The organism is Pseudonocardia kongjuensis, assembly GCF_039526905.1.
Classification (GTDB): Bacteria; Actinomycetota; Actinomycetes; order Mycobacteriales; family Pseudonocardiaceae; genus Pseudonocardia; species Pseudonocardia kongjuensis.
In genome coordinates, this window is record NZ_BAAAJK010000001.1 from 332,191 (window position 1) to 373,826 (window position 41,636).

38 protein-coding genes and 1 riboswitch (1 of these 39 running past the window's edge) are annotated in these 41,636 nt (G+C 75.0%); of the genes, 21 read left to right on the forward strand and 17 right to left on the reverse strand.

Annotated features, from left to right (window positions below):
• Positions 1–528, forward strand: the final stretch of a protein-coding gene (locus ABD160_RS01575; RefSeq protein WP_344017725.1) for a M20/M25/M40 family metallo-hydrolase. The gene continues 558 nt to the left of window position 1, outside the view; the window shows 528 of its 1,086 coding nt (coding positions 559–1,086); its start codon lies off the left edge, out of view; it ends in the stop codon at positions 526–528.
• Here the strand turns inward: ABD160_RS01575 and coaA are convergent.
• A complete protein-coding gene (coaA, locus tag ABD160_RS01580) occupies positions 500–1,429 on the reverse strand; it encodes a type I pantothenate kinase (protein WP_344018001.1) in 930 nt (309 codons plus the stop codon). The two genes, ABD160_RS01575 and coaA, sit on opposite strands and share 29 nt — an antisense overlap.
• Before the next feature lie 53 nt (positions 1,430–1,482).
• Entirely contained in the window at positions 1,483–2,277 is a 795-nt protein-coding gene (locus ABD160_RS01585; RefSeq protein ID WP_344017726.1) for an SDR family oxidoreductase, read from the reverse strand.
• 134 nt (positions 2,278–2,411) lie between these two features.
• Here ABD160_RS01585 and ABD160_RS01590 point away from each other — a divergent pair, with 134 nt between their 5' ends.
• From ABD160_RS01590 to ABD160_RS01600, 3 genes are read left to right on the forward strand one after another with little or no spacing between them, the layout of a single operon-like run.
• A complete protein-coding gene (locus ABD160_RS01590) occupies positions 2,412–3,728 on the forward strand; it encodes a hemolysin family protein (RefSeq protein ID WP_344017728.1) in 1,317 nt (438 codons plus the stop codon).
• Positions 3,725–4,789, forward strand: a complete 1,065-nt coding sequence (locus ABD160_RS01595) for a hemolysin family protein (protein WP_344017729.1) — start codon at positions 3,725–3,727, stop codon at positions 4,787–4,789. Before ABD160_RS01590 ends, ABD160_RS01595 begins: the two co-directional genes overlap by 4 nt.
• A 38-nt stretch (positions 4,790–4,827) precedes the next feature.
• Complete coding sequence (locus tag ABD160_RS01600; protein WP_344017730.1) at positions 4,828–5,709, forward strand: 3-methyladenine DNA glycosylase; 882 nt, start codon at positions 4,828–4,830, stop codon at positions 5,707–5,709.
• A 21-nt stretch (positions 5,710–5,730) separates the two neighbouring features.
• Here ABD160_RS01600 and ABD160_RS01605 read toward each other — a convergent pair whose 3' ends face one another.
• Positions 5,731–6,864, reverse strand: a complete 1,134-nt coding sequence (locus ABD160_RS01605; protein WP_344017732.1) for an ROK family transcriptional regulator — start codon at positions 6,862–6,864, stop codon at positions 5,731–5,733.
• A 92-nt stretch (positions 6,865–6,956) separates the two neighbouring features.
• On the opposite strand from ABD160_RS01605, the gene ABD160_RS01610 reads away from it, so the two are divergent.
• The 5 genes from ABD160_RS01610 to ggh are packed head-to-tail and all read left to right on the forward strand — an operon-like array spanning position 6,957 to position 12,451.
• The gene (locus tag ABD160_RS01610; protein ID WP_344017733.1) at positions 6,957–8,264 is read left to right on the forward strand and encodes an extracellular solute-binding protein; all 1,308 of its coding nucleotides are present in this window, start codon (positions 6,957–6,959) and stop codon (positions 8,262–8,264) included.
• Complete coding sequence (locus ABD160_RS01615; RefSeq protein ID WP_344017735.1) at positions 8,264–9,151, forward strand: carbohydrate ABC transporter permease; 888 nt, start codon at positions 8,264–8,266, stop codon at positions 9,149–9,151. The genes ABD160_RS01610 and ABD160_RS01615 overlap by 1 nt, the downstream gene beginning before the upstream one ends.
• Positions 9,148–10,029 (forward strand): carbohydrate ABC transporter permease, encoded by an 882-nt coding sequence (locus ABD160_RS01620; RefSeq protein ID WP_344017736.1) that lies wholly within the window; start codon positions 9,148–9,150, stop codon positions 10,027–10,029. Before ABD160_RS01615 ends, ABD160_RS01620 begins: the two co-directional genes overlap by 4 nt.
• On the forward strand, positions 10,026–11,123 hold the full coding sequence (locus ABD160_RS01625) for an ABC transporter ATP-binding protein (protein WP_344017737.1): 1,098 nt from the start codon (positions 10,026–10,028) through the stop codon (positions 11,121–11,123). Before ABD160_RS01620 ends, ABD160_RS01625 begins: the two co-directional genes overlap by 4 nt.
• A complete protein-coding gene (gene ggh, locus ABD160_RS01630; RefSeq protein WP_344017738.1) occupies positions 11,120–12,451 on the forward strand; it encodes a glucosylglycerate hydrolase in 1,332 nt (443 codons plus the stop codon). The genes ABD160_RS01625 and ggh overlap by 4 nt, the downstream gene beginning before the upstream one ends.
• A 12-nt stretch (positions 12,452–12,463) precedes the next feature.
• Here ggh and ABD160_RS01635 read toward each other — a convergent pair whose 3' ends face one another.
• Positions 12,464–12,661 (reverse strand): hypothetical protein, encoded by a 198-nt coding sequence (locus ABD160_RS01635; RefSeq protein ID WP_344017739.1) that lies wholly within the window; start codon positions 12,659–12,661, stop codon positions 12,464–12,466.
• Positions 12,662–12,779: 118 nt separating this feature from the next.
• Positions 12,780–14,516, reverse strand: coding sequence for a P-loop domain-containing protein (locus ABD160_RS01640; protein WP_344017741.1), 1,737 nt, complete (start codon positions 14,514–14,516; stop codon positions 12,780–12,782).
• A gap of 244 nt (positions 14,517–14,760) precedes the next feature.
• Here ABD160_RS01640 and ABD160_RS01645 point away from each other — a divergent pair, with 244 nt between their 5' ends.
• Both ABD160_RS01645 and ABD160_RS01650 read left to right on the forward strand, forming a co-directional pair.
• Entirely contained in the window at positions 14,761–15,861 is a 1,101-nt protein-coding gene (locus tag ABD160_RS01645) for a DUF368 domain-containing protein (RefSeq protein WP_344017742.1), read from the forward strand.
• Between the two features lie 34 nt (positions 15,862–15,895).
• On the forward strand, positions 15,896–16,336 hold the full coding sequence (locus ABD160_RS01650; RefSeq protein WP_344017743.1) for a PPOX class F420-dependent oxidoreductase: 441 nt from the start codon (positions 15,896–15,898) through the stop codon (positions 16,334–16,336).
• A gap of 300 nt (positions 16,337–16,636) precedes the next feature.
• Here ABD160_RS01650 and ABD160_RS01655 read toward each other — a convergent pair whose 3' ends face one another.
• Together ABD160_RS01655 and ABD160_RS01660 are read right to left on the reverse strand one after the other, a co-directional pair.
• Positions 16,637–18,169 (reverse strand): CoA transferase, encoded by a 1,533-nt coding sequence (locus tag ABD160_RS01655; RefSeq protein ID WP_344017744.1) that lies wholly within the window; start codon positions 18,167–18,169, stop codon positions 16,637–16,639.
• Positions 18,166–19,911, reverse strand: a complete 1,746-nt coding sequence (locus ABD160_RS01660; protein WP_344017745.1) for an acyclic terpene utilization AtuA family protein — start codon at positions 19,909–19,911, stop codon at positions 18,166–18,168. Before ABD160_RS01660 ends, ABD160_RS01655 begins: the two co-directional genes overlap by 4 nt.
• 80 nt (positions 19,912–19,991) lie before the next feature.
• Here ABD160_RS01660 and ABD160_RS01665 point away from each other — a divergent pair, with 80 nt between their 5' ends.
• Positions 19,992–20,873: a LysR family transcriptional regulator gene (locus ABD160_RS01665; protein ID WP_344017747.1), complete on the forward strand. Its 882-nt coding sequence runs from the start codon at positions 19,992–19,994 to the stop codon at positions 20,871–20,873.
• Between the two features lie 3 nt (positions 20,874–20,876).
• Here the strand turns inward: ABD160_RS01665 and ABD160_RS01670 are convergent, their stop codons facing one another.
• Together ABD160_RS01670 and ABD160_RS01675 are read right to left on the reverse strand one after the other, a co-directional pair.
• Positions 20,877–22,316, reverse strand: a complete 1,440-nt coding sequence (locus tag ABD160_RS01670) for an MFS transporter (RefSeq protein WP_344017748.1) — start codon at positions 22,314–22,316, stop codon at positions 20,877–20,879.
• 138 nt (positions 22,317–22,454) lie between these two features.
• Positions 22,455–23,111: a TetR/AcrR family transcriptional regulator gene (locus ABD160_RS01675; protein WP_344017749.1), complete on the reverse strand. Its 657-nt coding sequence runs from the start codon at positions 23,109–23,111 to the stop codon at positions 22,455–22,457.
• 123 nt (positions 23,112–23,234) lie between these two features.
• On the opposite strand from ABD160_RS01675, the gene ABD160_RS01680 reads away from it, so the two are divergent.
• On the forward strand, positions 23,235–24,152 hold the full coding sequence (locus ABD160_RS01680) for a shikimate dehydrogenase (protein ID WP_344017750.1): 918 nt from the start codon (positions 23,235–23,237) through the stop codon (positions 24,150–24,152).
• Positions 24,142–26,061, forward strand: coding sequence for a sugar phosphate isomerase/epimerase and 4-hydroxyphenylpyruvate domain-containing protein (locus tag ABD160_RS01685; RefSeq protein ID WP_344017751.1), 1,920 nt, complete (start codon positions 24,142–24,144; stop codon positions 26,059–26,061). Before ABD160_RS01680 ends, ABD160_RS01685 begins: the two co-directional genes overlap by 11 nt.
• 93 nt (positions 26,062–26,154) lie before the next feature.
• Here ABD160_RS01685 and gcvP read toward each other — a convergent pair whose 3' ends face one another.
• Positions 26,155–29,034: an aminomethyl-transferring glycine dehydrogenase gene (gene gcvP / locus ABD160_RS01690; RefSeq protein ID WP_344017752.1), complete on the reverse strand. Its 2,880-nt coding sequence runs from the start codon at positions 29,032–29,034 to the stop codon at positions 26,155–26,157.
• A 161-nt stretch (positions 29,035–29,195) separates the two neighbouring features.
• A riboswitch (glycine riboswitch) is annotated at positions 29,196–29,292 on the reverse strand.
• Positions 29,293–29,373: 81 nt separating this feature from the next.
• Between gcvP and ABD160_RS01695 the strand changes: the two genes are divergently transcribed.
• Positions 29,374–29,673 carry a YiaA/YiaB family inner membrane protein gene (locus tag ABD160_RS01695; protein WP_344017753.1) on the forward strand — a complete coding sequence of 100 codons (300 nt, stop codon included), beginning with the start codon at positions 29,374–29,376 and terminating at the stop codon, positions 29,671–29,673.
• Positions 29,674–29,682: 9 nt separating this feature from the next.
• Here the strand turns inward: ABD160_RS01695 and ABD160_RS01700 are convergent, their stop codons facing one another.
• The 5 genes from ABD160_RS01700 to clsA all read right to left on the reverse strand — a co-directional run bounded on the left by ABD160_RS01700 (position 29,683) and on the right by clsA (position 33,031).
• Complete coding sequence (locus tag ABD160_RS01700; protein ID WP_344017754.1) at positions 29,683–30,288, reverse strand: MerR family transcriptional regulator; 606 nt, start codon at positions 30,286–30,288, stop codon at positions 29,683–29,685.
• 211 nt (positions 30,289–30,499) lie between these two features.
• Positions 30,500–30,976 (reverse strand): bifunctional nuclease family protein, encoded by a 477-nt coding sequence (locus tag ABD160_RS01705; protein ID WP_010224693.1) that lies wholly within the window; start codon positions 30,974–30,976, stop codon positions 30,500–30,502.
• Positions 30,977–31,233: 257 nt separating this feature from the next.
• A complete protein-coding gene (garA, locus tag ABD160_RS01710) occupies positions 31,234–31,686 on the reverse strand; it encodes a glycogen accumulation regulator GarA (protein WP_085911046.1) in 453 nt (150 codons plus the stop codon).
• 220 nt (positions 31,687–31,906) lie between these two features.
• Complete coding sequence (gcvH, locus tag ABD160_RS01715; RefSeq protein WP_344017756.1) at positions 31,907–32,299, reverse strand: glycine cleavage system protein GcvH; 393 nt, start codon at positions 32,297–32,299, stop codon at positions 31,907–31,909.
• Positions 32,300–32,308: 9 nt separating this feature from the next.
• Positions 32,309–33,031 (reverse strand): cardiolipin synthase ClsA, encoded by a 723-nt coding sequence (clsA, locus tag ABD160_RS01720; protein WP_425563564.1) that lies wholly within the window; start codon positions 33,029–33,031, stop codon positions 32,309–32,311.
• A 129-nt stretch (positions 33,032–33,160) separates the two neighbouring features.
• On the opposite strand from clsA, the gene ABD160_RS01725 reads away from it, so the two are divergent.
• The 4 genes from ABD160_RS01725 to ABD160_RS01740 all read left to right on the forward strand — a co-directional run bounded on the left by ABD160_RS01725 (position 33,161) and on the right by ABD160_RS01740 (position 36,974).
• Positions 33,161–33,673, forward strand: a complete 513-nt coding sequence (locus ABD160_RS01725; protein WP_344018003.1) for an OsmC family protein — start codon at positions 33,161–33,163, stop codon at positions 33,671–33,673.
• Positions 33,674–33,923: 250 nt separating this feature from the next.
• Positions 33,924–34,835: an MEDS domain-containing protein gene (locus ABD160_RS01730; protein WP_344017757.1), complete on the forward strand. Its 912-nt coding sequence runs from the start codon at positions 33,924–33,926 to the stop codon at positions 34,833–34,835.
• Between the two features lie 21 nt (positions 34,836–34,856).
• Positions 34,857–35,810, forward strand: a complete 954-nt coding sequence (locus ABD160_RS01735; RefSeq protein WP_344017758.1) for an ATP-binding protein — start codon at positions 34,857–34,859, stop codon at positions 35,808–35,810.
• A gap of 279 nt (positions 35,811–36,089) precedes the next feature.
• Entirely contained in the window at positions 36,090–36,974 is an 885-nt protein-coding gene (locus ABD160_RS01740) for an AfsR/SARP family transcriptional regulator (protein WP_344017759.1), read from the forward strand.
• Positions 36,975–37,006: 32 nt separating this feature from the next.
• Here the strand turns inward: ABD160_RS01740 and ABD160_RS01745 are convergent, their stop codons facing one another.
• A complete protein-coding gene (locus tag ABD160_RS01745; protein WP_344017761.1) occupies positions 37,007–37,786 on the reverse strand; it encodes an enoyl-CoA hydratase/isomerase family protein in 780 nt (259 codons plus the stop codon).
• Entirely contained in the window at positions 37,783–38,787 is a 1,005-nt protein-coding gene (gene fgd, locus ABD160_RS01750; protein WP_344017762.1) for a glucose-6-phosphate dehydrogenase (coenzyme-F420), read from the reverse strand. The genes ABD160_RS01745 and fgd overlap by 4 nt, the downstream gene beginning before the upstream one ends.
• Before the next feature lie 319 nt (positions 38,788–39,106).
• Between fgd and recQ the strand changes: the two genes are divergently transcribed.
• A complete protein-coding gene (gene recQ, locus ABD160_RS01755; protein ID WP_344018004.1) occupies positions 39,107–40,942 on the forward strand; it encodes a DNA helicase RecQ in 1,836 nt (611 codons plus the stop codon).
• On the forward strand, positions 40,939–41,636 hold a 698-nt coding region (locus ABD160_RS01760; protein WP_344017763.1), incomplete at its 3' end, for a gamma-glutamyl-gamma-aminobutyrate hydrolase family protein. The genes recQ and ABD160_RS01760, both read left to right, overlap by 4 nt.

Genomic DNA, 41,636 nt, shown 5'->3' on the forward strand with positions numbered 1-41,636 from the left:
CTCGTCACGCTGGCCCGCGCCGCGACCCGGCTGCACGACCACGACGGCTGGCCGGTCAGCCCCACCCACGGCCCGGCCACCTGCAACCCGGGCGTGCTGCGGTCGGGCACCCAGCCGAACCTGGTACCCGATCACGCCGAGCTGGAGCTGGACCTGCGGCTGGTCCCCGGGTTCGACGCCGGCGCCGCCCGCGCCGTCGTCGCCGGGCTCGCCGGGGACACCGGGCACCTCCGGACCGACACGATGATCGACCTGCCGGCGATCGGCACCGACCCGGCCGATCCGCGCGCCGCGCCGGCCGCCCGGGAGCTGGGCCACCGCGGCGGCGCCGCGGAGTTCGCGACCTACTTCACCGACGCCTCGGTGCTGGCGTCGCGGCTCGGCACCGGCGGCCGGGACTGCGCGGTGCTGGTCTGCGGGCCCGGCGACCCGGAGCTGGCGCACGTCACCGACGAGACCTGCTCGGCCGCGAACATCGCCGCCTGCACCGACGCGCTGGTCAGAGCTTGCGCAGCCGCACCCGGGTGACGTTGTGGTCGGGCCCCTTGGTCAGCACCAGGCTGGCCCTCGACCGGGTCGGCAGGATGTTCTGCTCCAGGTTCGGCGCGTTGATCGACGCCCAGATCGTCTCCGCGCGGGCCACCGCGGCGTCGTGGTCCAGCTCGGCGTACCGCCGGAAGTAGGACTGCGGGTCCCGGAACGCGGTCCCCCGCAGCCGCAGGAACCGCTCCACGTACCAGCGCCGGACGTCCGCGGTGGCGGCGTCGACGTAGACCGAGAAGTCGATGAAGTCCGACACCGTCAGCGCACCGGCCACCGCGGGCTGCAGCACGTTCAGCCCCTCGATGATCAGGATGTCCGGGCTGCGGACGACCAGCCGGGCGTCCGGCACGATGTCGTAGACCAGGTGCGAGTACACCGGCGCCGTCACCTCGGGCCGGCCGCCCTTGATCTCCGAGACGAACCGCAGCAGCTTGCGGCGGTCGTAGGACTCCGGGAAGCCCTTGCGCTCCATCAGGCCGCGCCGCTCCAGCTCGGCGTTCGGGTACAGGAAGCCGTCGGTGGTGACCAGCTCGACGTTCGGGTGCTCCGGCGAGCGGGCCAGCAGCAGCTGCAGCAGCCGCGCGGTGGTCGACTTGCCGACCGAGACCGAGCCGGCGATGCCGATCACGAACGGCGTGCGGGCGCTGGCCGCGCCGAGGAACCGGCGGTAGGCGCGGTAGAGCCGGCCGCCCTCCTCGACGTGCAGGTTCAGCAGCCGCGACAGCGGCAGGTAGACCTCGCGGACCTCGTCGAGATCGACGAAGTCGCCGAAGCTGCGCAGCCGGTCGAGCTCCTCGGCGGACAGCGGGACCCGGGTCGACGACGCCAGCTGCGACCACGAGCGCCGGTCGAAGTCGACGAACGGCGACGCGCTGCCCTTCGCCAGGCCGGACGGTTTTCGCCCCCGGTACTGCGGGGCCGGGTCGGACGCCGCCGCCGTCACTGGGTCACCGAGGTCAGGGCGTACTCGACGACCTGCGCCGGGCTGGACAGGATGTGCACCACCGCGTCGGCGACGACGGCCGGGTCCAGCCCGACCGCGGCCAGCCGCTCGGCGTAGCGGTCCCGCAGCGGCCCGTCCGGCCAGTCGTCGACGATCCCGGTGCGCACGAACCCGGGCGAGACCGTGGTGACCCGCACGCCGCGCGGGGCCAGCTCCATCCGCAGGCCCTCGGACACCGCGTGCACCGCGTGCTTGGACGCCGCGTAGACGGCGCCCGCGGCGGTCGGCACCCGGCGCCCGGACATCGACGAGATCGACACCACCGCCGGATCGGTGCCCGCCACCAGGTACGGCGCGGCGGACCGGGTGAGCACCAGCAGCGCCACCACGTTCAGGTCGAACATCCGCCGCCAGTCCTGCGGGGAGGCCATCGGCTGCTCCCCCGCCGCCGGGGCGACCTCGCCGGCGTGGAACACCCCGGCCGCGTTCACCAGCGCGTCCAGCCCGCCCAGCGCGGCGGCCGCCGTGCCGACCGCGGCCGGCACGGCGTCGTCGTCGGTGAGATCGACCGGCACCGCGACCGCACCGGGCAGCTCGTCGGCCAGCGCGCCGAGCCGGTCGGCCCGGCGGGCCAGCAGCCCGACCCGGGCACCCCGGGCGGCGAGCGCCCGCGCGGTCGCCTCGCCGATCCCGGCCGACGCGCCGCTCACCAGCACGCGGCGACCGGCCAGGGGCGACCCGCCGGGATCGGGTCCCGGTGTCGCGGACGGGGGCGTCGTCGCCGTGGTCATGGCTGACCAACCTAGCCCCCGACCGGTTCCCGTACGGCGTGACATCACTCGCAGCTCCCGCCGCGCGCCGCCCGCGGCCGCTCCGTATCGTCGTGCACCGTTGCAGCCCGCACCCGCCGTCCGGAGTGTCCCCGGTGACCGTCCTGCTCTCGTTGCTCGGCCTGCTCGCCGTGCCGGTGCTCACGCTGGGGACCGCGGTGTCGGTCGCGTCCGAGTTCTCGCTGACCGCGCTGGAGCGCAGCCGGATCGAGTCCGCCGTCGCCCGGCTCGGCGACCGCCGCACCCGGGCCGTCCGGCGCGCCCACGCGACCCTGTCCTTCCAGCTCTCCGGCTGCCAGCTCGGCATCACCGCGACCACCCTGGCCACCGGCTACATCGCCGAGCCGGCGATCGCCGGCCTGATCCGCCCGGGGCTGGAGGCGATCGGGCTGCCCGGCGGCTGGGCGTCCGGCTCGGCGACCGCGCTGTCGCTGGTGGTGGCCACCGTGCTGTCGATGGTGTTCGGCGAGCTGGTCCCCAAGAACCTGGCGATCGCGCACCCGCTGGAGGTCGCCCGGGCGGTGGTCTGGCTGCAGGCCGGGTTCGCGTCGGTGTTCCGGCCGCTGATCACCGGGCTCAACACGGCGGCGAACGCGATCGTGCGGCGGCTCGGCGTGGAACCCGCCGAGGAGCTGCGCTCGGCCCGCTCCCCCGACGAGCTGAGCTCGCTGGTCCGGGCGAGTGCCGCCAGCGGCAGCCTCGATCCGGCCACCGCCGCGCTGCTGGACCGGTCGCTGCGGTTCACCGACCGCACCGCGGGCGACCTGATGACGCCGCGGCCCCGGGTGGAGACGATCGACGCCGACGGCACGGTGTCCGACCTGGTCGCGCTCGCCCGGCGCTCCGGGTTCTCCCGGTTCCCGGTGGTCGACGGCGACCCGGACGTCCCGCTCGGCCTGGTGCACGTCAAGCAGGCGTTCTCGGTGCCGGCCGCCGAACGGGCGTCCACCCGGGCGCGCGAGCTGGCCCGGCCGGTGGAGACGGTGCCGTCGTCGCTGGACGGGGACCTGCTGATGACCCGGTTGCGCGCGGCCGGCCTGCAGACCGCGGTGGTCGTCGACGAGTACGGCGGCACCGCCGGGCTGGTCACCATGGAGGACCTGGTGGAGGAGATCGTCGGTGACGTCCGCGACGAGCACGACCGCGCCGAGCAGGTCCGGGTCCGCAGGCTCGGCGACGGCTGGGTGCTGTCCGGGCTCATGCGGCCCGACGAGGTGCTCGCCGCGACCGGCTTCCGGATGCCGGCGGGCGGCTACGAGACCCTGGCCGGGCTGGTGCTCGCCGAGCTCGGCCGGATCCCGGACGCCGGCGACGACCTGGTGCTCGACGGCTGGCGGCTGACCGTGCTGCGCCGCACCCGGAACCGGGTCGCCGAGATCCGCCTCGTCCGCGAGCCGGTGCAGCCGTCGTGAGCACCGGGGACCTGCTGGCGCTGCTCGCGGCGATCGCGCTGCTCGGGGCGAACGCGTTCTTCGTCGCCGCCGAGTTCGCCCTGATCTCCGCCCGGAAGGACCGGCTGGAGGCGATGGCCGAGGCCGGCTCGGCGGGCGCCCGCACGGTGCTCGACTCCGCGCACGACCTGTCCCGGATGCTGGCCGCGTCCCAGCTGGGCATCACGATCGCGTCGCTGCTGCTCGGGCGGCTCGGCGAACCGGCGGTGGCGCACCTGATCGACGGCCCGCTGGCCGCGCTCGGGGTGCCCGCCGCGCTCGCGTACCCGATCGCGTTCGGGATCTCGCTGCTGCTCGTGGTGGTCGCGCACATGCTGCTCGGCGAGATGGTGCCCAAGAACATCGCCATCGCCGGGCCGGAGCGGGCGGCGATCGTGCTGGTCCCGACGTTCCTGGTGTGGACGGCGCTGGCGCGGCCGTTCGTCGAGCTGTTCAACCGGATGGCGAACGGGACGCTGCGGCTGGCCGGGGTGACCCCGAAGGACGAGCTGGAGACCGCGTTCACCTCCGGCGAGCTGTCCGAGATGATCGACGACGCACGCCGCGAGGGCCTGCTCGACGACGACGAGTCCGCCCGGATCGGCCGCACGCTGGCCTCCGCCGAGTCGACCGTCGCCGACGTCGACGGGCTGGTCGTCGGCCTGGACGACCTGGTCTGCCTGGACGGCTCGCCCACCGTCGGGGCGCTCACCGCGGCCGTCGGGCGCACCGGGTTCTCCCGGTTCCCGGTCCGCAACGCGCACGGCAGGCTGACCGGCTACCTGCACGTCAAGGACGTGCTGGATCTCGCCGACGCGGACGCCGCCACCATCCCGCCGCAGCGGGTGCGCGCGCTGCCGCCGGTGCCGGTCGGGGCCCGGCTGGACGAGGCGCTCACGATCATGCGCGAGGCCAGGGCGCACCTGGCGCGGGCCGTCGACGACCGGGACCGCACGGTCGGCGTGGTCACCCTGGAGGACGTCACCGAGGCGTTCGTCGGGACCGTCCGGGACGCCACGCACGCCCCGGACGCCCCGCCCTGAACACCGGCCGGACCATCGGGGCCCGTACCGTCGGCACCGTGGCGGAGCCGACCGAGGTGCTGGACGGGCCCGGATGGCGGGCCCGCGCCGAGGCGCACCGGCGGCGGGTCGCCGCCTGGACCGGACCGCACCGGGAGCGCCGCCGGCGCGGCGAGCCGCATCCGGTGTGGGACTTCCTGTTCACCTACTACTCGCACCGGCCGGCGCAGCTGGAACGCTGGGACCCGGGCCCCGGGGTGCTGCTCACCGGGGACGGCGCGGACGGCTTCCTGGACCGGCCCGGCTACCGGCGCACCGGCGACGGGGTGCTGCTCGATCCGGCCGCGCTGCCGCAGCGGCTGCGCGGCACCGCGGCGTTCGTGCACCGGCTGCTCACCGCGACCCGGTCCCGGGAGCCGCGGCTGGCCTGCTTCGGCCTGCACGAGTGGGCGATGGTCTACCGCACCGAGCGGCCGCGGCACGGGTCGGTGCCGCTGCGGCTGGGCGCGGCCGGCACCGACGCCGTCGTGGAGTCGCAGCGGATCAGCTGCTCGCACTTCGACGCCCACCGGTTCTTCACCGAGGCCGCCGCCCCGCGCAACACCCTGACCCCGACCCGGGAGACCCAGGCCGAGCTGGAGCAGCCGGGCTGCCTGCACGCCACGATGGACCTCTACAAGTGGGCCTACAAGCTGGCCCCGGCGGTCCCGTCGGAGCTGGTCGCGGACTGCTTCGCGCTGGCCGCGGACGTCCGCGAGCTGGACATGCGGGCCAGCCCCTACGATCTGGCCGCGCACGGGTTCACCCCGGTGCGGATCGAGACCGCCGAGGGCCGGGCCGGGTACGCCAGGGCGCAGGCCGGGTTCGCCGAGCGGGCCGCGCCGCTGCGGGACCGGCTGATCGACCTGGCGGCGGCCCTGCCGGAGCCGGTCGGCCGCTGAGTCGCGCGGGACCGGTCCGGCTCAGCCGGCGACCAGCCGGTCGACCGCCTCCGGCGCGAACACCGTGCGGACGACCAGCCGGGCCAGCCCGAGCGGGATGGCCCGCGGGCCCAGCGTGCTCGCCTCCACGACCGGCCGGGCGCGCTCGCTGACCGCGTCCAGGATCCGGGTGCGCACCCCGTCGACGACCGCGGGCAGCTCGCCCAGCACCCCGCCGAGCACCACCCGGTGCGGGTTGACCGTGGTCACCGTGGTGGCGAGCGCGGCGCCCAGCACGTCCGCGGCGGCGGCCAGCTCCGCGCCCACCCGCGGCCGCCCCGCCCCGGCGACCAGGTCGTCGAGGGTGCGGTAGCCGTCGCCGCCGAGCCTGCCGAGCAGCGCCCGGCCCGACGAGTAGGCGGCGAGGCAGCCGTGCCGCCCGCACCGGCAGACCGGTTCGGGGACCGGGCCGCCGACCCGCACGTGCCCGATGTCGCCCGCGATGCCCGCGGCGCCGCGCATCACGTCGCCCCCGACGACGATGCCGCAGCCGATGCCGGTCGCCACCTTCACCGCGACCAGCGTCTCGTCGTCGGACCGGCTCTCCCCGACGGCGGCGGCCCGGGCGTCGTTCTCCACCACCACCGGCAGCCCCCACCGGCGCCCGACGGTCGCCACCACGACGCCCGGCGCCCACCCGGGCAGCGGGGTCACCGGCAGCACCATCCCGGTCGCCGGATCGACCGCCGCCGGGATGCCGATCCCCACGCCGGCCGGCCGCTCCCCCGGGCCGCCGCCGGCCAGCAGCGCGTCCGCCGCGTCGAGGGCGGGCCCGAGCACCGCGTCCGGGCCGTCGGTGAGCCGGCACCGCAGCTCGGCGAAGCGCAGCTCGGTCCCGGCGAGGTCGGTCACGCTGACCCGGACGTGGGTCTGCCCGATGTCCACGGTCAGCACCACCCGGCCGCGGTCGTCGAACCGGATCCGGCGGGCCCGCCGGCCGCCGGTCGCGCCGAGGCTCTCCCCCTCGTAGACCAGCCCGTTCCTGGTGAGCGCGTCGAGCCGGGTCACCAGGGTGCCGCGGGACATCCCGGTCTCCTCGAGCAGCTGCGCCCTGGACAGCCCGCCGCGCTCGCGGACCAGCGCCACCAGTGCGCCGTGGCTCGCCACCACCGTCATCCGTCCCCCGTCCGGTTGACATCCCCCACTTCTGTCCGTTCAATGTACCGAAGTTTTCCGTCCACTGATTGAACAAAAGATCGGGGTCAACGATGACGCCAGTCGCGGTGTCCCGCCGCGCGTTGCTGGGGGCCGCACTCGGCATCCCGCTGCTGTCGGCGTGCGCGGGCTTCGACACGAGCGGCGCCGCCGGTGCCGGATCGGTCGGGTTCCTCTCCACCCAGTTCACGCCGGTCGAGGAACGCCGGCGCTACGAGCAGGCACTGCGCGAGCACCTGCGCGTCGACGTCGCCTACAACCCGGTCGAGGCCGGGGTGTTCGCCACCACCATCCGCAGTCAGGTCGAGTCCGGCCGGGTCGGCACCGGCCTGGTCGGCGGGCTGCACGGCCACCTGGCACCGGTCGCCGACCAGCTCGACGACGTCGACGACCTGCTGGCCGACCTGACCGCCGCCGGATACTCCGACGAGGTGCTGGACCTGGCCCGGCTGGGCGGCGCAACGGCGAAGTACGTGCCCTGGATGCAGGCGACCTACGTGGTGGCCGTGCACCGGCGGGCGCTGGACCACCTGCCGCCCGGGGTGGACGTGCAGCATCTCGACTACGACGGCTACCTGCGCTGGGCGCAGGCCGCGGCCGCCGCCGAGGGACGGCCGGTGTTCGGCATCCCGGCCGGCCCGAACGGGCTGCACCACCGGTTCCACCAGGGCTACCTGCTGCCCAGCTTCACCGGCGGGCAGATCACCACCTTCACCACGCCGGACGCCGAGAGCGCCTGGGAGTACCTGCGTGAGCTGTGGGCGGTGACCGCGCCCGCGTCGACCAACTACGACTTCATGCAGGAGCCGCTCGCCCGCGGCGAGGTGCTGGTCGCCTGGGACCACGTCGCCCGGCTGGTCGGCGCGGTCGACCAGCGCCCCGACGAGTGGCTGATGGTGCCGGCCCCGCGCGGGCCGAAGGGGCTCGGCTACATGCTCATCGTCGCCGGTGTCGGGCTGCCCCGCGGGGGCGCCGAGCGGGAGCTCGCCGAGCAGGCGATCCGCGGCCTGTCCGATCCCGCCCTGCAGGTGGAGACGCTGCGGCAGAACGCGTTCTTCCCGGTCGTGCGCACCGAGCTGCCGACCGACCTGCCGGCCGGGATCGCCCTGGAGTCGGCAGCGGTGCGCGCCCAGCAGGAGGCCGACGACGCGATCCTGGCGCTCCCGCCGGTCGGGCTCGACTCCCGGGACGCCGAGGTCAGCCAGGTGTTCGCCAACTGCTTCACCCGGATCTGCCTGAACCGGGAGCCGGTCCGGGCGGTGCTCGGCTCGGAGGCCCGGACGCTGTCCGCGATCCTCGGCGAGCTGCGCGTGCCGTGCTGGGCCCCCGATCCGGTCGCCGACGTCTGCGAGGTGGGCTGATGAGCGCCACGATCACCCGGGAGACCCCGCCGCACACCGGCGGCCCACCGGTCCGGCCGCGCGCCGTGCCGTCGGTGGTCTGGCTGGTCGGGCCGTCGGTGGTGTTCATGGCCGCCCTGTTCGGCTGGCCGGTCGTCCAGGGCGTGCTGCAGGCGTTCACCGGCGCCGACGGCGGCCTCACCGGCGAGCACGTCGCCCGGATGGTCGCCGACCCGTACTTCTGGCCCGCCGTGCGCAACACGCTGCTGCTGATCGTGGTGCTGATCCCGGTGCAGTTCGCGTTCGCCGTGACGATGGCGCTGCTGCTGCGGGCCCGGCCACGGTTCGCCGGCGCCTACTTCTACCTGTGGGTCATCCCGCTCGCCGTCTCCGACCTGGCCGCCGGCCTGGTCTGGCTGGCGGTGTTCACCGACCGCGGCTACCTCAACTCGGCGCTCGCCACGATCGGCCTGGAACCGGTCGCCTGGCTGGCCTTCGACAATCCGGTCTCGCTGTTCGTCTGCGTGCTGGTCGCCGAGCTGTGGCGGGCCACCTCGCTGGTGCTGGTCATCGTGGTCGCCGGGCTGCAGGGCATCCCGAAGGACTACGAGGAGGCCGCCGCCGTGTTCGGCGCGGGCCCCTGGGAGCGGCTGCGCCGGGTCGTCCTGCCGCTGCTGCGGCCGAGCCTGCAGGTCGCGCTGATCCTGCGCACCATCCTGGCGTTCCAGACCTTCGCCGTGGCCCAGGCACTGACCGGGCAGAACTTCCCGCTGCTGGTCGGCGAGACCTACCGCTGGTACACGGGCCTGCAGAACCCGAACGTCGCCGCGGCGCTCGCCCTGGTCGTGCTCGTCATCTCGATGCTCACCTCGCTCGTCTACCTGCGCGCCCTGCGGGAGTCCCGATGACCCTCCAGCCCCTCCAGCCCCTTCAGCCCCGGCCCACACAGCCCGCCCCGCCCGACCCGGCCCCGCTGCGCGCCCGGCGCCGGGCCCGGATCGCGCTGCAGGCCGCCTGCCTCGCGATCACCGCGTTCATGGCGGTGCCGCTCTACCTGATCGCGCTCGCCGCGCTGTCCAGCCGGGAGTCGCTCAACCGGTTCCCGCTGTCGTTCCTGCCGACCGACCTGTCGGTGCAGACGCTGGGGACCTTCCTGACCTCGACCGGCGTGCTCGCGTCGTTCGGCAACTCGATGATCGTCGGCCTCGGGACGCTGCTGCTGTCCTCGCTGGTCGGGGTGCCCGCCGCGTACGCGCTGGCCCGGGTCGCCTTCCGCGGCAAGGAGCCCTACCAGCTGTTCCTGCTGTTCACCAGGGCGCTGCCGATCGTGGTGCTGTCGGTCCCGCTGGCCCGGCTGTTCCTCACCGCCGGGGTGTACGACACGACGTACGCGGTGATCCTGCTGCACTCCGCGATCGCGCTGCCCACCACGATCCTGATCGTCGCCAGCGTGTTCGTCGCCGTACCGGTCGACGTCGAGGAGGCGGCCCGGGTGTTCGGCGCCACCCCGCTGCAGGCGTTCCGCACGGTCGTCGCGCCGATGGCGCTGCCCGGCATCGCCGCCGCGTCGATCTTCACCTTCGTCATGAGCTGGAACGAGGTCCTGGGCGCCTCGATCCTCACCCTCAACCACCGGACGCTGCCCGCGCAGGTGCTCACCTCGCTCGCCGACTCGCCGCTGGCCTACCGGTTCGCCGGCGGCTTCGCCCTCGTCCTGCCCGCCCTGATCTTCATCGCGGTGATGCGCCGCTACCTGACCAACATGTGGGGGTCGACGATCCGATGAGCTCCGTCTCCATCAGGAACGTGCACAAGACGTACCCGGGCGGCACCGACCGGGCCACCGACGACGTCTCGCTGGACATCGCCGACGGCGAGTTCCTCGTCCTGCTCGGGCCGTCCGGCTGCGGGAAGACCACCCTGCTGCGGATGCTCGCCGGGCTCGAGCTGCCCGACGGCGGCTCGATCGCGATCGGCGGCCGCGACGTCACCTACCTGCCCGCGCACCGCCGGAACCTGTCGATGGTGTTCCAGTCCTACGCGGTGTTCCCGCACCGCTCGGTGCGCGACAACATCGCGTTCGGGCTGACCACCCGCCGCGCCGGCCGGGCCGAGATCGACCGGCAGGTGGCCTGGGCGGCCGAGCTGCTGCAGCTCACCCCCTACCTGGACCGCAAGCCGGCCCAGCTGTCCGGCGGGCAGCGCCAGCGGGTCGCGGTCGCCAGGGCGATCGTGGTCGACGCCGACGTGCTGCTGATGGACGAGCCGCTGTCGAACCTGGACGCGCTGCTGCGCATGGAGTTCCGGACCGAGCTGAAGAAGATCGTCCAGGACCTCGGCGTCACCACCGTGTACGTCACCCACGACCAGGGCGAGGCGCTGTCGCTGGGCGACCGGGTCGCCGTCATGCGTTCCGGCCGGATCGTGCAGCTCGGCGATCCGCTGGCCGTCTACGACACCCCGTCCGAGAAGTTCGTCGGCGGCTTCCTCGGCTCCCCGCCGATGAACTTCCTGGCCGCGACGCTCACCCCGGACGGCGACCGGATCGACGTCGCCGGGACGGACCTGCCCGCCCCCGCCGCGCTGCGCGGCAGCGCCGGGCGGGACGTGCTGCTCGGCGTCCGGGCCGAGAACATCGAGATCGCCGGGACCGGCGGGGACGCGCCCGCCGGCACCCTGCCCGCCCGGCTGGAGGTGCGCGAGCCGACCGGCTCGGCGGTGCTGCTCACCGTCAGCGCGGGCGACCGGGAGCTGAAGGTGAGCGCACCGGCGTCGTTCCGGGCCGATCCCGGCGACGTCGTCCACCTGCGCCTGCCACCGCACACCCTGCGCCTCTACGACGCCGCGACCCACCAGCTGATGGAGAACCGACCCTCGTGAGCACCACCGCCGCCGTCGATCCCGGGACGCTCCGGTCCGCCGCCGTCGAGGTCCTGCGCCGCAACGACCTGGGCACGATGACGACCGCCGCCCCCGACCTCTACCCGCACCAGTGGAGCTGGGACTCCGCGTTCGTCGCGATCGGGCTGGCCCGGATCGACGTGCCGCGCGCCGCGACCGAGCTCCGGTCGCTGCTCGCCGCCCAGTGGAGCACCGGGATGGTCCCGCACATCGTCTTCTCGCCGTCGTCGACCGACTACTTCCCCGGGCCGGACCGGTGGGGCACCGACGAGGTCGCCGCCCGCCCGGCCGGCTACCGCACGTCCGGCATCTGCCAGCCGCCGGTGCACGCGATCGCGTTGCGGCACATCCTGGACCGCGGCCGGGAGAACGGCGGCGCGGACGCCGCCGAGGCGGAACGGCTGGTCGCCGGCTCGCTGGACGGCTGGCTCGCCTGGCACCGCTGGCTGGCCTCCGCGCGGGACCCGGACGGCGTCGGGCTGGTGGAGATCCACCACAGCTGGGAGTCCGGGTTCGACAACTCGCCGCGCTGGGACGGCCCCTACGCCCGGATCACGCCCGGCCCGCTGCCGCCCTACCGGCGCCGCGACGTGCTGCACGTCGGTTCGGCCGGAGAGCGCCCCACCGACACCGAGTACGACCGCTACCTGTGGCTGGTCGAGCAGATGCGCTCGGTCGCCTACGACGACGCCGCGACCGGCTCGACGGTCGACTTCCGGGTGCGCGACGTGTTCTTCTCCGCGGTGCTCGCCGCCGCGGCCGGGACACTCGCCGGCATCTGCGACGAGTTCGGCAGGCCGGACGACGCCGCCGAGCAGCGCCGCACCGCCGCCCGGTTCCGGGCGGGCGTCGCCGGCACGGTGGACCCGGCGACCGGGCTGGCCCGCGACTTCGACGTCCGGGCGGGCGAGTGGATCGGCGCCGAGACGATCGCCGGGTTCGCCCCGCTGGTCGCCGGCGGCGAGCCCGGTCTGCTCGCCGCCCAGCGTGCACTGCTGCGCTCGGCACGCTGGGCGGGGCATCCCGGGCTCCGGTTCCCGCTGCCGCCCTCGACGTCGCCGGAGAGCCCGGACTTCCGGGCCCGCACCTACTGGCGGGGCCCGGTGTGGCCGTTCCTGGTGCTGCTGCTCGGCTGGGCCGCCCGCCGCGACGGCGACGACGCCCTGCACGCCGACCTGCGGGCGGCGGCGCTGGCCCAGCTCACCGACCTGACGTTCGCCGAGTACTACGAGCCCTTCACCGGTGAGGCGCTGGGCAGCCACGCCCAGGCGTGGACGGCGGCCGCGGCGCTGGAGTGGCTGGCCTGACCGGCAGCTCGGTCAGGCGGACACCACCTGGTCCAGCACGCCGTCGCGGGCCGAGGCCACCAGGTCCGAGAACTGGTCGACGCTCATCTGGATCCGCTGCCCGAAGTCGTCGGTGATCACGATCCGCTTCTCCGGGGCGGCGGCCTCGTCGACGTAGAGCTCGGGGCAGCCGCAGTTGCAGCTGCCGCAGAAGGTGGCGATGTGACGCATGCGGGTGCTCCCCTCTCGGACGGCGCGCGGACGGACATCCGCGCCGTCGGGAGGGGTCGCCCGCGGGGTTCCGCCGGTTCCCGATGTCACCCGATGGAATCAGCCGGTCACCCGTCGGTCAGGATCGCGGGACGTCCCGGCGGCGGTGGCCGGTGACCCGGGCGGACCGCAGCCGGTTCACCGCGGCGGCGACCTCGTGCCTGCGGGGCACCGCGAAGTCGGCGAGCGTGCCGTGCGCGATCGCGGCGGCGCCGTCGCGGCGCAGGTCGTCGTCGAGCCGGTCGAGTGCCTCGGCGAGGGTGCGGCCGTCCAGCGTCAGGTGCGCCAGGGCCAGCCCGATCCCGGTGGTCTGCGACGGGTCGGCCAGCTGGGACACCGCGGACAGGTCGATGTCGTCGGCGCCGAAGGTGAGCCGCCCGCGGCCGCGGGCGGTGATCTTGCGGCGCCCGCGGACCTGCGGATCGACGCTCGCCGGATCGAACACCCGGTGCCCGAACGCCGGGAAGCCGGCGTCGTCGGCGTCCGGCGCCACCCCGGCGATCTCCCGGGCCCGCCCGGTGACCTCGGTGACCCGGTAGTCCTGCAGCAGGATCACCGTGTCGGCCCGGTCCAGGTAGTCCCCGGAGCCGCCCATCACCAGCACCGTGGACACGCCGTGCTCGCGGTGCAGCGGGCGGACCCGGTCGACGAACGGCACCAGCGGCTCGGCCGAGATCAGCTCGCGCATCCGGGCGTCCCGGATCATCACGTTGGTCGCCGAGGTGTCCTCGTCGACGAGCAGCGTGTCGGCGCCGGACTCGAGTGCCTCGATCGTCGACGCGGCCTGCGAGGTCGAGCCGGACGCCGACGGCGTCGAGAAGTCGTCGGTCGGCCGGCCGGACGGCAGGTCGGAGACGAACGCGCGGACGTCCACCCGCTGCACCGACCGCTCGTCCTCGGCCCGGACCGAGACGGTGTCCGGCCGGGTCACGACGAGCTCCCGGCCGTCGCCGGGGACGTGGTCGTACACCCCGGTCTCCAGCGCCCGCAGCAGGGTGGACTTGCCGTGGTAGCCGCCGCCGACGATCAGCGTGACGCCCTCGGGGACGCCCATCCCGCGCACCGGGCCGCGGTTCGGGGTGTGCAGGGTGACCCGCAATGATTCCGGCGCCTCGAACGGGACGGCGTCGCGCAGCGGGCGGTCGTCGATGCCGGAGGCGCGGGGCAGCACGGCGCCGTCGGCGACGAACCCGGTCAGGCCCTCGGCGCGCAGCGCGTCCCGCAGCGCGCCGGCGTCCTCGACCGTCTCGACGAACTCCACCGCCCGGTCGCGGTCGGCGTTCGTCCAGGTCAGCGCGCTGTGCACGGCGGCGGGGAGGTCGTCGGTCAGGGTCCGCGCGGCGGCGTGCCCGGCGATCCGGCGGCCGTGCCCCGGCAGCGGCATCCCCAGCTCGACGACGACGTCGCCGGACTCCCGGTCGATCCGGATCGCGCTGCGCTCCAGCACCTCCTGGCCGCCGGCGTCGACCGTCAGCGGGGTGTCGCGCAGGGCGGCGCGCAGCGCGCGGAGCAGGAACCCGCCGAGCGCCCTGGCCCGCACCGGGGTCCGGTACAGCTCGTCGGGCAGCTCCGCGGTCGCCGCGGGCACGGTGATCCGCAGCCGCGACGGCGGCGCGAACGGATCGGCCTGGACCTTGCGGACCGCCAGCTCGACGCCGTCGAACGACCAGCGCCCGGTGAGACCCTTGTAGGCGCCGTAGCCCGAGCCGTCCAGGCCGTGCAGCCGGGCGGCGAGCTCCCGGCCGTCGCCCTGCACACCGGACGGCGGCGGGACGGCCGTGCGACGATCGCGGCGGGTGCGGTGCGTGCGGGTCATGCGGTCCTCTCCGGACGGGTCTGCGGTCCCACCGTAGGTACCCGGCCGTGCCGGTTCACACCCGTGCCGGTTCACACGCGTGCCGGTTCACACGCGTGCCGGTCCGCAGCCTGGCCGGCCGCCCGGTCCCGGGCGCCCGCATGCCCGCCCCGCGTAGCGTTCCGTCCTGCAATCACCCTGTTCAGGCGGGTCCTGCTCACCCGAGTGGTTCGTCCCCGAACGCCGGTCGGTAGCCTGACCCGTCGTGTTGTCGCGTATGTCCGGAGTCCACCTCGCGCGTGGCGCGGCGATCGGTGTCGTCGAGACGATCCCCGGCGTCAGCGGCGGGACGATGGCCCTCGTCGTCGGGATCTACGAGCGGCTGATCGCCCAGGCCGGCCACCTGGTGGGCGCGGTCCGCGGCCTGCTCCCCGGCCAGGCCGGCGGCGACGTCCGGCCGCGCGAGCAGCTCCGCCGGCTGGACTGGGGCCTGCTGGTGCCGGTCGCGGTCGGGATGATCCTGGCCGTCGTGCTGGCGTCGCGGGTGCTGCCCGACCTGATCGAGGCGCATCCGGTCGGCTCCCGGGCGGTGTTCTTCGGGATGGTCGCCGCCTCGGTCGCGGTGCCGCTGCGGATCACCGGGATGCTGCGCGGCTGGCGCGAGTGGTCGATCGTGGTCGTCGCCTTCGCGGTGACGTACCTGGTGAGCAGCCTGCCGCCGGCCGCGGGCGACGGGCGGCCGCCGTACGTCCTGATCGGGCTCGCCGCCGCCATCGCCATCTGCGCGCTGGTGCTGCCCGGCTTCTCCGGCTCGTTCCTGCTGCTGGTCTTCGGGCTCTACGAGCCCACCCTGCGCGCGGTCGCCGAGTTCGACATCGCCTACATCGCGGTCTTCGCGCTCGGCGCGATCGTCGGGCTGGGCACCTTCGTCTCGCTGCTGCAGTGGCTGCTGGAGCACCACCGCCGCACCCTCATGGTGATCATGGTGGGCGTGCTGCTGGGTGCGCTGCGGGCGCTGTGGCCCTGGCAGGACGACGCCCGCGGCGTCCTCGCCCCGGACCCGGGCTGGATCGCGATGCTGGTCCCGGCGCTGCTCGGCGCCGCGCTCGTGATCGGCATCATGGTGCTGGAGCGCCGGGTCGAGCCGCGCACCGAGCCCGCCCCGGTGGGCGCCTCGGGGCCCGCCCATGTGTCCGATTCGGGGCCCGCCCCGGTGTCGTCTTCGGGGCCCGCCCCGGTGTCCGCCGAGGAGGAGACCCGGTTCCTGCGCCCGGTCCGCCCCGCCGAGGGATCCGGCGGCCCGGACGCCGACGTCACCCGCCCGCTCCCCCGGATCGACCGGCGGGACGGCCCCGGAAACCCTTGACCTGAAGCCGGGTTCACCTCCGAGGATCGCTCGCATGAGCATCTTCAGCGACAGCGAGCTCGGATACCTGCGCGGGACCGGGCGGCTCGCCCGGCTCGCCACCATCGGCCCGGACGGCGGCCCGCAGATCCGCCCGGTCGGCTACCTGGTGAACCCGGACGGCACGATCGACGTCGGCGGCATCGACAACCCGGCCACCCAGAAGTGGCGCAACGTGCGGCGCGACCCGCGGGTCGCGCTCGTCGTCGACGACACCGGGGACGGCCCCGGCTGGTCGCCGCGCTGGGTCGAGGTGCGCGGCACCGCCGAGCTGCTGCCCGGCGAGGTGCCCGGCGGGCCGTTCCGCGGCGGGGCGCCCGGCGTGATCCGGATCCGGCCGCAACGGGTGCTGGCGCAGGTCGACGGCACCTCGCACAACCGCACCGTGCAGGGCGAGCACCGCGACCCCGCGGCACCGGCGACACCGGCACCGTGACACCAGCACCGGGACACCGGCACCGGCACCGGCACCGGCACACGAGCACCGGCATCGGCACCGTGACACCGAGATCGGCCACCCCGGCACCGTGACACCGAGATCGGCCACCCCGGCACCGTGACACCGAGACCGGCCACCGTGACCCCGGCACCGGCACCGGCACCCGCCCTGGCTCCGGCACCGGCCCCCGCCCCGGCACCGGCCCCCGCCCCGGCTCCGGCACCGGCCCCTCCCGGGCCCGGGTGAGCCGACCGGCGCTCGCCGCACCGTGCGGTGCCGGGAGGCCCGGGTGCCCGCTCAGGCCGGGCGCGGCAGCCACTCCGGGCGGGACGAGCCGCGCGGCACGAGCACCGTCCGGTACTCGCCGGGCGTCGCCGTCATCGTCACCTGGTCGGTGACGCCCTGGTAGTGCCCGAGCGGGGTGGACGCGGCGAAGGTCTCCGGATCGGGGTAGGCGTGCTCCGTCCCGGTCCCGGCGACCTCCCGGGCGTAGCCGAGATCGAACACGCCGAGCTCCAGCATCCACAGCGCGGCCCGCACCAGCGACACCTCGACCGCCCACGAGCCGCCCTCGGTCGCGCGCCTGCGCAGCGCCGCGCAGATCCCGGTCGCGGTCAGCCAGGACACGATGTAGTCGTTGACGACCAGGATCGGGGACAGTCGCGGCCGCCCGCCGCCGCCCTCCAGCGTCATCATCCCGACCAGGGTGCCCGCGGACTGGTCGAAGCCGATCCGGTCCGCCCACGGACCGTGCGGGCCGTGCAGGGTGGTGGTGGCGTGCACGATCCCCGGCCGCACGGCCGCGGCCTCGGCGGCGGAGAGGCCGATCGAGTCCAGGTAGCCGGGCCGCCGGTTGGCGTGGAACACGTCGGCGCCGGCGAGCAGCCCGCGCAGCAGCGCCCGGCCGTCCGCCGAGCGCGGGTCCACCGTGCAGGAGCGGACGCCGACGTTCGCGCTGACGTAGGTGGTGTCGTGCTCGAACTCGTCGGGCCGCCACACGTTCAGCACGTCGGCGCCGTGCAGGGCGAGCGACCGGCCGGTGCCCGCCCCGGCGATCACGTGCCCCATGCCGAGCGCGCGCAGCCCGTCCAGCGGCAGGTCGGCGCGGCCGCGGACCGGGAACGGCTCGGGCGGGGCGTCCCCGATCCGGCGCAGTGTGATCGGCGGGGTGTCCGCGATCGCGGCGTGCTGGGCGGTGCCCAGCCATTCCTGCGGGGTCCGGGCCATCGGCAGCACGATCCCGGCCGCCGCCGCGGCCTCCTCCAGCTCCGCGGCGTCCCACCGGCGGATCGCGTCGGCGACGCCCGCCTCGGGTGCCCCGAGGAAGGTCTCGGCGGCGTGGCGCAGCTTCGGGTACGGGTTGAGCGGCATCACCCAGCGGCCGTCCCGGGTCTCGTGGAAGGAGAACCCGAGTGCCTGCGAGGTGATCGCCGGGCTGGCCGCCGGGTAGCCGTTGAGCAGCTCCCAGCGCCGGTCGTAGAACGGGCAGAGCCGGTGCGGGGCACGCCGGACGTCCACGGTGACGTCCTGGCCGTCGCCGCCGCGGTCCCGGTGGATCGCGGCGACGCCGACCGACCTGGCGGCCAGCGCGACCGCCGCTCCCCCGCCGAGCCGCAGCGCGCTGGGCACCACCGGATCGGCGCCGACGAAGCCGATCCGGCCGCCGGTGTCGGCGGCGGACAGCCCGGTCCCGGCGAGCAGGCCGTCCAGGGCTGCGGCCGGGTCGAACGCGTCGCCGGTGGCCGGGTGCTCGACGGCCGCGCGGACCCGGGCGGTGAGGTCGTCGGCCGGCCCGCTCCCGGCAGCACCGTCCACGACGGGCCCGGTCACCGGGGACCCGGCACGTGCTTGGCCCGCAGGTACTCCCCCACGGACTTGCCGATCTGGTCGACCCGCAGGTTCGCCGAGCCGCCCGACCCGAGCAGCCCGGTCAGCACCAGGTGCACCGCGCCCAGGTGCGGGAACTCGTGCCGGACGATCGCCCCGCCCGCCTCGGGCAGCAGCGCCGCCGCCCGTCCGGCGCTCAGCGTGGCGCGCAGCCAGTCCCAGTGCGCCCGGTCCTTCACCCAGATCCCGACGTTGGCGTTGCCGCCCTTGTCCCCGGCCCGGGCGTGCACGTACCGGCCGAGCTCGACCGGCTCGCCGTCGGGCTCCGGAAGATCCGGCTCCGGGTGCACCGGCTGGGCGAGCTCGTCCGGCGTGGCGGTCCGGCTGGTGCGCGGCGGGTCGATCCGGCTGCCGTCGTCGAGCACGACGTGCTCGTCGAGCAGCGTCGCGTCCAGCAGCGCCGGCCAGTACTCGATCCGCGGCCACGGCTCGGTGGCCCGGGGCGCGTGCCCGTCGTGGTGGAAACCGGGGAAGCCCTGCAGGTACAGCGATCCGACGGCGGGCGCGAAGCGGCGCAGCGGCTCCGGGTCGCGGGCGGTGGCGATCACCCGGATCGGCACCGTCGCCGCCCACTGGTCGGCCGGATCGGTCGCGGCGACGCCGAGCGGGGTGACGTCGAGCTGGTCGACGTGCCCGGCCAGCCGGTCGGCCAGCTGCCTGCGCAGCAGCGCGACCTTGCCCTCGACGTCCGGGGCGGTGCAGAACAGCATCGTCGAGATCTCGAAGCCGATCGGGGCGAACACCGCGACCTTCGCCGTCGGTGGTGGCGGGGATCCGGTGACCGGGCCGATCGCCACCCGGTCCGGGCCCTGCCGGGTCAGCCGCACGGTGTCCAGGTGCACGGTGACGTCCGGGTTGAGGTAGCGCGGCCCCTGGATCTCGTAGAGCAGCTGTGCGGTGACCGTGTCGACGGTGACCGCGCCGCCGTCGGCGGCGTGCTTGGTGATCACGCTGGAGCCGTCGGCGGCGATCTCGGCGATCGGGAACCCGGGCCGGAGCATCCCGGGCACCTCGCGGAACCCGGAGAAGTTGCCGCCGGTGGCGTGCGCGCCGCACTCGATGACGTGCCCGGCGGTGACCGCGCCGGCCAGCGCGTCGTGGTCGTCCGGGGTCCAGCCGTGCCACCAGGCGGCCGGGCCCGCGGTCAGCGAGGCGTCGGTGACCCGGCCGGTCACCACGATGTCGGCGCCCGCCGCGAGCGCGGCGGCGATGCCGAAACCGCCGAGGTAGGCGTTCGCGGCGATCGGTTCGACGCCCCAGTCCTTGAGCGGGGCGCCGGTGTCCAGGTGCTCCAGGCCGTGCCCGTCGGCGTGGAAGTCGGCGAGCCGGTCCAGCACCCCGTCCCCCGCGACGTGGGCGACCCGCAGCGCGACGCCGGCGTCGGCGATCCGGTGGCGCAGCTGCGCGGCCATCCCGGCCGGGTCGAAGCCGCCGGCGTTGGTGACCACCCGCATGCCGCGCCGGGCGATCTCGGGCAGGTGCGGGGTGAGCTGGTCGAGGGCGTAGCCGACGTAGCCCGGCTTGCCGCGCCGGGCCCCGGCGGCCAGCGCCGCGAGGGTGATCTCGGCCAGGTAGTCGCCCATCAGCACGTCCACCGGATCGCCCGCCATCGCCTCGTCGACGGCGGTGAACCGGTCGCCCAGGTAGCCGGAGACGTTCGCGATCCGCAGCGATCGTGTGCCCATACCGGTCACGCTAGAGCCGCGGACCGCCTCCGACCAGGACCGATGTACGCAGCATGGTGTGACCTCTAGGGTCATGCGACGTGGAGCTGTTCCACCTGCGCTACTTCATCGCCGTCGCCGACGAGCTGAACCTGACCCGGGCCGCGGCGCGGCTGCACCTGGCCGCGTCGCCGCTGTCGCGGCGGATCCGGGATCTCGAACGCGAGCTCGGCACACCGCTGTTCGTCCGGTCCCCGCGCGGGATGGCGCTCACCGGGGCCGGCCGGGCGCTGCTGCCCCGGGCCCGGGAGATCGTGCACCGGGTGGACGCGCTGCCCGGCGAGCTGGCCGCCGCCGGCGGGCACCCGGTCGCCGCGGTCGGGCTGGCGCCGGACGTCACCGCCGCCGTGCGGGACGGCTTCCTGGAGCGGTTGCGGGCGGCGCATCCGGAGCTGGCCGTGCGGATCCGGCCCGGCTCGAGTGCCGAGCTCGCGGCCGCGGTGGCCCGCGGCGATCTCGACCTGGCCTTCGTGCACGGCCGGGCCGAGGACCCGCGGCTGCGCGAGCGGCGGGTCGACTCCCGGCCGGCCGGCGTCGCCGTCGGGCACGGTCTCGGGTTCGACGACCGCACCGAGGTCCGGCTCGACGAGCTGGCCGGGCTGCCCTACGCGTCCATCCGGTACGACGCGGCCCCGGCCGTCTACCGGGCGACCGGCGAGCTGCTGGCCGGGCACGGCGTGCACCGGCGGATCGAGCTCGACACGCACAGCCCCGGCGACCTCGCCCACGTGGTGGCGGCCGGACAGGCGTTCACCCTGGTCGGGCTGGGATCGGGGGCGACGCACAAGGCGTTCGTCGGGGAGCCGGTGCACGTGCTGCCGGTGACCGGCGCCGACGTCCGGCTCACCACCGAGGCGGTCTGGCGGGCCGACCGGGAGGACGACGGCGTGGTGCGCCTGCTCGTCGCCGCCGCCTCCCGGTGAGGCTCACACCCGGGCCGGCTCCCGGGTGCGGTCCTGCACGGTCTCGATCTCGGCCATCGACAGGTGCGCGGTCTCCCGGGCGCTGTACGCCGAGGCCGCCGCGACCACGCAGATCACCGCACCGAACACGGCCACCGGGTACCAGCCCGCTGCGGAGTCGCCGGCCAGCGCGGTCGCGATGGTCGGGGCGAAGCCGCCGAGCGCGAAGCCGAGCTGGGTGCCGACGGCCATCCCGGTGAGCCGCACCCGGGCCGGGAACATCTCGCCGTAGAGCGAGGGCCAGACCCCGTTCGCGGCGCTGTACACCACGCCGGAGAGCAGGATGCCGGTCGCGAAGATCATCACCCAGTCACCGGTGGACACCGCCCACAGGTACGCGGCCAGCATGACCGCACTGCCCAGCGCACCGCCGATGAACACCGGCCGCCGCCCGATCCGGTCCGCCAGGGTCGCGAACAGCGGGATCGCGCCGAGGGCGACCACGTTGGCGGACACCACCACCCACAGCATCGTCGACCGCTCCAGGCCGACCGTGTTGACGGCGAACGAGAGTGCGAAGACGGTCATCAGGGTGCTGACCGAGGCGACGGTCGCCGCCAGGGTGACCCGCAGCAGGTTCGGCCAGTGCCCGCGCACCAGTGCGGCGATCGGCAGCTGCTCCTTCTTCGACGGCGCCGGGGCACCGTCCGCGGCCGTCCGGCGGTCGTCGGCGAGCTCGTTCTCGAACACCGGGGTCTCGTGCAGGGTGCGCCGGATCAGCACGCCGGCGATCAGCACCAGCACGCTCGCCCAGAACGGCACCCGCCAGCCCCAGCTGAGCAGCGCCTCCTCCGGCAGCAGCGCCACCGGCAGGAACACCGCGGTCGCCAGGATCTGCCCGGCCTGGGTGCCGGAGAGGGTGAAGCTGGTGAAGAACGCCCGACGGTGCTGCGGCGAGTGCTCCAGCGTCATCGAGTTGGCACCGGCCTGCTCCCCGCCCGCCGACAGGCCCTGCAGCAGCCGGCAGGTCACGAGCAGCGCCGGCGCCAGCGCGCCCACCTGCTCGTAGCTCGGCAGGAAGCCGATCGCCAGCGTCGCGCCGCCCATCAGCAGCAGCGTCGCGACCAGGACCTTCTTGCGGCCCATCCGGTCCCCGATGTGCCCGAACAGCACCGCGCCGAGCGGGCGGGCGACGTAGCCGAAGCCGAACGTCGCCAGCGCCAGCAGGGTGCCGGCGACCGGGCTGGTGTCGGGGAAGAAGACCCGGTTGAACACCAGGGCCGCGGCCGTGCCGTAGATGAAGAAGTCGTAGTACTCCAGCGCGCTGCCCACCCACGCGGCGAGCGCGGCCCGTTTCGGCTGCGCGGTCGGCGGGAGCTCGTCGGTGGCGGCGCCCTCGTGCGGGGCGCCGCCGGACGGGGAGCCGGGGCCCTCCGGGCCGGCCGATGACGGGATGGGACTCACCGGGTCCTCCAGGCGTGTGCGTCGTTGCAGGCACGGGCGGGCCGCGACCGGGCACGCTCTTATGTACCAAACAGTTACGTACCGAATAGTGAGTTGAGCCCCGGGCCGTGTCAAGCCCCGAATGCCGGCCGCTGCGGCTCAGTCCCGGCCGACGTGCGCGGTCAGGTACTCCACGACCAGGTCGCCGACCATCCGCCGGTAGTGCTCGCGCCGGGCGGGTTCGAGCAGGTCACGGCCGAAGATCGCGGACACGGTGTGCCGATTCGCCACCCGGAACACGCAGAACGAGCTGATCACCACGTGCACGTCGAGCGCGTCCACGTCGGCGCGGAACAGGCCGGACTCGCGGCCGCGGGCCAGGATGCCGTCGAGCACGTCGACCGCGGGCCCGGCGAGCCCGGGCAGCATCGGCGAGGCCCGCAGGTGCTCGGCGTGGTGGATGTTCTCGATGGCGACCAGCCGGATGAAGTCCGGATGCGCCTCGTGGTGGTCGAAGGTGAGTTCGGCGAGCGCCCGCACGGCGCGCACCGGGCTGAGCCCGGCGATGTCGAGATCGCGCTCGAGCGCCCGGATCCCGGCGTACGCCCGCTCCAGGACGGCCAGGTAGAGGCCCTGTTTCGAGTCGAAGTAGTAGTACAGCATCCGCTTGGTGGTGCGGGTGCGCGCGGCGATCTCGTCCACCCGGGCGCCGGCCAGACCGCGCTCGGCGAACTCGGCGGTCGCCACGTCCAGGATCTCGGCGCGGGTCCGCTCCGCGTCGCGCTGACGTCCGGTCTCCTCCGGGACTGCCGCCACGCCGGTCCCCCTCCTCGCTGGTGCCGCCGGGCCGGACGCTACCGGCGGGCCCGGCCGGGGCTGGCGCGGCCCGATCGCCGTCCGGTACAACTAACTAAACGGTACATAGTTCGAGGAGGGGCAGTGCGCCAGACCGCCACCACGGCCGGGACCGTCCGGACCGGACTGATCGGAGCCGGGATCGGACCGTCGCTGTCCCCCGCGCTGCACGAGCGGGAGGCCGCGGCGCTCGGCCTGCCGCTGCGCTACCTGCGCTGGGACCTCGACGAGCTGTCCGCCGGCCCGGACGACGTCGGCGAGCTGCTCGCCCGGGCCCGCGCCGAGGGCTACCGCGGGCTCAACATCACCCACCCGTGCAAGCAGCTGGTGATCCGGCACCTGGACGCGCTGTCCCCCGACGCGGCGGCGATCGGCGCCGTCAACACCGTCACGATCGCCGAGGACGGCACGCTCACCGGACACAACACCGACTGGACCGGGTTCCGGGACGGTCTGCACGAGGGGCTGCCCGGCGCCGGCACCGGCCGGGTGGTGCTGCTCGGGGCGGGCGGCGCCGGTGCCGCCGCCGGGTACGCGCTGGCCCGGGACGGGATCGGTGTCCTCGACGTCGTCGACGTCGACGCCGGCCGCGCCGCGGCGCTGGCCGCCGCGCTCACCCCGCACCTGGCCCCCGGCGCGGTCGCCCGCGGGCACGCCCGCGCCGGGTTGGACGACCTGCTCGACGGCCCGCACGGCCGCGCCGACGGGCTGGTGCACGCCACCCCGATCGGGATGGCCGCCCATCCCGGTCTGCCCGTCGATCCGGCGCTGCTGGCCGGGCTGCCCTGGGTCGCCGAGATCGTCTACCGGCCGCTGGACACCGCGCTGCTGCGGGCGGCCCGGGCCGCGGGCTGCCGGACCGTCGACGGCGGCCGGATGGCGGTGCACCAGGCGGCCGAGGCGTTCCGGCTGTTCACCGGCCACGTCCCGGACCCGGCGCGGATGCTGGCCCACCTGGCCGAGCTGGTCGCCACCGAGCGGGCCGACGACCGTGTCGCCTGAGCAGCCGGCCCCCGGGCGGCCGCGGCTCTCGATCGCCACCGTCTGCCTGTCCGGCACGCTGGACGACAAGCTGGACGCCGCGGCGGCCGCCGGCTTCGACGGTGTCGAGATCTTCGCCCCGGATCTCATCGCCGATCCCGCGCCGCCCGCCGGGATCGGCGCCCGCTGCCGCGACCTCGGCCTCACCGTGGACCTCTACCAGCCGTTGCGCGACATCGACTCCACCGATCCCGACCGGTTCGCCGCCAATCTCCGGCGGGCCGAGGCGACGTTCGACGTGATGGCCGGGCTCGGCGCCGGCACCGTGCTGGTGTGCTCCTCGGTCGCGCCGGACGCCGTCGCCGATCCGGACCGGCTCGCCGGCCAGCTGCACACCCTCGCCGGTCGTGCCGAGGACCGCGGCGTCCGGATCGCCTACGAGGCGCTCGCCTGGGGCCGGCACGTGCACACCTGGGACGCGTCCTGGCGGGCCGTGCGGGCCGGTGACCATCCGGCGCTCGGGCTGTGCCTGGACTCGTTCCACGTGCTCGCCCGGGGCTCGGATCCGGCGCCGATCGCGGACGTCCCCGGCGACAAGCTGTTCTTCCTGCAGCTGGCCGACGCCCGCGAGGTCACGATGGACGTGCTCAGCTGGAGCCGGCACCATCGCCTGTTCCCCGGCCAGGGCGGGTTCGACCTGCCCGCGTTGCTCGGGCCGGTGCTGGCCGCCGGGTACGCCGGGCCGCTGTCGCTGGAGGTGTTCAACGACGTCTTCCGGCAGGCCGATCCGCTGCGCACCGCCGTCGACGCGCGCCGCTCGCTGCTGGCGCTCGCCGAGGCCACCGCGGACCGGGGCGCCGGGACCGATCCGGTCGCGGCCGGGCCGCCCGCGCTCGGCGGGATCGCGTTCGCCGAGCTGCGGGCCGGCCCCGAGCTGGGCCGGGTGCTGCGGGCGCTCGGGTTCAGCCGGACCGGCGTGCACCGCACGAAGCCGGTGGAACGCTACGAGCAGGGCGGGGCACGCATCCTGGTCGACACAGCCGCAGGCGGCGCGATCGGCACAGCCGCGGGCGGCTCGATCAGCACAGCCGCAGGCGGCCCGACCGACACAGCCGGCTCCGGCAGCGCGGTGGTCGCGCTCGGGATCGAGTCGGCCGATCCGGCGGCGTCGGCCCGCCGGGCGGGCGCGCTGTGCGCCCCGCGGATGCCCCGCAGCACCGGCCCGGGCGAGGCCGATCTCGCCGAGGTGGGCGCCCCGGACGGCACCTCGCTGCTGTTCTGCCGCACCGGCCCGCACGGCTCCGGCTGGTCGGGCGACTTCGTCGCCACCGCCGAGCCGCGCGTCCCGGGCACCGGGATCACCGGGATCGACCACGTGGGTCTCACCCAGCCCTACGACGCCTTCGACGAGGCGGTGCTGTTCCACCGCACCGTGCTCGGCCTGGACCCGGTCGCCGACGGCGAGTTCGCCGCCCCGTTCGGCCTGGTCCGCAGCCGCGCGCTGGCCGACGCCGGGCGCACCGTCCGGCTGGCGCTGACCGTGTCGCTGCTGCGCCGCGGCGAGTGGGGTCCCGGGGTCGCCGATCCGCAGTACGTCGCGCTGGGCACCGACGACCTGCTCGCGACGGCGGCCGCCGCCCGGGCCGCGGGCGTCCCGCTGCTGCCGGTGCCGGGCAACTACCACGACGACCTGGCGGCCCGCCTGGACCTGCCGGACGAGCGGATCGCCGTCTATCGCGAGCTGGGGGTGCTGCACGAGCGGGACGCCGACGGCGACCTGCTCCAGGTGTGCACCGAGCTGCTCGGCGGGCGGCTGTTCCTCGTGCTGGTGCAGCGCACCGGCCGGCACGACGGCCACGGCTGGAGCGACGCGCCGGTCCGGATGGCGGCGCACCGCCGGTCCCGCCTCACCCGCGCCGGTGCCGGCTGAGGCACCCGGCTGCGCGGGAGCCGGCACCGGTGGCCCGGCTGCCGCGCGTCCCGCCCGCTCGTCGAGGGGCGGGCGGGACGCCGGGGGGTGCCGTCAGGCGAACGCCTCCGGCGGCGGGCAGGAGCAGACCAGGTTCCGGTCGCCGTGCGCACCGTCGATCCGGCGCACCGGCGGCCAGACCTTGCGGTCGTGCACGCCCGGCGCCGCACCGGTCGGGTAGGCGGCGAGCTCGCGCGGGTAGGGGTGGTCCCACTTGTCGTCGGCCAGGCAGGCCGCGGTGTGCGGGGCGCCCCGCAGCGGATTGTCGTCGGCCGGCCACTCCCCCGCGGCGACCCGGTCGATCTCGCCGCGGATCGAGATCATCGCGGCGATGAACCGCTCGATCTCGGGCAGGTCCTCGGACTCGGTCGGCTCGACCATCAGGGTCCCGGCCACCGGGAACGACATGGTCGGGGCGTGGATGCCGTGGTCGATCAGCCGCTTCGCGACGTCGTCCACCGTCACGCCGGTCTCCTTGGTGATCGCGCGCAGGTCCAGGATGCACTCGTGCGCGACGGAGCCGTCGGTCCCGGAGTACAGCACCGGGTAGTGCTCTCCCAGCCGGCGGGCGACGTAGTTCGCGGCGGCGACGGCGGTGAGCGTGGCCCGCCGCATCCCGTCGAGCCCCATCATCCGCAGGTAGGCCCAGGAGATCGGCAGCACGCCCGGGGAGCCGTGCGGCGCCGCGGACACCGGGCCGACCTCGCCGCGCCCGGGCAGGAACGGGACGAGGTGCTCGGCCACCGCGACCGGGCCGACCCCCGGCCCGCCGCCGCCGTGCGGGATGCAGAACGTCTTGTGCAGGTTCAGGTGCGACACGTCGCCGCCGAAGGCGCCCGGCCGGGCCACCCCGACCAGCGCGTTGAGATTGGCGCCGTCGACGTAGACCTGGCCGCCCGCGTCGTGCACCGCACCGCACACGTCACGCACCTGCGCCTCGTACACGCCGTGCGTGGACGGGTAGGTGATCATCAGCGCGGACAGCCGGGACCCGTGCTCGTCGATCTTGGCCCGGAGGTCGTCGAGATCGACGTTGCCCTGGGCGTCGGTGCCGACGACCACCACCCGCATCCCGGCCATGATCGCCGACGCGGCGTTGGTGCCGTGCGCGGACGCCGGGATCAGGCAGACGTCGCGCTCGGCCTCGCCGCGGCTGCGGTGGTAGGCCGCGATCGCCAGCAGCCCGGCGAACTCGCCCTGGCTGCCCGCGTTCGGCTGCAGCGAGACCGCGGCGTAGCCGGTCAGGTCGGCCAGCCAGGTCTCCAGCTGGGTGATCAGCTCCCGGGAACCGGCGGTGTCGGACTCCGGGGCGAACGGGTGCAGGTCGCTGAACTGCGGCCAGGTCACCGCCTCCATCTCGGCGGCGGCGTTGAGCTTCATCGTGCACGAGCCGAGCGGGATCATCGTGCGGTCCAGCGCCAGGTCGGCGTCGGCGAGCCGGCGCAGCCAGCGCATCAGCGCGGTCTCCGACCGGTGCTCGTGGAACGTCGGGTGGGTCAGGTAGTCGCTGGTCCGGGCCAGCGCGCCGGGCAGCGCGTCGGCGGTGCCGGTGTCCAGCGCCGCGGCGTCCTGCGGGCCGGCCCCGAACGCCTCCCACACCGCGCGCAGGTGCGCCACGGTGGTGATCTCCGAGGTGGAGATGCCCACCTCGTCGCCGGAGACCCGGCGCAGCGCGATCCCGGCGTCGTGCGCGGCGGCGACGACGGCGTCCGCCCGGCCGGGCACCCGGGCCAGCACGGTGTCGAAGAACGCGTCGTGCACGATCTCGACGCCGCCGGAGCGCAGCCCGGCGGCCAGCACCGCCGCCATCCGGTGGGTCCGCCGGGCGATGGCGCGCAGCCCCTCCGGGCCGTGGTACACGGCGTAGCAGGCCGCCATCACGGCCAGCAGCACCTGCGCGGTGCAGATGTTGGAGGTCGCCTTCTCCCGGCGGATGTGCTGCTCCCGGGTCTGCAGGGCGAGCCGCAGCGCGTAGTTGCCGTCCGCGTCCCGGGAGACCCCGACCAGCCGGCCGGGGAGCTGGCGGGCGTGCCGCTGCCCGACCGACAGGTAGGCGGCGTGCGGGCCGCCGAAGCCGAGCGGGACACCGAACCGCTGGGTGGAGCCGATCGCCGCGTCCGCGCCCAGCTCGCCGGGCGGGGTGAGCAGGGTCAGCGCCAGCAGGTCCGCGGCGACCGCGACCAGCGCGCCCCGCTCGTGCGCCTGCTCGATCAGCGCCGACGGGTCGGCCACCCGCCCGGACGCGCCCGGGTAGCTGAGCAGCACGCCGAACATCTCGCCGTCCGGCAGGGTGCCGCCGGACAGGTCGGCGACCTCCAGCTCGATGCCGAGCGGCTCGGCCCGGGTGCGGAGCACGTCCAGGGTCTGCGGCAGCGTGTCGGCGTCGACCACGAACCGGGCCGACTTCGCGCGCCCGGCCCGGCGCAGCAGCGTCATCGCCTCGGCGGCGGCGGTCGCCTCGTCCAGCAGCGACGCACCGGCGACCGGCAGCCCGGTCAGGTCCGACACCATCGTCTGGAACGCCAGCAGCGCCTCCAGCCTGCCCTGGCTGATCTCCGGCTGGTACGGCGTGTACGCGGTGTACCAGGCCGGGTTCTCCAGCACGTTGCGCCGGATCGCCGACGGCGTCCGGGTGCCGTGGTAGCCGAGCCCGATCATCGGGACGTTCACCGTGTTGCGGTCGGCCAGCGCCCGCAGCTCGGCGAGCATCTCGGCCTCACCGACCGGCTCCGGCAGCGAACCGCCGACCGGCTCGGGATCGCGGATGGCGGCGGGCAGCGCCCGGTCGGCCAGCGCCTCGAGCGAGTCGACGCCCAGCGCGTCGAGCATCCGGGCGAGCTCGCCGGGCCGGGGCCCGACGTGCCGGTCGGCGAACGGCAGTCCACGCTCGAGCTCGGCGAGGGTGGGACGGTGCTGCTGCGGGGTCGGGCTCACGGCGCCTCCGAAGGTGACGGCTCGGGCGGGGCAGGGCTGTCTCGCCCCTCCCCCTCTGTCCGTACCCGCGATCCGGGCGCCTGAGAGATTCACCCGAGGCTTCGGGCTTTCCCCGTCGGCGGACGGGCCCCCCGTGGTGGCCCGTCGCTTTCCAGAGGCGTCTCTGCCGTGCGGTCCTGGTGCCTGAGAGGTTCCGGGAAGGGATTTGCTCCTTCGGCGCCCGGCTGTACTGCACCGGGTCTCTCCCGCTCGGTGTCAACGACTACCGGGCCGAGGATAACCGGTCCGGTCAGTATTTCCACGGCACCGGGGCCGGAACCGTCCCGCCAGGCTGCTCACATGTCGAACAGCAGCGCTCCGAACACCGTCCCCGCCACCACCGCCGCCTTCCACCTGCAGGCGGTCCTGTCCTTCGGCGTCTCGCTGGCCGCGGTCGTCGTCGGGACCTTCTACCTGCCCGTCGACGGCTGGGTGAAGGCGTTCCTGGCCATCGCCGTGCTGTACGCCATCACCTCGGCGTTCACCCTCGCCAAGTGCGTCCGCGACAAGCAGGAGAGCCTGACCGTCGTCAACCGGGTCGACCAGGCGCGGCTGGAGAAGCTGATCGCCGAGCACGACCCATTCCGCTCGGTCGCGTGAGCCGGCCGCTCAGGAGATCGCGCGCCGGGACCGGCGCCGGGCCAGCTCGTCCTCCGGGGACTCGTCGACGGTGCCGCCGTCGGCGCGTTCCACCGGGAAGTCCTTGATCACACCGCTGATCTCGCGCATCGCGCCCGAGACGGCGATCCCGAACACTCCCTGGCCGCCCTGCAGCAGGTCGACGACCTCCTCCGGGGAGGTGCACTCGTAGACGGTGGTCCCGTCGGAGAACAGAGTGATCCCGGCGAGATCCCTTATCCCGCGCCGGCGCAGGTGCTCGACCGCGATCCGGATGTTCTGCAGCGAGACCCCGGCGTCGAGCAGCCGCTTCACGATCTTGAGGACCAGTACGTCCTTGAACGAGTACAGCCGCTGGCTGCCGGATCCGGCGGCACCGCGGATCGACGGCACGACGAGCCCGGTCCGGGCCCAGTAGTCGAGCTGCCGGTAGGTGATGCCGACGACCTGGCACGCGGTCGGGCCGCGGAAGCCGACGAGGCGATCGGACACCCCGTCCAGCCCCTCACCGACGAGCGGGTCCGGGAACAGCTCTGCCTGCCCCGGCCCCTCGGGTGGTGGCGTCTGCACCGCGTGGTCTCCCTCGGTCGGCCGCACCGTGACCGTCCTCGCCGTCCCATCACTCTCGGTGAAGGCGAGTTGCACGGATGTCATCAACGCTGATGACGGTAGGCCCGGCGGCCGGAGTGGTCAACGCGGCTCGCCGACACGGCCGTACCGCACAACGCCAGGTGACGGAGCACGGGCGGCCCGGTCACGCCGAGCGGCACCCGGTGTCGCCGAATGGTCCGGAACACCCGTTCGGGTGTCAGCCGGGCTGGGCGCCGCGGAAGTCCTCCGGTGACACCGAGTCGAGGAACTCGCGGAACTTCTCGACCTCGTCCTCCTGCTCGTCGGGGATGACGAGCCCGGCCTCGGCCAGCACGCTCTCGTCGGCGTGCACCGGGACACCGGTCCGCAGCGCCAGCGCGATCGAGTCGCTCGGCCGGGCGGACACCGTCACGCCGCCGTCGAAGATCAGCTCGGCGTAGAAGGTGCCCTCCTGCAGGTCGGTCACCCGGACCTGTTCCAGCCGCCGGCCCAGTGCCCCGATGACGTCCTTGAGCAGATCGTGGGTCAACGGCCGTGCCGGCTTGACCCCCTGCTGCTCGAGGGCGATGGCCGTCGCCTCGACCGATCCGATCCAGATCGGGAGGTAGCGATCACCGTTGGTCTCCCGCAGCAACAGGATCGGCTGGTTCGCCGGGAGTTCGACCCGGACGCCCACGACGCGCATCTCGCTCATCAGCCCGCCTCCCCGGCCCTGTCGGGCCTGTCGGCCGCCCGGGGTGGACCCGCCACCCCGGCCGCCCTGATCGCCTTGCTCGCCCTGGTCCGTGCCCTGGGAGCTGTGGTCGCTCGTACCCCCGCCACCGACACGTTCCGACGCTACACGGGCGGGGCCCCCGATGCGCGCCTCCGGACGGGGTGTGACAGCGTCCTTTCGACGATCGTCACACGCCCGCCTCCGCACGGCGTGTCGGCTGAACCGCCGCCGGTGGATCAGCCCCGGGGGTCGCCCTCGCGAGGACCGGTCAGGAAGACCAGGCGGAACTTGCCGATCTGGACCTCGTCACCGTTGGCGAGCACGGCCGTGTCGACCGGCTCGCGGTTCACGTAGGTGCCGTTCAGGCTGCCGACGTCCACCACGACGAACTCGCCGGCGTCCCGGCGGAACTCGGCGTGCCGGCGGGAGACGGTGACGTCGTCCAGGAAGATGTCGCTGTCGGGGTGCCGGCCCGCACTGGTGGTCGGCACGTCGAGCAGGAAGCGCGAACCGGCGTTCGGGCCGCGCCGGACCACCAGCAGGGCCGACCCGGCGGGTAGCCCGTCGACGCCGGAGACGGCGGGCTCGGCGCTCGGCTGCTCCACGTCGGCGAGGAAGTCCGCCCGGAAGACCGATGTGGTCTCCGGTGCGCGCTCCGGCGGCACGTCGCGCGGGTCGTTCGTGGTCACCTCGGGGTCTCCTCCTCCGGAAGCGGGGGTCCCGGACACGGTCCGGGTGATGCAGGCGGGCCGGCCGCACTGGTGCGGTGCTGCGCTGAGGCGGATGTCGCCTCGACCGGCTGCGATGTCGACGTGTCAGGGGGACCGAACCTACCCGCCCCGGTGTCGCCGCGATACGCCAGGCCGCGGCGTCCGGGCGACCCGTGCGACGGGCGGTCGCCGGGGGTGGTCAGGAACCGTCGGCGAGCTGACGGTAGGCGTCGGCGTCGAGCGGGCCGGCCGGCGTGGCGCCGTCCGCGATCCGCACGTCGACGATCCAGCCGTCCCCGTACGGAGCCGAGTTGATCAGCTCCGGACCGGCGTCCAGCGCCTCGTTGACGGCGACCACCTCGCCCGCCACCGGTGCGTAGATGTCCGACACCGACTTGGTCGACTCGACCTCGCCCATCGTGTCGCCCGCGGACAGCACGTCGCCGACGGTCGGCAGCTGGACGAACACCACATCCCCCAGCTGCGACTGGGCGTGGTCGGTGATGCCGATCCGGACCACCCCGTTCCCGGTGTCGCGCACCCACTCGTGGGCCTCGGTGTAGGTCAGGTCCGAGGGAATCTCCGAACTCACGCGACGAGCCTAGCCCCCGCCATCCGGGTGACCGAACCGGGGCGCCGGGGGCGGGAACGGGCGCCGCATCGCCAGCCCGAACTGCACCAGGTAGAGCAGGCCGGACCACATGTAGAGGGCCACGCCCCAGATCGCGAACGCGTGCGCGATCACCCGGACGGCGGTCTCCGCGGCGGACGGCCCGTCCCCGAGAAGGAGCAGCGGGAAGGCGTAGAGCAGCACGAAGGTCGCGGCCTTGCCGAGGTAGACGACCTCGAACGGGCCGTACCCCCGGCGGCGCAGCACGAACACGCACACGGCCAGCACGACGTCCCTGGCGAGCAGCGCACCCACCGCCCACCAGGGCACGATGTCGCGGATCGCCAGGCCGACCAGCGCGGCCAGGATGTAGAGCCGGTCGACGGCCGGATCGAGCATCGCCCCGAACCGGCTGTACTGGTCCAGCACCCGGGCCAGCTTCCCGTCCAGCCAGTCGGTGAAGCCGCCGATCGCCAGCACCGCGACGGCCCAGCCGTCGGCCTCCGGGCCGAGCATCAGCCACAGGAACAGCGGCACCCCGGCCAGGCGCAGCATGCTCAGCGCGTTCGGCACCGTCCAGAGCCGGTCGTCACCGGTGGGCGGACCGGCGACGTCGTGCACCGTGTCCCGCACGGTGTCGCGCACCGTGTCCCGGGCCTCACGGGCGCCGCGCCGGACCGCCGCGGCCCTGCCCGTATCGGATTCCCCGCCCACCCGGGCAGCCTAGACGGCTCCCGCACTGTGCAGCCCGGCCCCGCGGGTGAGGATGGCGCGGTGACCGACACTCATTCCGACACCCATTCCGGCGCCGACTCCGTGCCCGGCCCGCACGCGGCCGCAGGCGTGACGCTCAAGGACATCCAGGCCCCGCTCAAGCAGCAGTACCGCGACGACCCGGGATCCGCGGTCGTCACGCTGTCCGCCGACGGCGAGCTCGGCGCGGGGGTGGCCTGCAAGGTGAGCACCGGCCAGGCGCTCGCCGAGGCCGGGCTGCACCCGGCGACCGGCGGCGACGGCACCCAGCTGTGCTCCGGGGACATGCTGCTGGAGGCGCTGGTCGCCTGCGCCGGGGTGACGCTGCGGGCGGTGGCGACCGCGCTGGAGCTCGACGTGCAGGGCGGCCTGCGGGCCGAGGGGGACCTCGACTTCCGGGGCACCCTCGGCGTCGCCAAGGACGCCCCGGTCGGCTTCCGGGACATCCGGCTGTTCCTCGACGTCGACGTCCGCTCCGGGGACGCCCCGGCCGACCCGGACACGGTCGCCACCCTGGTGCGGCTGACCGAGCGGTACTGCGTGGTCCTGCAGACGATCAAGGGCAGCGCGAGCACGTCGGTCGAGGTCCGGCCGGCCGGCTGAGCCCGCCGGTCGAGCCGGTCCTGCTCCGTCCGGGGGTCGGCGCACTGCGCCGAACGGCATGTGCTGCGCGCCATCACCTGCGGACCACCGCCGGTGGCGGGCCGCTCGTCGCGCGTCACCGTCGGTTCGGCGCCCGGCACGCTCCGGGTCTCCGGGGCCCGGAGACGGTCTCCGTACGGTGACGGCGTCCTGGTAGGCGTGACAGGGCGTGCCCACCGACAGCCGGTGACCGCGCCCCGGTAGGTGACACGTGATCAAGCTGGCGGACGATGTCTCGTCCGGCGATCACGTCTGCGCGGTCCCGGAGAGCGTCGAGCACCTCGGGGAGATCACCTCCGGGTTCGTCGCGCACGGGCTGGCCCGCGGCGAGAAGGTCCTCTTCTTCGACGACGACGGCGCCGCGGACGGGCTGCTGCGCCGGATGACCGAGGACGGCCACGAGATCGGTGAGCCGCTGCGCGTCGGGCAGCTGGAGATCCTGCCGGAGGAGGACACCCGGCGGACCTTCCGCACCCCGCTGCCGGACATCCACGCCGGGATCACCGGCGAGGTGACCCGCGCGCTGGACGCGGGCTGGACCGGCGCCCGGATCACCGGCCAGATGCACGGGGCGCTGGACCCGGGTGCGTCCGGCACCCTGCCCGAGTACGACGGGCTGCTCGCCCGGCTGATCCGGGAGAACCGGGACAGCCTCGCCGCGCTCTGCACGTTCGACCACGTGCACTTCCCGGACGAGTCGATCGACATCATGCGCGCGCTGCACCGCGACCACCTCGCGGTGACCGGCGCCTACGACGACGGGCTGCTGCGCATCGTCCGGCTCGGGATCGGGCACGCCCGGCTGGCCGGCGAGATCGACCACAGCAACCGGCCGAAGATCACCTCGCTGCTGCACCAGGCGCTGGACGGCACCCTGCGCTCGGCCGACGCCCCCACCGACATCGGGCTCGACATGGCCTCGGTCCGGTTCATCGACGTCGCCTCGGCGGTGGCGCTGGTGCACGCCGCGGAGGGCTTCCCGTCCACCCACCGGCTGGTGCTGCACCGGGTGCGGCCCCGGGTGCAGCGGATCCTCGACCGCTGCGGCGCCGCGTTCTCCCCCCAGCTGGCCTTCGACGACGCGCCGCCCCCGGTCGGGCCGCCCGGCGCGCCGGGACGGTGACGGTCCGATGAAGGTCGAGAGATGAAGGTCAACGCGGTCCCCCGGCCGCCCGGCTTCGCGCACGCGCTGGTGCACGCCGACGACACCGCGGAGCTGGTCCGCCGGGTCGCGCCGGTGGCCGCCGCCGCGGACCGGGACACCGGCGCCCAGATCGCGCTCGCGGTCTCCGCGGAGGCCGAGCAGGCGCTGCGCGCGGAGCTGGCCGACTGCTCCGGCGGGATCGGCAGGCTCACCACGCTGACCCGCTCGGCCCGCGAGTCCGGCCAGACGGTGGCCGCGTGGCGGGCCAGGGAGCTGCGCGCGCTGTCGTCGTCGGGCAGGCCGGTGTTCGTCGTGGCGCAGCACGACCCGGATCTCGACGGGATCGACGGCGGGTTCTGGATCGAGCTGGAGGCCGCGCTCAACATCTCGCTGGACGGCCTGCCGGTCACCCAGCTGTGCGTCTACCCGCGGATCCCGCTGCACGGTGCGGTGGGCGACGCGGCGCTGGCCAACCATCCGCTGCAGCTGCGCGGCGAGCAGCTCACCGCGAACCCGGCGTCCCGGCCGCCGGCCGAGGTGCTCGCGGCGCTCCCGTTCGCCCCGCCGCACCTGCTCGGCCCGCCGGACGTCCAGCTGCAGTACAACACCTTCGAGCTGTCCCGGGTGCGGGACGCGGTGGAGGAGGCCGCCCGCGCCTGCCGGTTCGATCCGGTGCGCAGCGAGGACATGGTGCAGGCGGTGAACGAGGTGGCGACCAACGCCGTCGAGCACGGCTCGCCGGAGGCGGCGCTGTCGGTCTGGTCCCGCCCGGGCGAGCTGGTGTGCGAGGTGCACGACACCGGCTCGATCCCGCTGGCCCTGATCGGGCTGGCGCCGCCGCACCCGTCGCGCCCGCGCGGGCGCGGCACCTGGATCGCCCGCCAGCTGTGCGACAGCCTGCACGTGTGGCGGGCCCCCGACGGCACCCATGTCCGGCTGCTCGTCCGGGCCTGAGCCCCGTTCGGCGGTGCGCGCACCCCGCCGCCGGAGTGAATCCTCACCCGGATCTCACGTCCGGGGCCCGGCTCCGCTATCCTCGGCGACCGAGCACATCGCACGGAGACGCCGCCCGCCGTCCGTGCGGTGCGGTCTCGTCGTGCCCTCTCCGCGCCCCGGTCGTCCGCCCGGGTGGCGCGCCGCGGCCCGGCGCAGGGCCGCCTGCGGGCCGCACGTCACGAACGATCCGGGGAAAACCGCATGTCCGACGATCACTGTCGATCCAGTGAGTGCGCTGTGACACCAGCACTCGCCGAGTCCGCAGAACGCGCACCGTCCACCGCCGACACCGGGAGCACCGCACCGCAGGTACGGGTCCTGGGTGCCTTCGGCCTGCGCGTCGGCGACCATCCGGTCCCGCTGCCGGTCGACTCGCGCCGCCTCATCGCCTACCTGGCCGTGCACCCGCGCCCGCAGCCGACCGCCGCGCTGGCCGCCGACCTGTGGGCCGGCGTCGGCCCGGGCCCCGCGGCCCGGCTGCTCGACGAGGCCGTGACCGGTGTGGACCTGCCCGAGCTGCTGGCCGCCGACGACCGCGGCCGGCTGCACCTCGCCGACGACGTGCGGGTCGACCTGGCCGAGGCGCTGCTGCTGGTCCGCGGACTGTCCTCGCCGGAGCTGCTGCGCACCGTGCGCGAGATCGGCTGCCCGCAGACCGGTCTGCTCGAGGCCGACATCCTGCCGTCCTGGACGGCGCCGTGGATCGCCGTCGAGCGGGAGCGGTTCCGCCAGCTGCGGCTCTCCGCGCTGGAGGGGCTCTCCGGCACCCTCACCGCGGCCGACCGGCACGACGACGCCGTCGCCGTCGCCCGGCGCGCGGTCGCCACCGCGCCCAGCCGCGAGCGTTCCCGCCGGGCCCTGGTCGAGGCGCTGCTGGCCGGCGGCCACGTCGCCGACGCGCTCGCCGAGTACGAGGAGTTCCAGCGGCTGCTGCGCAACAGCGTCGGTGCCACCCCGGACTCCGAGCTGGACCGGCTGCTCGCCCCGCTCGACTCCGGCTGGCCGCTCGGTCCCGGCCTGCACCGCCCGGTGCAGCGCTGGGGCGTCGGGATGCCCGGCGCCACCCGGCCGGCGCAGCGTGGCCGCCGGCTCGCCGCCGGCAGCCCGGCCAGCGGACGCTGACCGGGCCGCGCACAGCTCCCGGGCCGTGATCCTCAGTGGAACCGGGGCCGCCGCTTCTCGGTGAACGCGGCGAGCCCCTCGGTCCCCTCCGGCCCGGCCGCGCAGGTCGCGATCGAGTCCGCCTCCGCCGCCAGCTGGTCGTCCAGGGTCGATGCCCAGGTCCGGTCCAGCAGCCCGCGGATCCGGCCGAGCGCCGCCGTCGGGCCCTGCGCCAGCCGGTGCGCCAGCGCGGCGGCCTCGTCGGCCACCGCGTCGTCGTCGACGACCGAGGCGAGGATCCCGAGCTCGGCCAGCGCGTCGGCGTCCAGCACCTCGTCGGTGAGCAGGATCCGGCGGGCCCGCGCCGCGCCGACCAGCCGCGGCAGGGTCCAGGTCATCCCGCCGTCCGGGGAGAACCCGATCGCCGGGTAGGCCGGGCGCAGCCGGGTGGACCGGCCGCCGACCGCCAGGTCGCAGGCCAGCACGATGCTCATCCCGGCGCCCGCCGCCCAGCCGGGCACCGCGGCGACCGTCGGGACCGGCGAGCCGGCCAGCGGGCGCAGCATCGCGTGGAAGGTGTCGGCCAGGCCGTGCACGTAGCCGTACCGGTCCTCGGCGCCGGCGAACGCGCGCACGTCGCCGCCGGTGCAGAAGTTCTCGCCGTCGCCGTGCAGCAGCACCGCACCGACGCCGTCCGGATCGGCCGGGTCCGCCTGGGCCAGCTTCTCCAGCGCCCCGGCGACCTCCTGCATCGCGGGGCCGTCCAGGGTGCCGTGCCGGCCGGCCGAGATCCGGCAGCGCAGCACCCGGCCGTCGCGTTCCAGAGCGCTCACCCGAGCGCCCGCAGCTTCGGCAGCACGTCCTCGGAGAACTGGGTGAGGAAGCGGCGCTGGTCGTCGCCCGGCCCGTGCACGACGAGGTGGTTGAGTCCGGCGTCGACGTAGGGGCGGATCTGCTCGACCGCCTCGTCCGGGTCGGAGGCGACGATCCAGCGCTGGGTGATCTGCTCGATCGGCAGCTCGTCGGCGAGCCGCTCCATCTCCTGCGACGAGCCGACCGAGTGCTTCTGCTCGGCGGTCAGCGACAGCGGCGCCCAGAACCGGCAGTTCTCCCGCGCGGCCTCCGGGTCCCGGTCGTAGCTGATCTTGATCTCGATCATCTTGTCGATGGTCGCGGCGTCCCGGTCCTCCTTGGCGGCGCCCTCCTCGACGCCCGGGACGAGCTTCTCGGTGTAGAGGTCCATGCCCTTGCCGGAGGTGCAGATGAAGCCGTCGCCGTGCCGGCCGGCGTAGCGGGCGACCATCGGGCCGCCGGCGGCGACGTAGATCGGCACCGGCTGCTCGGGGCGGTCGTAGATCGTCGCGTCGACCAGCGTGTAGTAGTCGCCCTCGAAGGACACGGTGTCCTCGGTCCACAGCGCCCGCATCGCCCGGACCGCTTCGCGCAGCCGGGCGAAGCGCTCCTTGAACTCCGGCCACTCGCGGCCGGAGACGGCGATCTCGTTCAGTGCCTCGCCGGTGCCGACGCCCGCGACGATCCGGCCGCCGGTGAGCAGCGACATCGTCGCGAAGGTCTGGGCGAGCACCGCCGGGTTGTAGCGGAAGGTGGGGGTCAGCACCGAGGTGCCGATCTGGACCCGCTCGGTGCGCTCCCCCACCGCGGCCATCCACGGCAGCGCCGCCGGGGCGTGCCCGCCGGTGTGCCGCCAGGGCAGGAAGTGGTCCGACGCCCAGACGCTGTCCAGCCCGACCTGCTCGGCCAGCACCGCATACTCGACGAGGTCGCGCGGGCCGAACTGCTCGGCCGACGCCTTGTACCCGATCTTGAGATCCACAGGTTGTTCCTTACCGCGTGCAGGGCGCGCACCGGGGTCGGCGCGCCGTGTCCTACCCGAGTACCTACACCCCCGGCGCGCCGCGCGCAGCACCGATCCGGTCACCCGCACCCGCCGGCCCGCCACCGGACGGTGCCGGATCCCCGGAGCCGGGCGGGCCCGGCCGATCCCGGCCCCTACGATCGGGTGCGTGTTCGACCCTGCCGCACCGGACGAGGTCCCGCTCCCACCCGAGCCGGACGACGACCACGGCTGGGAACCGCCGCCGGACGACCGCGACGGTCCCCCCGACGACCCCGGCGGGCCCGTCCCGGCGCCGGTGCGCAGCTCCGACCCGCACGAGGTGCTGCGGCGGGTCTTCGGCTACGACGCGTTCCGCGGCGACCAGGAGGAGATCGTCACCCACGTGGCGGGCGGCGGCGACGCGCTGGTGCTCATGCCGACCGGGGGCGGGAAGTCGCTCTGCTACCAGGTCCCGGCGCTGGTCCGGCCCGGCACCGGCGTCGTCGTGTCGCCGCTGATCGCGCTCATGCAGGACCAGGTCGACGCGCTGCAGGCGCTCGGCGTGCGGGCCGGGTTCCTCAACTCCACCCAGGACGCCGACGAGCGCAGGCTCACCGAGCAGGAGTTCCTGGCCGGCGAGCTGGACCTGCTCTACCTGGCGCCGGAGCGGCTGCGGGTGGAGTCCACCGTCCGGCTGCTGGAGCGCGGCCGGATCGCGCTGTTCGCGATCGACGAGGCGCACTGCGTCGCGCAGTGGGGGCACGACTTCCGGCCCGACTACCTGCTGCTCTCCGAGCTGCACGGGCGCTGGCCGGACGTCCCGCGGATCGCGCTCACCGCGACCGCCACCGAGGCCACCCGCACCGAGATCGCGCAGCGGCTGCAGCTCACCGACGCCCGGCACTTCGTCGCCAGCTTCGACCGGCCCAACATCCAGTACCGGATCGCCCCGAAGAACGAGCCGCGCCGCCAGCTGCTCGACCTGCTGCGCTCCGAGCACGCCGGGGACTCCGGCATCGTCTACTGCCTGTCCCGCAAGTCGGTGGAGCAGACCGCCGAGTTCCTGTCCGGGCAGGGCATCCGGGCGCTGCCCTACCACGCGGGCCTGGACGCGTCGGTGCGCCGGACCAACCAGTCCCGGTTCCTGCGCGAGGACGGCCTGGTCATGGTCGCGACGATCGCGTTCGGGATGGGCATCGACAAGCCGGACGTCCGGTTCGTCGCGCACCTCGACCTGCCGAAGTCGGTCGAGGGCTACTACCAGGAGACCGGCCGGGCCGGCCGGGACGGCGAGCCGTCGACGGCCTGGCTCGCCTACGGCCTCGCCGACGTCGTCCAGCAGCGGAAGATGATCGACGACTCGGAGGGCGACGCGGCGCACAAGCGCCGCCTGGGCATGCACCTGGACGCCATGCTCGCGCTCTGCGAGACCACCGAGTGCCGGCGGGTGCAGCTGCTCCGCTACTTCGGCCAGGACCTCGGCACCGGCGCCACCGCCTGCGGCAACTGCGACACCTGCCTGACCCCGGTGACGTCCTGGGACGGGACGGTCGCCGCGCAGAAGGTGCTGTCCGCGGTCTGGCGGCTGCGCAACGAGCGCAGGCAGAGCTTCGGCGCGGTGCACCTGATCGACATCCTGCTCGGCAAGCGGACGCCGAAGGTCGAGCAGTTCTCGCACGACCAGCTGTCGGTGTTCGGGATCGGCACCGAGCTGTCCGAGGTGCAGTGGCGCGGCGTGATCCGCCAGCTGGTGGCGCGTCGGCTGCTGGCCGTCGGCGGGCTGCACTCCACGCTGGTGTTCACCGACGACTCCCCCGCCGTGATGCGCGGCGAGACGCCACTGATGCTGCGCGCCGAGCCGGAGCGCACGGCCCGCCCGCGCACCCGGTCCGGATCGGGCTCCCGACCCGCCGTCGAGCTGTCCGCCGAGGCGGCGCCGGTGTTCGAGCGGCTGCGCAGCTGGCGGGCCGCCACGGCGAAGGAACAGGGGGTGCCCGCGTACGTGATCTTCCACGACGCGACGCTGCGGGAGATCGCCTCCCGTACCCCGGCCGACCGGGCCGCGCTGGGCACGATCGCCGGGATCGGCGAGGGCAAGCTGGCCCGCTACGGCGACCAGGTGCTCGACGTCCTGCGCGGTGCCGACGCATGAGGCCGCTGATCGGGATCACCGCCTACACCGAGCGGGCGAGCTACTGGGTCGTCGAGGACGAGGAGACCGTGCTGGTGCCCCGCGGGTACCTGGACATGGTCTCCGCGGCCGGCGGCACACCGGTGCTGCTGCCGCCGACCGCGGACGCCGCGGACGCCGCAGCGGCCTGTGACGGCGTGCTGCTGAGCGGTGGGCCGGACATCGGCGCCGCGCACCACGGCTCGGTCCGCGGCCCGCACGACGACGAGCCGCGGGCCGAGCGGGACGCCGCCGACCTGGCCGCGGTGCACCGCGCGCTGGAGCTCGGCATCCCGGTGCTCGGCGTGTGCCGCGGGCACCAGCTGCTCAACGTCGCGCTCGGCGGGACGCTGCACCAGCACCTGCCGGACGCGGTCGGCGACGCCGTCGCCGCCGCGCACTCGGCCGGGCCGGGCGTCTACGCGCCGGTGCAGCTCGTCGCCGAGCCCGGCTCCCGGATCGCGGCGGCACTCGGCACCGGTCCGGTCACCGTCCGCTGCCACCATCACCAGTCGGTCGACCGGCCCGGCAGCGGGCTGCGGGTGACCGCCCGGTCCGGCCCGGTGGTCGAGGCGATCGAGCCGGCCCCCGGCGGACCGTGGGTGCTCGGCGTGCAGTCGCACCCCGAGCGCAGCCCGGACGACCTGCGGCTGGCGCGCGCCCTGGTCGACGCGGC

Excerpts from the sequence above, each read along its gene's own strand:
- ABD160_RS01585 (WP_344017726.1), bottom strand. The coding sequence starts at position 2,277 with ATGACCACGGCGACGACGCCCCCGTCCGCGACACCGGGACCCGATCCC.
- ABD160_RS01605 (WP_344017732.1), bottom strand. The coding sequence starts at position 6,864 with ATGACGGTGGTGGCGAGCCACGGCGCACTGGTGGCGCTGGTCCGCGAG.
- ABD160_RS01610 (WP_344017733.1), top strand. The coding sequence starts at position 6,957 with ATGACGCCAGTCGCGGTGTCCCGCCGCGCGTTGCTGGGGGCCGCACTC.
- ABD160_RS01615 (WP_344017735.1), top strand. The coding sequence starts at position 8,264 with ATGAGCGCCACGATCACCCGGGAGACCCCGCCGCACACCGGCGGCCCA.
- ABD160_RS01620 (WP_344017736.1), top strand. The coding sequence starts at position 9,148 with ATGACCCTCCAGCCCCTCCAGCCCCTTCAGCCCCGGCCCACACAGCCC.
- ABD160_RS01625 (WP_344017737.1), top strand. The coding sequence starts at position 10,026 with ATGAGCTCCGTCTCCATCAGGAACGTGCACAAGACGTACCCGGGCGGC.
- ABD160_RS01635 (WP_344017739.1), bottom strand. The coding sequence starts at position 12,661 with ATGCGTCACATCGCCACCTTCTGCGGCAGCTGCAACTGCGGCTGCCCC.
- ABD160_RS01640 (WP_344017741.1), bottom strand. The coding sequence starts at position 14,516 with ATGACCCGCACGCACCGCACCCGCCGCGATCGTCGCACGGCCGTCCCG.
- ABD160_RS01650 (WP_344017743.1), top strand. The coding sequence starts at position 15,896 with ATGAGCATCTTCAGCGACAGCGAGCTCGGATACCTGCGCGGGACCGGG.
- ABD160_RS01660 (WP_344017745.1), bottom strand. The coding sequence starts at position 19,911 with ATGGGCACACGATCGCTGCGGATCGCGAACGTCTCCGGCTACCTGGGC.
- ABD160_RS01695 (WP_344017753.1), top strand. The coding sequence starts at position 29,374 with ATGTCGAACAGCAGCGCTCCGAACACCGTCCCCGCCACCACCGCCGCC.
- ABD160_RS01705 (WP_010224693.1), bottom strand. The coding sequence starts at position 30,976 with ATGAGCGAGATGCGCGTCGTGGGCGTCCGGGTCGAACTCCCGGCGAAC.
- ABD160_RS01735 (WP_344017758.1), top strand. The coding sequence starts at position 34,857 with ATGAAGGTCAACGCGGTCCCCCGGCCGCCCGGCTTCGCGCACGCGCTG.